The 57,671-nt window shown below is 44.1% G+C and carries 55 protein-coding genes, 1 tRNA gene, 1 rRNA gene and 2 riboswitches (1 of these 59 running past the window's edge); of the genes, 40 read left to right on the top strand and 17 right to left on the bottom strand.

The genetic code is table 11. The features are described 5' to 3' along the window. A protein-coding gene (locus WA325_RS15025; RefSeq protein WP_308315553.1) for a multidrug efflux MFS transporter crosses the window boundary here: on the bottom strand, positions 1-1,054 show its 5' portion. It extends 155 nt beyond the left edge of the window; 1,054 of the gene's 1,209 nt are visible here — the first part of the coding sequence; it begins with the start codon at positions 1,052-1,054; its stop codon lies off the left edge, out of view. On the opposite strand from WA325_RS15025, the gene WA325_RS15020 reads away from it, so the two are divergent. After that, positions 957-1,160 (top strand): hypothetical protein, encoded by a 204-nt coding sequence (locus tag WA325_RS15020; protein ID WP_044160312.1) that lies wholly within the window; start codon positions 957-959, stop codon positions 1,158-1,160. The two genes, WA325_RS15025 and WA325_RS15020, sit on opposite strands and share 98 nt — an antisense overlap. Positions 1,161-1,237: 77 nt before the next feature. Next, positions 1,238-1,855: a 3'-5' exonuclease KapD gene (gene kapD / locus WA325_RS15015; RefSeq protein WP_336183934.1), complete on the top strand. Its 618-nt coding sequence runs from the start codon at positions 1,238-1,240 to the stop codon at positions 1,853-1,855. Positions 1,856-1,881: 26 nt separating this feature from the next. On the opposite strand, the gene WA325_RS15010 is transcribed toward kapD, so the two are convergent. The 3 genes from WA325_RS15010 to WA325_RS15000 all read right to left on the bottom strand — a co-directional run bounded on the left by WA325_RS15010 (position 1,882) and on the right by WA325_RS15000 (position 4,889). Beyond that, positions 1,882-2,268 (bottom strand): kinase-associated lipoprotein B, encoded by a 387-nt coding sequence (locus WA325_RS15010; RefSeq protein ID WP_059334744.1) that lies wholly within the window; start codon positions 2,266-2,268, stop codon positions 1,882-1,884. A gap of 45 nt (positions 2,269-2,313) precedes the next feature. Further along, positions 2,314-3,600 (bottom strand): HAMP domain-containing sensor histidine kinase, encoded by a 1,287-nt coding sequence (locus WA325_RS15005; protein ID WP_336183891.1) that lies wholly within the window; start codon positions 3,598-3,600, stop codon positions 2,314-2,316. A 125-nt stretch (positions 3,601-3,725) separates the two neighbouring features. Further along, positions 3,726-4,889 (bottom strand): MalY/PatB family protein, encoded by a 1,164-nt coding sequence (locus tag WA325_RS15000; protein WP_105991656.1) that lies wholly within the window; start codon positions 4,887-4,889, stop codon positions 3,726-3,728. Between the two features lie 87 nt (positions 4,890-4,976). Between WA325_RS15000 and WA325_RS14995 the strand changes: the two genes are divergently transcribed. Further along, positions 4,977-5,237, top strand: a complete 261-nt coding sequence (locus WA325_RS14995) for a YugE family protein (RefSeq protein ID WP_024122655.1) — start codon at positions 4,977-4,979, stop codon at positions 5,235-5,237. A gap of 26 nt (positions 5,238-5,263) precedes the next feature. Here WA325_RS14995 and WA325_RS14990 read toward each other — a convergent pair whose 3' ends face one another. Next, a complete protein-coding gene (locus WA325_RS14990; RefSeq protein ID WP_336183890.1) occupies positions 5,264-6,088 on the bottom strand; it encodes an alpha/beta fold hydrolase in 825 nt (274 codons plus the stop codon). Between the two features lie 149 nt (positions 6,089-6,237). Between WA325_RS14990 and WA325_RS14985 the strand changes: the two genes are divergently transcribed. From WA325_RS14985 to yugI, 3 genes are all read left to right on the top strand, one after another. After that, positions 6,238-6,738 (top strand): Lrp/AsnC family transcriptional regulator, encoded by a 501-nt coding sequence (locus tag WA325_RS14985; protein ID WP_024122653.1) that lies wholly within the window; start codon positions 6,238-6,240, stop codon positions 6,736-6,738. Beyond that, on the top strand, positions 6,739-7,899 hold the full coding sequence (locus tag WA325_RS14980; protein ID WP_059292656.1) for an aminotransferase: 1,161 nt from the start codon (positions 6,739-6,741) through the stop codon (positions 7,897-7,899). A gap of 200 nt (positions 7,900-8,099) precedes the next feature. Next, on the top strand, positions 8,100-8,492 hold the full coding sequence (gene yugI / locus WA325_RS14975; RefSeq protein WP_019259312.1) for a S1 domain-containing post-transcriptional regulator GSP13: 393 nt from the start codon (positions 8,100-8,102) through the stop codon (positions 8,490-8,492). Positions 8,493-8,535: 43 nt separating this feature from the next. Here the strand turns inward: yugI and WA325_RS14970 are convergent, their stop codons facing one another. Beyond that, positions 8,536-8,772 (bottom strand): DUF378 domain-containing protein, encoded by a 237-nt coding sequence (locus WA325_RS14970; RefSeq protein ID WP_003220771.1) that lies wholly within the window; start codon positions 8,770-8,772, stop codon positions 8,536-8,538. A gap of 241 nt (positions 8,773-9,013) precedes the next feature. Here WA325_RS14970 and WA325_RS14965 point away from each other — a divergent pair, with 241 nt between their 5' ends. The 5 genes from WA325_RS14965 (at position 9,014) to WA325_RS14945 (ending at position 13,811) form a co-directional block, all read left to right on the top strand. Further along, entirely contained in the window at positions 9,014-10,177 is a 1,164-nt protein-coding gene (locus tag WA325_RS14965) for an iron-containing alcohol dehydrogenase (RefSeq protein WP_326139994.1), read from the top strand. A 102-nt stretch (positions 10,178-10,279) separates the two neighbouring features. After that, a complete protein-coding gene (locus WA325_RS14960) occupies positions 10,280-11,452 on the top strand; it encodes an iron-containing alcohol dehydrogenase (protein WP_336183889.1) in 1,173 nt (390 codons plus the stop codon). A gap of 111 nt (positions 11,453-11,563) precedes the next feature. Continuing rightward, the gene (locus WA325_RS14955) at positions 11,564-12,916 is read left to right on the top strand and encodes a glucose-6-phosphate isomerase (RefSeq protein ID WP_024122649.1); all 1,353 of its coding nucleotides are present in this window, start codon (positions 11,564-11,566) and stop codon (positions 12,914-12,916) included. 58 nt (positions 12,917-12,974) lie between these two features. Beyond that, positions 12,975-13,346 carry a hypothetical protein gene (locus WA325_RS14950; protein ID WP_336183933.1) on the top strand — a complete coding sequence of 124 codons (372 nt, stop codon included), beginning with the start codon at positions 12,975-12,977 and terminating at the stop codon, positions 13,344-13,346. A 60-nt stretch (positions 13,347-13,406) separates the two neighbouring features. Further along, positions 13,407-13,811, top strand: coding sequence for a YugN-like family protein (locus tag WA325_RS14945; protein WP_024122647.1), 405 nt, complete (start codon positions 13,407-13,409; stop codon positions 13,809-13,811). On the opposite strand, the gene WA325_RS14940 is transcribed toward WA325_RS14945, so the two are convergent. After that, complete coding sequence (locus WA325_RS14940; RefSeq protein WP_336183888.1) at positions 13,808-14,794, bottom strand: potassium channel family protein; 987 nt, start codon at positions 14,792-14,794, stop codon at positions 13,808-13,810. The two genes, WA325_RS14945 and WA325_RS14940, sit on opposite strands and share 4 nt — an antisense overlap. Beyond that, positions 14,791-15,045: a protein mistic gene (locus tag WA325_RS14935; RefSeq protein WP_024122645.1), complete on the bottom strand. Its 255-nt coding sequence runs from the start codon at positions 15,043-15,045 to the stop codon at positions 14,791-14,793. Before WA325_RS14935 ends, WA325_RS14940 begins: the two co-directional genes overlap by 4 nt. A 132-nt stretch (positions 15,046-15,177) precedes the next feature. Between WA325_RS14935 and WA325_RS14930 the strand changes: the two genes are divergently transcribed. The 7 genes from WA325_RS14930 to WA325_RS14900 all read left to right on the top strand — a co-directional run bounded on the left by WA325_RS14930 (position 15,178) and on the right by WA325_RS14900 (position 21,187). Further along, positions 15,178-15,441, top strand: a complete 264-nt coding sequence (locus WA325_RS14930; protein ID WP_059335356.1) for a hypothetical protein — start codon at positions 15,178-15,180, stop codon at positions 15,439-15,441. Positions 15,442-15,485: 44 nt separating this feature from the next. Continuing rightward, positions 15,486-16,163: a zinc metallopeptidase gene (locus WA325_RS14925; protein WP_024122643.1), complete on the top strand. Its 678-nt coding sequence runs from the start codon at positions 15,486-15,488 to the stop codon at positions 16,161-16,163. 43 nt (positions 16,164-16,206) lie between these two features. Next, entirely contained in the window at positions 16,207-17,496 is a 1,290-nt protein-coding gene (locus WA325_RS14920) for a hemolysin family protein (protein WP_024122642.1), read from the top strand. Positions 17,497-17,682: 186 nt separating this feature from the next. Further along, on the top strand, positions 17,683-19,347 hold the full coding sequence (locus WA325_RS14915; RefSeq protein ID WP_336183887.1) for a glycoside hydrolase family 13 protein: 1,665 nt from the start codon (positions 17,683-17,685) through the stop codon (positions 19,345-19,347). 116 nt (positions 19,348-19,463) lie between these two features. Next, positions 19,464-19,862: a secondary thiamine-phosphate synthase enzyme YjbQ gene (locus WA325_RS14910; RefSeq protein ID WP_105991662.1), complete on the top strand. Its 399-nt coding sequence runs from the start codon at positions 19,464-19,466 to the stop codon at positions 19,860-19,862. A gap of 14 nt (positions 19,863-19,876) precedes the next feature. Then, entirely contained in the window at positions 19,877-20,908 is a 1,032-nt protein-coding gene (locus WA325_RS14905) for a nitronate monooxygenase (protein ID WP_336183886.1), read from the top strand. A gap of 24 nt (positions 20,909-20,932) precedes the next feature. Continuing rightward, on the top strand, positions 20,933-21,187 hold the full coding sequence (locus WA325_RS14900; protein ID WP_024122638.1) for a hypothetical protein: 255 nt from the start codon (positions 20,933-20,935) through the stop codon (positions 21,185-21,187). Positions 21,188-21,199: 12 nt separating this feature from the next. On the opposite strand, the gene WA325_RS14895 is transcribed toward WA325_RS14900, so the two are convergent. Then, positions 21,200-21,937: a protein-glutamine gamma-glutamyltransferase gene (locus WA325_RS14895; protein ID WP_044158904.1), complete on the bottom strand. Its 738-nt coding sequence runs from the start codon at positions 21,935-21,937 to the stop codon at positions 21,200-21,202. A gap of 154 nt (positions 21,938-22,091) precedes the next feature. On the opposite strand from WA325_RS14895, the gene tlpB (WA325_RS14890) reads away from it, so the two are divergent. The 9 genes from tlpB (WA325_RS14890) (at position 22,092) to rhaA (ending at position 36,587) form a co-directional block, all read left to right on the top strand. Next, complete coding sequence (gene tlpB, locus WA325_RS14890; protein ID WP_105991689.1) at positions 22,092-24,080, top strand: methyl-accepting chemotaxis protein TlpB; 1,989 nt, start codon at positions 22,092-22,094, stop codon at positions 24,078-24,080. Positions 24,081-24,254: 174 nt separating this feature from the next. After that, the gene (tlpB, locus tag WA325_RS14885) at positions 24,255-26,243 is read left to right on the top strand and encodes a methyl-accepting chemotaxis protein TlpB (protein WP_227598654.1); all 1,989 of its coding nucleotides are present in this window, start codon (positions 24,255-24,257) and stop codon (positions 26,241-26,243) included. A 126-nt stretch (positions 26,244-26,369) separates the two neighbouring features. Further along, a complete protein-coding gene (gene mcpA / locus WA325_RS14880) occupies positions 26,370-28,355 on the top strand; it encodes a methyl-accepting chemotaxis protein (protein WP_105955454.1) in 1,986 nt (661 codons plus the stop codon). A gap of 112 nt (positions 28,356-28,467) precedes the next feature. Further along, positions 28,468-30,456, top strand: a complete 1,989-nt coding sequence (gene tlpB / locus WA325_RS14875; protein WP_105955453.1) for a methyl-accepting chemotaxis protein TlpB — start codon at positions 28,468-28,470, stop codon at positions 30,454-30,456. Positions 30,457-30,600: 144 nt separating this feature from the next. Continuing rightward, a complete protein-coding gene (locus tag WA325_RS14870) occupies positions 30,601-32,670 on the top strand; it encodes a bifunctional aldolase/short-chain dehydrogenase (RefSeq protein WP_336183885.1) in 2,070 nt (689 codons plus the stop codon). Between the two features lie 57 nt (positions 32,671-32,727). Continuing rightward, complete coding sequence (locus tag WA325_RS14865) at positions 32,728-33,513, top strand: DeoR/GlpR family DNA-binding transcription regulator (protein ID WP_024122630.1); 786 nt, start codon at positions 32,728-32,730, stop codon at positions 33,511-33,513. Further along, complete coding sequence (gene rhaB / locus WA325_RS14860) at positions 33,510-34,967, top strand: rhamnulokinase (protein WP_336183884.1); 1,458 nt, start codon at positions 33,510-33,512, stop codon at positions 34,965-34,967. Before WA325_RS14865 ends, rhaB begins: the two co-directional genes overlap by 4 nt. Positions 34,968-34,982: 15 nt before the next feature. Then, on the top strand, positions 34,983-35,297 hold the full coding sequence (gene rhaM, locus WA325_RS14855; protein WP_059292671.1) for an L-rhamnose mutarotase: 315 nt from the start codon (positions 34,983-34,985) through the stop codon (positions 35,295-35,297). Between the two features lie 15 nt (positions 35,298-35,312). Beyond that, positions 35,313-36,587 (top strand): L-rhamnose isomerase, encoded by a 1,275-nt coding sequence (gene rhaA, locus WA325_RS14850; RefSeq protein ID WP_336183883.1) that lies wholly within the window; start codon positions 35,313-35,315, stop codon positions 36,585-36,587. Between the two features lie 40 nt (positions 36,588-36,627). Here the strand turns inward: rhaA and WA325_RS14845 are convergent, their stop codons facing one another. Further along, a complete protein-coding gene (locus tag WA325_RS14845) occupies positions 36,628-37,614 on the bottom strand; it encodes a Gfo/Idh/MocA family protein (protein ID WP_105955448.1) in 987 nt (328 codons plus the stop codon). A 180-nt stretch (positions 37,615-37,794) separates the two neighbouring features. Between WA325_RS14845 and WA325_RS14840 the strand changes: the two genes are divergently transcribed. From WA325_RS14840 to WA325_RS14830, 3 genes are all read left to right on the top strand, one after another. Continuing rightward, a complete protein-coding gene (locus WA325_RS14840; protein ID WP_024122625.1) occupies positions 37,795-38,961 on the top strand; it encodes an AI-2E family transporter in 1,167 nt (388 codons plus the stop codon). A 91-nt stretch (positions 38,962-39,052) separates the two neighbouring features. Continuing rightward, positions 39,053-39,883 (top strand): undecaprenyl-diphosphate phosphatase, encoded by an 831-nt coding sequence (locus WA325_RS14835; protein WP_010331630.1) that lies wholly within the window; start codon positions 39,053-39,055, stop codon positions 39,881-39,883. Positions 39,884-39,990: 107 nt separating this feature from the next. Beyond that, positions 39,991-40,063 (top strand) — tRNA-Ala (locus WA325_RS14830). Between the two features lie 204 nt (positions 40,064-40,267). On the opposite strand, the gene WA325_RS14825 is transcribed toward WA325_RS14830, so the two are convergent. After that, a complete protein-coding gene (locus WA325_RS14825) occupies positions 40,268-40,753 on the bottom strand; it encodes a cysteine dioxygenase (protein ID WP_105955447.1) in 486 nt (161 codons plus the stop codon). Between the two features lie 540 nt (positions 40,754-41,293). Between WA325_RS14825 and WA325_RS14820 the strand changes: the two genes are divergently transcribed. The 3 genes from WA325_RS14820 (at position 41,294) to WA325_RS14810 (ending at position 44,225) form a co-directional block, all read left to right on the top strand. After that, on the top strand, positions 41,294-42,856 hold the full coding sequence (locus WA325_RS14820; RefSeq protein ID WP_336183882.1) for an MFS transporter: 1,563 nt from the start codon (positions 41,294-41,296) through the stop codon (positions 42,854-42,856). 149 nt (positions 42,857-43,005) lie between these two features. Further along, positions 43,006-43,854 carry a glucosaminidase domain-containing protein gene (locus tag WA325_RS14815; RefSeq protein ID WP_336183881.1) on the top strand — a complete coding sequence of 283 codons (849 nt, stop codon included), beginning with the start codon at positions 43,006-43,008 and terminating at the stop codon, positions 43,852-43,854. A gap of 107 nt (positions 43,855-43,961) precedes the next feature. After that, complete coding sequence (locus tag WA325_RS14810; RefSeq protein ID WP_010331626.1) at positions 43,962-44,225, top strand: YiaA/YiaB family inner membrane protein; 264 nt, start codon at positions 43,962-43,964, stop codon at positions 44,223-44,225. A 35-nt stretch (positions 44,226-44,260) separates the two neighbouring features. On the opposite strand, the gene WA325_RS14805 is transcribed toward WA325_RS14810, so the two are convergent. The 4 genes from WA325_RS14805 to cudC all read right to left on the bottom strand — a co-directional run bounded on the left by WA325_RS14805 (position 44,261) and on the right by cudC (position 47,949). After that, positions 44,261-45,598: a TrkH family potassium uptake protein gene (locus WA325_RS14805; RefSeq protein WP_105991675.1), complete on the bottom strand. Its 1,338-nt coding sequence runs from the start codon at positions 45,596-45,598 to the stop codon at positions 44,261-44,263. A gap of 6 nt (positions 45,599-45,604) precedes the next feature. After that, complete coding sequence (locus tag WA325_RS14800; RefSeq protein ID WP_105955443.1) at positions 45,605-46,273, bottom strand: potassium channel family protein; 669 nt, start codon at positions 46,271-46,273, stop codon at positions 45,605-45,607. Positions 46,274-46,344: 71 nt separating this feature from the next. Next, positions 46,345-46,494, bottom strand: a riboswitch (cyclic di-AMP (ydaO/yuaA leader). A gap of 158 nt (positions 46,495-46,652) precedes the next feature. Next, the gene (bslA, locus tag WA325_RS14795; RefSeq protein ID WP_101864219.1) at positions 46,653-47,198 is read right to left on the bottom strand and encodes a biofilm surface layer hydrophobin BslA; all 546 of its coding nucleotides are present in this window, start codon (positions 47,196-47,198) and stop codon (positions 46,653-46,655) included. A 208-nt stretch (positions 47,199-47,406) separates the two neighbouring features. Further along, positions 47,407-47,949 (bottom strand): choline uptake/conversion transcriptional regulator CudC, encoded by a 543-nt coding sequence (cudC, locus tag WA325_RS14790; protein ID WP_101864220.1) that lies wholly within the window; start codon positions 47,947-47,949, stop codon positions 47,407-47,409. A gap of 200 nt (positions 47,950-48,149) precedes the next feature. On the opposite strand from cudC, the gene betB reads away from it, so the two are divergent. The 3 genes from betB (at position 48,150) to WA325_RS14775 (ending at position 51,515) form a co-directional block, all read left to right on the top strand. Further along, a complete protein-coding gene (gene betB / locus WA325_RS14785; protein WP_336183880.1) occupies positions 48,150-49,622 on the top strand; it encodes a betaine-aldehyde dehydrogenase in 1,473 nt (490 codons plus the stop codon). Positions 49,623-49,638: 16 nt separating this feature from the next. Further along, positions 49,639-50,847, top strand: a complete 1,209-nt coding sequence (gbsB, locus tag WA325_RS14780) for a choline dehydrogenase (protein WP_024122615.1) — start codon at positions 49,639-49,641, stop codon at positions 50,845-50,847. A gap of 89 nt (positions 50,848-50,936) precedes the next feature. Next, positions 50,937-51,515 (top strand): MOSC domain-containing protein, encoded by a 579-nt coding sequence (locus WA325_RS14775; protein ID WP_326326076.1) that lies wholly within the window; start codon positions 50,937-50,939, stop codon positions 51,513-51,515. A gap of 5 nt (positions 51,516-51,520) precedes the next feature. Here WA325_RS14775 and WA325_RS14770 read toward each other — a convergent pair whose 3' ends face one another. Further along, on the bottom strand, positions 51,521-52,009 hold the full coding sequence (locus tag WA325_RS14770; protein ID WP_336183879.1) for a DinB family protein: 489 nt from the start codon (positions 52,007-52,009) through the stop codon (positions 51,521-51,523). Positions 52,010-52,176: 167 nt separating this feature from the next. Here WA325_RS14770 and WA325_RS14765 point away from each other — a divergent pair, with 167 nt between their 5' ends. From WA325_RS14765 to WA325_RS14755, 3 genes are read left to right on the top strand one after another with little or no spacing between them, the layout of a single operon-like run. Next, a complete protein-coding gene (locus WA325_RS14765) occupies positions 52,177-52,701 on the top strand; it encodes an NfeD family protein (protein ID WP_202853319.1) in 525 nt (174 codons plus the stop codon). A gap of 18 nt (positions 52,702-52,719) precedes the next feature. Then, positions 52,720-54,249: a flotillin lipid rafts scaffold protein FloT gene (gene floT, locus WA325_RS14760; RefSeq protein WP_202853318.1), complete on the top strand. Its 1,530-nt coding sequence runs from the start codon at positions 52,720-52,722 to the stop codon at positions 54,247-54,249. A gap of 26 nt (positions 54,250-54,275) precedes the next feature. After that, entirely contained in the window at positions 54,276-54,800 is a 525-nt protein-coding gene (locus WA325_RS14755) for a GNAT family N-acetyltransferase (RefSeq protein ID WP_336183878.1), read from the top strand. A 40-nt stretch (positions 54,801-54,840) separates the two neighbouring features. Here the strand turns inward: WA325_RS14755 and thiT are convergent, their stop codons facing one another. Further along, complete coding sequence (gene thiT, locus WA325_RS14750; protein ID WP_336183877.1) at positions 54,841-55,419, bottom strand: energy-coupled thiamine transporter ThiT; 579 nt, start codon at positions 55,417-55,419, stop codon at positions 54,841-54,843. A gap of 100 nt (positions 55,420-55,519) precedes the next feature. Further along, positions 55,520-55,621, bottom strand: a riboswitch (TPP riboswitch). A 472-nt stretch (positions 55,622-56,093) separates the two neighbouring features. On the opposite strand from thiT, the gene WA325_RS14745 reads away from it, so the two are divergent. After that, positions 56,094-57,643 (top strand): 16S ribosomal RNA (locus WA325_RS14745). Positions 57,644-57,671: the final 28 nt, after the last annotated feature.

Below are 57,671 nucleotides of genomic sequence, written 5' to 3'. Positions count from 1 at the left end.
CTAAAAAGCGAAAGCTGACATTGTAGCCGAGGACTTCTCCCTGGATGGAGCCGGGAGCCTGAACGCGGATCGCCGCCGTGATGCATGGCAGAAGGCCGCCCATCGCCATCCCGAATAAAAACCTGAAAACTAGCAGCACACTGAATGAAGAAGCGAGTGCCTGCGGAATAAAAAATAAAGAGGCGGCGATTAAAAGCCCGATTAAAATGCGGCGGTGGCCGTAGCGGTCTCCTAAATCTCCCCATTTTCTTGCCAGCAGCAAACTGCCGAGTCCGGTTGCCGAAAATGCCATGCCGGAGAAAAAGGCCAGATTGTCAGATCCGTGCAGCTCGTTTACATATAAAGCGAGCAACGGCTGGATACTGAAATTTCCTGTTTGAATCAGCATGGTTAACAGCATCATGACCCAAAGCGCGGGCTGGTGAAAAATATAGGAGAGCACTTCTTTTCTCGTATAAGACTGACGTTTATTTATCTTCTCTGTGAGCGGCTGTTCTTTGACCCCGAATAACACGAGAAGAACGGCTGAGAAAATCACAAAGGATGTGATAAAAAAGGTATACGTAAAGCCGAAGTGGTCAGCAAGAACGCCTCCCAAAAGCGGGCCGAACAAGCTTCCGGACACTTGCCCCATTTGGAGCGTGCCAAGCGTTTTGCCGGCTGAGCTTTTAGGCGTCTGTGCGGAAATCATCGCAAGGGATGTCGGGATAAATCCGGTTACAAGCCCCATTGCCATACGCAGAAAAAACAATTGATAAACCGACGTGACAAAGCCCATTAATAAAATGCTGACGGCAATGCCGGTTCCGGTTGTCAAAAGGATTTTCTTGTAACCGCGTTTGTCTCCGAACCGCCCCCAGAATGGGGATACCAAAAAAGCCATTAAAAATGTAATGCCGAACACATAACCGCTCCACCTTTGCACAAAGCCGTTGGAAAAGGTGCTGAGCGTCTCAATATACAAGGAGAGAAAAGGGACGATCATCGTTGTGCTGGCTGATACAAAGAAATTCGCCAGCCACACAATGACAAAGTTTTTCTTGCGGATAGAAATAACATCACCTTCTTATTATTTCGGGTTCCTTACTAATTATAAAGAAACAGTGCACCATTTAAAAGAAACAATGCGGCTGGGAAAATTCATTATTTTTAGAAAATGAAGAAATGAAGAGAAGGAGAATTGATATACTATAAAGATAGCATTCTTCTGATCGGAGGAAAGGCAGGTGTAAAAATAGTGGAGGCAGGCAACTTACTCATTATTGATTTCGAATTTACGATGCCCGAAGGAAAATACAGTCCGCAAAATTTTTTTCCGGAAATCATTGAAGCAGGAATTGTAAAGTCGGTTAATGGTGAAGTAGTTGAGACGTTTTCGAGTTATATCAGGCCGAAAAAATTCCCCAAGCTGACGAAACGCTGCAGATCATTTTTAAACATTACGCAAAACCAGGTAGATGAGGGGATGAGGTTCGAGGACTTTATCCGTAAATTAAATGAGCTTGATCCTGAAAAAAAATGCACGATCATCACGTGGGGAAACATGGATATGAAAGTGCTGAAGCAAAATTGTATGTTTAACCATATTCCTTTCCCTTTTAAAGGGGAGATGAGAGATTTATCGCTTGAATATAAAAACTTTTTTGGAGACCGGACACTGACCGGCTTGTGGAAGGCCGCGGAAGAGTACGGAGATAAAGGAACCGGCACCCATCATAAGGCGCTTGACGATGCTCTTACAGCCTATAAGCTTTTTAAGCTTGTCGAGCAGGATAAGCAGTATCTTGAAAAACCAAAACCGCCGACAATCGGCGAGAGGATTGATTTATCTGAACTGTTCCGGCGCGCCACATAAAAAACCCAATCTTTCGTCAGACTGGGTTATGGCCGGGTAAAGTATTCTTTTTCTAAAACGTCCAGATTGTTCAGGGAGCGCTTTGCCCATTCTGAATCATCTCCGGTCAGTTTGGCTCTCAGCTGTGCAACCGCTTCCCGCAAAGACTCGTTATAATCCGGCACTTCACTGTCATAGGGCTTCACCATATGATGAGGGATATTGGTCTGTTCGCCGAAAGCGAGCGCTCTTCTCTCATGGAAAAACGGCACATCTGCCTGTTTTGGATTGTGAAGGTCTCCTTGAGCGGGATGGGTAAGAACCGCCTTGATTTTGACTAAATAATGCTGCGGTCTGCAATCTGTTATTTCTCCTATGTATACACCTGTTTTGTAAAATCCTTTTACGATAGAGCCTTTCTCAAATGTACTCATCTGTTATCACCTCGCATTCATTCTATAAAAGTTCCAATTGATTTGCTAGTGAGGAAGGTCGGCAGGGAGCTTGATCGTCACAATGGTTCCTCTTTGAAAGCTGCTGCTGAACGAAATGGTACCGTGATGATGTTCAATGATGGAAAACGTCACAGTCAGTCCAAGTCCCGTTCCGTTCGTTTTTAAAGAATAATAAGGTTCACCCAGCTTCTGCATTTGGTGATCCGTCATGCCGACACCGTTATCTGAGATTTTGATTACGATCATATGGCCGCTTCTTTTGGCTGAAACTTGGATGACCCCTTTACCCGGGGGAACGGCTTCAATGCTGTTTTTCATGAGGTTGATCACAGCCTGCTTCAGCTTTGTTGCATCCCCGTATACCAAAAGGTCCGGCTCGGCGTCCGCCTCTACTGTCACAGATTTGTAATTGGCATACGAAATCATGAGGGAGCTCGTCTCTCTGATAAGAGAAGATAGATCAAAAATCTCTTTTTCATATAATTGCTGTTTGGCGATATCAAGATAATTTGTAATAATGCCCTGAGCCCGGTCAAGCTCTGACAGCACAAGCTTTTTATAATCCGCACTGGATTTGTTTTGAAAGGATTCATCATTAAAAAGCAGCTGGACAAATCCCCGGACAACTGTCAGCGGATTTCTAACTTCATGAGCCACACTTGCCGCAAGTTCACTCACAATCTCCATTTTTTCCGAATGAATAAGCTGGGAACGCAGGGCGATATTTTCTGCGATGCTTTCTATAATATAAATGCTTAAAAGAAGAACGGTGCAGCGGAACAAACCCGATACAGCTGCCTCATAATATAAGGATTCGGAATTTTGAAAATTTAAAATATTCACGGCGGAAAAAACCAAGATGGAGGCGAAAAATAAGAAGATCTCCAAGCAACCGATGAATAAAGACAGCAGCAGTTTTCTCGCTTTGGACATGAATGGCCACTTTTTTTGAAGCAAAATTGGGATGATGATATGAAAAGGCAGCAAAGTGAAAACAAAAATGGCGGAAGGCTCAAAAAACAGCAGTTCAAAACATAAGACGGATGCGGCGACTGTTAGCCCGGAAGCAGTGTTTATGTAAAATAAACAAATGATGACAGGAATGATTTGAAGACCGTATTGGATGTAGTCCATTTCCTGTATAGGGAAGATAATGCATAAAACGGAGGCGCCGCATGCAAATAACGTGACCAATCCGTTGTTGATTTTTGGTACAAGGATTGAAGGTTTTCCAAGCCAAAACACTTGGTAAAGAAGAATGGGAAACAAAATAAAGCAAATATGCAGGAGATAGTCTTTTAGAATTTCCATTCGAGTGAAATCCTTTCGTATAAAATATGAATCTATTATAACACTTATCATTAGAAGTAAAATACAAAATTTCTTTATAAAGAACGCCTTTACGATTGATGCGTAAAGGCGTTTGTGACGAATATTTACTCCAACGCTGTTTTTATCCGGCGCAGTCCGTCCTGCAAGGTTGCCAGAGGGCACCCTGCATTCAAACGCATAAATCCTTCTCCGCCAGGGCCGTATTTCTTGCCGGGCTCCAAAATAATTTTCCCTTTGTGCAGCATCTTTTGCTGCAGCTCCGCATCAGACAGGCCGTATGCGCGGAAATCGAGCCAGATCAGGTAAGACGCATCAGGCTTCATCATCTTGACATTCGGGAGCTCGCTGGTCAAAAAGGCGGCCGCTTCATCCATATTTTTCTCAAGATATGAAATCAGTTCATCAAGCCACGGCCCGCCTTTTGAGTAAGCGGCTTCGATTGCGCTCACGGCAAACGCGTTTAATCCGCCTAAACCGTTTCGCTGCAGGCTTGCTGAAAATTTAGCGCGCTTCAGCCGGTCTGGAATAATAATTGCTGACGCCTGCAAACCCGCGATGTTAAACGTTTTGCTCGGTGCTGCGCAAGTCACAGAAATCTCAGCGAAATCGTCAGAAAGAGAGGCAAACGGTGTATGGGTATTTCCGTAGAGCATCAAATCGGAATGAATTTCATCTGAAACGACTGTAACGCCGTGTTCCAGGCATAATTCGCCGAGCTTCAGCAAATCTTCCCGGCCCCAGGCACGCCCTGAAGGGTTATGCGGATTGCATAAAATAAACATTTTGACGCTCGGATCACTGATTTTTGTCTCCAAATCTTCAAAATCCATTACATATGTTCCGTCTTTTTCTTTAAGCGGATTATGTAAAATACGCCGGCCGTTTTTCTCAATCATATGGTAAAAAGGCGTGTAGACAGGGGATTGGACAATCACTTGATCCTTTGGTTCTGTAAAAGCCTGTACCGCCATGCCCAAAGCTGTGACAACACCGGGACTGAATGCAATGCTTTCCGGGTTCACCTTCCAGCTGTGCCGGTTATGCATCCATGCACACACTGCATCTTTTGTTTTCTGATCTGGAGCTGTATATCCGAAAATCCCTTGTTCTAGGCGCTGTTTTAATGCTTCTGTTATCGCTTCCGGCGCACGAAAATCCATATCCGCCACCCACATCGGGAGTGCGTCTGTCACGCCGAACAATTCGCCCGTCTTGTCCCATTTGACGGATTGGGTGCCGAGGCGCTGTTCTTGTTTGTCAAAGTTCATTCTGTTCCACCTCTTATGTATGTTTATTTTTCTTAGCGTAACTATGATAAAATAGATCTGCAAATTTTATTATAAGCGGTGATGAAAATGGAAGAAAGTCAAGCGGTCAGGGAAATGATCAATGTCATTGCCAAATGGGACCCGTTTAAATATGGTGAAGATTTTTATGAAACGGAGGCTGTTGATGTCGTACAGGCCGTCTATGATGAAGACGATCCTGAAGTGTTAGCGAAAAGCATACAGCATATTTTCGAAGCTTCTTTTGAACAAACACTTCCGATCGACAGCTGCCGGAATGTGGCTGGCCAGCTGCTGTTCATTAAAGACAGCAGCTCTTGCACGCCTTGAAAAAACCGGTATACAAACCGGTTTTTTTATTCTGTGATAAACTCTGCAATTCGTTCGGAAACGAATTCAGGGCGTTCCTCCGGCACCAAATGCCCTGTTTCCCGCAATGAATACAGTTTGGAATCCGGCAGGTCCCGGTGCAGGCGTTCGCCGATTTTCAACGGAACCACCTTGTCTTCCTCGCCCCAAATCAATAAAGCGGGTTTGTTGATCTTTTTCAATTCCTCAGACTGTAAATCTCCTTCTCTGTGCCGGATGAACCTTGTCATTGCTTTGAAAATCTGTTCATCTTGAAAAGGTTTGCCGTAGCCGTCAATCATCGTCTCGTCAATCAGCGATTTGTTGTGGACGACATTTAATAAGTTTTTCATCACGCCTTCTTTGGAAAGCCAGCGTTTTATATAAAGATGAAAATATGGGAGGTGAGTCCCGAAGATAATCGTCGGGTGCGAGCGTTTTAAATAACCTGAACTGCAAAGAAGCACAATCTTCGAGAAGAGCTCAGGCTTTAATAGAGCAGCCGACAGCGATATCTGTCCTCCCATCGAATGCCCGACAAGCGCCGCCTGTTTGACTTGCAAGTGCTCCAGGAGTCCGATGATAAGCATGGCGAGGTTTTGATAGGTATATATAAATGTCCTTGATTTTTCTGATTGGCCGAAAGGAGGCAAATCGAGCGCGATGATGTCATACTGGTCCCGAAGCAAGGGGATTAATTTTCTGAAGCTGAAAGCAGAAGATAAAAACCCGTGTACGCAGACAATTGTTTGTTTGCCCGGGTTTTGATAGTGCTCATAATATACATGTACTCCTCCGACTTTAACACGCCTTATTGGTGTAACCGCCTCCATTTTGCCGTCACTCCCTTCATAGGATGTCCTGTATTATGCCCTGAAATTGTCAGTTCTAGCGGAAGTTTCTCTTCGTTTTTTCTTAGCATTCGTCAAAAAACGTGATATAATGTCATGAGATTTCTTGACATTGCAAAGGTGTGAATTGAATGAAATTGACCGAGAAAGAAACAGAAATATTAGAAATTTTAGACGAAAACAGCCGCGCCGACCTAGAAACAATCGCAAAGATGGCCGGTATCCCTGTAAATGAAGTAAAAGCGATCATTGACAAATTGGAAAAAGAAAAGGTTATCATCGATTATTCCGCTATGATCGACTGGCGGAAGGTGGACGGCCATGAAGGCGTGACAGCCATGATTGATGTTAAAGTCACTCCGAAGCGCGGAGTCGGTTTTGACGAAGTGGCGGAGCGGATTTACCGGTTCCAGGAGGTAGAATCAGTCTATCTGATGTCAGGCGTATACGACCTGTCTGTCGTGATCCGCGGCAATTCAATGTCTGACGTTGCGCGTTTCGTATCTGATAAACTGTCAACGCTTGATTCAGTTGTGTCTACGACAACACATTTTATCCTGAAAAAATACAAGCATGACGGCAAAGTATTTGAAACGGGAGACGACGACAAAAGAATCGTGGTGTCACCGTAAATGACTTCTTATTTATCCGATTATGTACAACAAATAAAACCATCCGGCATCCGCAGATTCTTTGATTTGGCGGCAACGATGGAAGGTGTTATTTCTTTAGGGGTCGGAGAACCTGACTTTGTAACGGCTTGGAATGTCCGTGAAGCAAGCATTCTTTCCCTTGAACAAGGGTATACGTCATATACCGCTAATGCAGGTTTATACTCATTGCGGGAGGAAATCAGCCGTTATGTCAGCAGCCGGTTTGGTCTTGCATACTCTCCTGACGATGAACTGATTGTGACGGTAGGGGCGAGTCAGGCTTTGGATATTGCGATCCGCGCCATTGTAAACCCCGGTGAGGAAGTGATTATTCCTGAGCCGTGTTTTGTGGCGTATGAATCGCTTGTGTCTTTGACAGGCGGCGTCCCTGTTCATGTCCATACGACGGCTGATAAAGGTTTTAAAGCAACTGCTGAGGATTTTGAAGCGGCAGTGACCGAAAAAACAAAGGCCATTCTCATTTGTTCGCCTTCGAATCCGACCGGCTCGGTTTACTCAAAGAAAGAGTTACATGAAATTGCTGAGTTTGCCAAAACACATGATTTGATCGTACTGAGCGACGAGATTTACGCGGAACTGACATACGATGAGGAATTTACAAGCATAGCAGCATTCCCGGGGATGAAAGAGCGCACGGTTGTCATTTCGGGATTTTCAAAGGCGTTTGCCATGACAGGCTGGAGACTCGGCTTCGCCGCGGCGCCTTCAGAAATCCGCAACGCGATGCTTAAAATCCACCAGTATGCGATGATGTGCGCGCCTGCAATGGCGCAATACGCAGCGCTTGAAGGATTAAAAAACGGAATAGAAGACGTAGAAAAGATGAAAAAGAGCTACCGGAGAAGACGTAATTTGTTTGTCGAAACGCTAAATGAAATCGGTCTCAGCTGCCACCATCCGAGCGGTGCTTTCTATGCTTTCCCATCCATCAAAAGCACTGGGATGAGCTCAGAACAGTTTGCCGAGGAGCTCCTGATGCAGGAAAAAGTAGCCGTTGTTCCCGGTAATGTGTTTGGGCCGAGCGGAGAAGGATATATCCGCTGTTCATATGCGACATCAATTGAACAGCTGCAAGAAGCATTGGTCAGAATGAAGCGCTTCTTACACAAAACAACATAAAAAAAGATACGAACCTTTTGTTCGCATCCAATAAAAGGGGGAATACTAGAAAGCCTTTGGTATTTGCAGTATACCCTCTTTTTGATATGCTTAAACCTGATATCATATAAAAAAGTTTCCTTTGCGGAAATGAAACATGTATGATATAATTTTAAATTGCGTATAAACAGATATTTAATTTAACTTAGGAGTTGTTATGAATGGCAGCAAAATTTGAAGTGGGCAGTGTTTACACTGGTAAAGTTACAGGATTACAAGCGTATGGTGCGTTTGTTGCATTAGATGAAGAAACTCAAGGTTTAGTACACATTTCTGAAGTGACTCACGGTTTCGTAAAAGACATCAACGAGCACCTTTCGGTTGGCGACGAAGTACAAGTAAAAGTACTAGCTGTTGACGAAGAAAAAGGAAAAATCAGCCTTTCTATTCGTGCGACACAAGCTGCGCCTGAGAAAAAAGAAAGCAAACCAAGAAAACCTAAAGCTGCGCAAGTAAGCGAAGAAGCTTCTGCACCACAAGGTTTCAACACATTAAAAGATAAGCTTGAAGAGTGGATCGAAATGTCCAACCGCAAAGACCTTATCAAAAAATAAGCATGAAAAAGCACCGGACAGGAATGTTCGGTGCTTTTTTATCCTATCGCATTTCAGGATTTGCTGCCTCTTCACGTGATCTTTCCTCGTTTGGTTTAAACAGCAGACCGAGGTTGATTAAGCCGGCGATTCCGACAAGACCGTAAATAATACGGGAAAGAGCTGACCCTTGGCCGCCGAAGATGGCCGCTACTAAATCAAATTGGAAAAATCCGATCAGTCCCCAGTTAATAGCGCCAATGATCGTTAATACAAGGCAAATTCTCTGAATTGTACTCATGTTTTGCAACCTCCTCCATGAATTATTAAAACAGTTATAGATTGTGACAAATTGGAGAATCTATACATGCATTCTCCATATTGAGAGTAGCCGGACGAAACAGCCCAAACTCAGCTTGTACCTGTTCCTTTCCCAGCATCTTGCAAATGAAAACTGCCCGATACGCTGAAAACGGAAAGAGCTGATTGCTTTACATGGAGCGCAGGCATTCTGCATAATGAAAATCTAAGGAGGAGATGTCATGCAAAACTTTACATATTGGAATCCGACGAAATTAATTTTCGGCCGCGGAGAAGTTGAAAAACTCCCGGAGGAACTGAAACCTTACGGAAAAAATGTATTGTTAGTCTACGGAGGCGGAAGCATTAAACGCAGCGGCCTTTATGATCAAGTGATGGAACAGCTGAATAAAGCCGGTGTCACGGTGCATGAATTAGCAGGCGTAGAGCCGAACCCGCGTGTGTCGACTGTTAATAAAGGTGTTGCGATCTGCAAAGAGAACAACATTGATTTCTTACTGGCTGTCGGAGGCGGAAGTGTTATCGACTGTACAAAGGCGATTGCTGCGGGGGCAAAGTATGATGGTGATGCGTGGGATATCGTAACGAAAAAACACCAGCCGAAGGAAGCTTTGCCGTTCGGAACTGTATTGACTCTCGCCGCAACTGGTTCTGAAATGAACGCAGGTTCAGTTATTACCAACTGGGAAACAAAAGAGAAATATGGCTGGGGCAGCCCGCTCGTGTTCCCTAAATTCTCTATTTTGGACCCAGTGAACACATTTACTGTTCCTAAAAACCACACGATCTACGGAATGGTTGATATGATGAGCCACGTGTTTGAACAATACTTCCACCATGTATCAAACACACCTTACCAGGATCGCATGTGCGAATCTCTTTTACGCACAGTCATCGAAACAGCGCCTAAGCTGATCAATGATCTTGAAAATTACGAACTGCGTGAAACGATTCTTTACACAGGGACAATCGCTTTAAACGGTATGCTGTCAATGGGTGCAAGAGGGGATTGGGCAACTCATAATATCGAACATGCCGTTTCAGCCGTTTACGATATTCCGCATGCCGGCGGACTTGCGATTCTCTTCCCGAACTGGATGAGACATACATTATCAGAAAACCCAGCCCGCATGAAGCAGCTTGCGGTGCGTGTGTTTGATGTAGAAGAAGCTGGAAAATCAGATGAGGAAATCGCGCTGGAAGGCATCGACAAGCTGTCTGCTTTCTGGACAAGCCTAGGCGCTCCAAACCGTCTGGCTGACTACGATATAAATGACGAACAGCTCGACACAATTGCCGACAAGGCAATGGCCAACGGTACGTTCGGCCAGTTTAAATCACTTAACAAAGAAGATGTACTCGCTATTTTAAAAGCATCTCTATAACAAAAGGGGGAAATAGCCGATCCGGCTGTTTCCCTTTTTCTTTGGACTTATGTTACAATTGTTAATCTGTTTTTTGATACAGCAATATTTGGAGGTTTTACAATGGAAAATTTCACTTATTATAACCCGACGAAGCTGATCTTCGGAAAAGGCCAGCTTGAACAATTAAGAAAAGAATTAAAGCAATACGGTAAAAATGTTCTGCTTGTCTACGGAGGCGGAAGCATTAAACGTAATGGCCTTTATGACCAGGTAACAGGCATATTAAAAGAAGAAGGCGCCGCTGTCTATGAACTGCCAGGGGTAGAGCCGAACCCGCGTCTTGCAACTGTGGAAAAAGGCATTGACCTATGCAGACAGCATGATATTGATTTTCTGCTTGCTGTGGGCGGCGGAAGTGTAATTGACTGCACAAAAGCGATCGCTGCGGGAGTAAAATACGACGGGGACGCTTGGGACATTTTCAGCAAGAAAGTAACAGCCGAAGATGCACTGCCGTTCGGTACCGTTCTAACCCTTGCTGCTACAGGTTCCGAAATGAACCCTGACTCTGTGATTACAAACTGGGAAACAAACGAGAAATTTGTATGGGGAAGCAATGTAACTCATCCGCGGTTCTCGATTTTAGACCCTGAAAATACGTTTACAGTGCCTGAAAATCAAACGGTTTACGGTATGGTTGACATGATGAGCCACGTGTTTGAACAATACTTCCATAATGTCGAAAACACACCGCTGCAAGACAGAATGTGCTTTGCCGTTCTGCAGACGGTAATCGAAACAGCTCCAAAACTATTGGAGGATCTGGAAAATTACAAACATCGTGAAACGATTTTATATGCTGGCACAATCGCTCTGAATGGCACGCTTCAAATGGGCTACTTCGGCGACTGGGCTTCTCACACTATGGAGCATGCCGTATCAGCTGTTTACGATATTCCGCATGCCGGCGGACTCGCGATCCTGTTCCCGAACTGGATGAGATACACGCTTAATACAAATGTCGGCCGCTTTAAAAACCTTATGCTCAATATGTTTGACATTGATACAGAAGGCAAAACGGATAAAGAAATCGTGCTTGAAGGAATCGACAAGCTGTCTGCGTTCTGGACAAGTCTGGGTGCGCCTTCCCGTTTATCCGACTATGATATCGGAGAGGAAAAACTGGAACTGATTGCTGATATCGCAGCCAAAGAAATGGAGCATGGCGGCTTCGGCAACTTCCAAAAACTGAACAAAGATGACGTACTTGCCATCCTTCGCGCGTCACTCTGATTTCTAAGGACGGAATGCAGTCATTCCGTCCTTTCTTCTTGACTTGATTTCACAGATAAGTTCATATAAAGTGAAAGATGAAAACATTATACCGTTATGGAGGGACAAGCAATGACGCATGTACGCTTTGACTACTCAAAAGCGTTGACTTTCTTCAACGAACATGAACTTACATATTTGCGCGACTTTGTAAAAACAGCACACCATAATATTCATGAAAAAACAGGAGCGGGCAGCGATTTTCTAGGCTGGGTGGACCTCCCTGAACATTATGATAAAGAAGAATTTGCGCGCATTAAAAAAAGCGCGGAAAAAATCAAATCTGACTCTGATGTATTGCTTGTTGTCGGTATCGGCGGTTCTTACCTCGGTGCGCGGGCAGCGATTGAAGCGCTTAATCACGCGTTTTACAATACACTGCCAAAAGCAAAACGAGGCAATCCGCAAGTCATTTTCATCGGAAACAACATCAGTTCATCTTATATGAGAGATGTCATGGATCTTCTCGAAGATGTTGACTTCTCCATTAACGTCATCTCTAAATCAGGTACAACAACTGAACCTGCAATCGCTTTCCGTATTTTCCGCAAGCTTCTTGAAGAGAAATACGGCAAGGAAGAAGCGAAAGCGCGGATTTACGCGACAACTGATAAAGAGCGCGGCGCGTTAAAAACACTTTCTAACGAAGAAGGCTTCGAATCATTTGTCATTCCTGATGATGTCGGCGGCCGTTATTCTGTCTTAACAGCTGTTGGTCTCCTGCCGATTGCTGTCAGCGGCGTCAACATTGACGACATGATGAAAGGCGCATTTGATGCGAGCAAGGATTTTGCCACATCAGAATTGGAAGATAACCCTGCATACCAGTATGCGGTCGTTCGCAATGTGCTTTACAATAAAGGCAAAACGATTGAAATGCTTATCAACTATGAGCCGGCGCTTCAATATTTTGCGGAGTGGTGGAAGCAGCTGTTCGGCGAAAGTGAAGGCAAAGACGAGAAGGGCATTTATCCTTCTTCTGCCAACTATTCAACAGACCTTCACTCATTAGGACAGTACGTACAGGAAGGCCGAAGAGACTTGTTCGAAACGGTGCTGAATGTCGAAAAACCTAAACACGAGCTGACAATCGAAGAAGCGGATAACGATCTTGACGGCTTAAACTATTTAGCCGGAAAAACTGTAGACTTCGTTAATAAAAAAGCATTCCAAGGTACAATGCTGGCTCATACAGACGGAAATGTTCCGAACTTAATCGTCAACATTCCTGAGCTGAATGCATATACTTTTGGATACCTTGTTTATTTCTTCGAAAAAGCCTGCGCGATGAGCGGTTATCTCCTCGGCGTCAATCCTTTTGACCAGCCTGGAGTAGAAGCATATAAAGTCAATATGTTTGCATTGCTTGGCAAACCTGGCTTTGAAGAGAAAAAAGCTGAGCTTGAAAAACGTCTCGAAGATTAATGTAAGAAAGCTGACTGGCATTTGCCGGTCGGCTTTTTATAAAATCAGAAAGGTGCTGATGTTCATGAAACAAATGGTCAAACATCTCATCATTGCGGGTTTTTCTGCAGCTGTTTTAGTTATTCTCATATCCTTTGATGCCGTGAATACAGAGTTTTCTTCCACCCTTGGCGGCACACTCTCACACTTTTTTATCCACACCTTTCTTCTGATCGGGCTGCCGCTTGCCATTTTTACCGATGCGGTGCACCAGTTTCTGAAATTGAAGCGATCTCACACCCTTTTAACAAAGTTAGGACTCTATGCAGCTGTTGTCTATGTTTCATGGGAATCTGCAGCGGGGATTGCTGCAGCGATGACTGTTTACCTCTTAATTGAATGCGCTTTCTTTTCGGTTGGCCGTGCAAAGGAAAAAACGGTTTCCATGTAATCAGCCTCTGAATGAAGTCTTGTTCTGCGGGACAGGATAAATGAAAAAAGGGGCAGTTTGATGATTACGATACCTTCAGCGATAGATGGACAGCCTTTCTTGCTTCAAGAGCTGGAGCAAGTCATGAAGCCGCTCGGTTATGTGATAAACGGCGGCTGGGAGTACGACCACGGCTATTTTGATTATAAAATTGATGATAGAGACGGATATTTATTTTTAAGAATTCCCGTCAATGCCATACAAGGCAGTCTGGATGAACGCGGGGCAGCTGTCCGTATCGGAACTCCGTTTATGCTGAGGCAGGTGTTCCAGGCAGGCCTTGATGATCATGCTGAAGGAGGGCCGTTTCAATCGCTGTTTAATCAATTTTCTGAGCCCGAGAGACGGGACGCAGAGATTGATCCGGCGTATTTGGATATCGGCGCCTCCCTTGTCAAAGAGCTGGAGGATGTTTTGTTGGGTTAAAGCGCAAGGAACTGATCCGTTTCAAGCACTTTATATGAAAGAGGAGGGGTAATCATAGGCCCTTCCTCTTTTTGTATGCCGATAATAGTGGTGTTGTGATCAAGAAAATAGAGGACGCATGTTTTATAAGCGGCACCATGCAGTTCAGAAGGAACCGAAATCAGCCGCACTTTTTTATCGAGTGTCAGCTCGATTAAGCTTTGCGGTTTAGACAGCTGCAATTTGACCCGGTAATGTTCCAGCATCACGCGGCTTAAGAGCTTAGACGTCCCGATAATTTTATTAGCGCCTGCCCGTTCTGCATTGGTGACAAAGCGGTCTGTCAGAATTTCGACAATACAGTAAGCCAGCGGATTCAATCCTTTGACTGATAACAGAATCAGCACCGACAGCATGTCCGCCTCCGCTTCACTTTTATATTGGTCGGCAGTGACCATAACTGTGTCCGCCTCAGTAATATTGGCTCGTTTCAGCGTTTCATCATCAGCGGCGTGTCCGCGTATGAAATGGACATTTTCAATGAGCGGCCCTTCTTTTAACGATTCATCAATCAGAACGACTGTCTTGGAGGGCGCCGCCAGCTGAAGCTCTCTCAAAAGGCGATTTGATTTTTCATTCCAGCCGATAATAATCACATGGCCCCGTCCTTTGTAAGCGACCTTTCCCTCTATGTAGCGGTGCTGTTTGCTGAAAGCGGCAGCGGATAAGGTGGCAAAGTAAGCAGTGACAAAGCTTGCGCCGATGAATATCAGCAGCATTCCGGCTGCTTGACCAAGCGGCGTGTGCGGCACATAGTCTCCGTAGCCCACTGTTGAGATGGTAACCACGGCCCACCAAATACCTTCGAAGACGGAAGTAAACTGCTCGGGCTCAAGTAAATAAATGATTTGCCCGAACAAAAGAATCAGAAAAAGAATGATCAGCCCGATTCGGATAAATAACGGCCATCTCAGCCAAGAAATAAAGATCCGGTTTGACTTCATTCTTTTTCCCCTTCTTCAGATAATGAAATAGATAAAATCTGTTTAATAATCGTATTCAGCTTCTCATTTAGCTTTTCCTGGCCGTACAGGTCGCGGGCCTGCTTCATGAGATCAGCTGTATCGTCTTCCAGCTGAATGAGCGGTTCGTCGATTTCGGATTCATTATAAAACTGGATAAATACGTCCAGCCCTTCATTCATCCGGTCAATCGCTGTACTCAGCTGTTCCTTTTCCTCGCTCGTCACTTTCATGTTCATCACACCCGTGCTCTTTTTATAACAGTATGTCCCACTTCCGGCATTGTTTTTCAAAAAATGAACAAAACATATAAAACCGGATTTCTCCATAAACTAAAACAAATAGGCGAAAAAAGGATTGAACAGATGACGATCATTCAAAGAACCGTCGTGGTTTTGATCGGTACGCAGCTTGCGGCATCCGCAGTGATTTTGTTTATTTTCGACTTGAATTCGTATAATCACTTCTCCGATAGCTTCTCATGGCATCATTTTTTGAAAGAGCTGATTGGAGGCTTTTCTTTTTATTTGTTTTCGGCCGGCTTGTTCCTTTTGCTTATTGGAATGTGTGCGCCAAGACGGAAGAAGAAGCGCTTTTCTGTACACGAGAAAGAAAACTCATTAAAATAATCGTAATAAAGAAACATACGATCTTTAAAAAAGGATGATGAAACATGCTGTTTATATTTTTAACAATAGCCGCATTGGGATTGTCGTTTTGGGCACAATTTAAAGTAAAGAGCAACTTTGAAAAATATTCAAAAGTGGAAGCCTCAAGCGGTCGAACAGGGGCAGAAACGGCAAGACGGATTCTAGATATAAACGGTCTTTACGACGTGCCGGTCGAACCGGTAAGAGGCGCTTTAACAGACCATTACGACCCGACAAGACGGGTGGTGCGTTTATCTGAGCCGGTCTATTACGGCCGCTCAATTTCCGCCATCTCCGTAGCTTCCCATGAAGTCGGACATGCCTTGCAGCATCAGGAGTCATATGGTGCGCTTGTGCTGAGACATAAAATTTTCCCAGTCGTGAATTTTGCATCCGGTGTAGCTCCTTTGCTTTTCTTAGGAGGCATGCTTCTCGGCAGCCTGAATTTGATCGGGCTTGGCATCATTCTGTTTTCAGCCGCTGTCTTTTTCCAGCTGATCACACTGCCTGTCGAATTCAATGCAAGTTCACGCGCGAAGCAAATTATTGTGTCAGAAGGATTCATCCGGAACAATGAAGAGAATGGGGTAAATAAAGTGCTGAGCGCCGCCGCCTTAACGTATGTGGCCGCCGCCCTGGTTTCCCTGTTTGAACTTCTTCGCTTTGTGATGATCTTCTTAAACGGTCGTAATGAGAATTAACGTTAAGGAGGTGGCCCCTTACCATTTATGGTAAGGGCTTTTTTTGCTTATATTACAATTGATCGCCATTTTTGTTTTGATTGGCATTACGGCTGTTTTCGTTGCAGCCGAATTTGCAATCGTCAAAATCAGAGGTTCAAAAATCAATCAGCTCATCGAAAGCGGAGACAGCCGGGCGCTTGCCGCACATAAAATCATCTCCAATCTTGACGAGTATTTATCAGCCTGCCAGCTCGGGATTACAATTACAGCCCTCGGCCTTGGATGGCTTGGTGAACCGACATTTGAACGCATTCTTCATCCCTTATTTACAGCGGCAGGCATACCGGAACCGTTTAACCACATTGTCACATTTGTAATTGCATTTATCATCGTCACTTTTTTGCATGTGGTAATGGGTGAGCTTGCGCCGAAAACGGTTTCCATTCAAAAGGCTGAAGCTGTCAGTTTATGGATTGCAAAGCCGCTGATCTGGTTTTATAAAATCACATATCCGTTTATCAAAGCATTGAATGGCTCTGCAAGTTTTCTTGTGAAATTGTTTGGCTTTCATTCAGTCAAGGAGCATGAGGTTGTCATCAGCGAGGAGGAACTGAGGCTGATCCTGTCAGAAAGCTATGAAAAAGGGGAAATCAACCAGTCCGAATTTCGCTATGTGAATAAGATTTTTGAATTCGACAACCGGGTGGCGAGAGAAATTATGATTCCGCGAACAGAAATCGCTGTCATCTCTCTGGAGCAGTCGCTTGAAGAAGCGATTCATCTCATCATTAACGAACGGTATACACGGTATCCTGTCATCAAAGAAGATAAGGATCATATTTTAGGGATTATCAACAGCAAAGATATGTTTAAAGCGTATTTTCTCGGCCAGCCGATTAAGCTGAAGCAAATTATGAGGCCTGTCATCAGGGTCATTGAAAGCATTCCTGTCCAGCAGCTTTTAATCCGCATGCAGAAGGAACGGATTCATATGGCGATTCTCGTTGATGAATACGGGGGAACGGCGGGGCTTGTAACTGTCGAGGATATTATCGAAGAAATTGTCGGGGAAATCCGTGATGAATATGATCAGGATGAAACGCCGCATATTTTGAAAAAAGGCGAGCACCATTATGTGATGGATGGCAAAGCGCTAATAGATGAAGTGAATGACCTGCTCGACATTGCCATTGAGAATGAAGAAATTGATACGATTGCAGGCTGGCTTCTGACGCAAAAAATGGAGCTGGAAGCAGGAGATGTGATACAGGCGGAGGGCTGCGAGTTTAAAATCCTCGACGCTGAAGACCATCACATTCGATTTGTCGAAATCAAAAAAACAGAGTTTTAATCAAAAACAGCCGGGCTGGATCGCGGCTGTTTTTTTGAGCTCAAAGAAAATCAGGAGCAAAGGCTTCTGAAAAATTGATCAGTCTCCTGTCATCGGCAAGAGGCTTTTTTTCTGAAAAAATGAATGCTTCAAAGGCCTTTTTCTACATAAGATATAAAAACCGCACACGCAGGAAGGAGTGGCTGTATGAAAAAGGCTTGGTGGAAGGAAGCGGTGGTCTACCAAATTTATCCCCGCAGCTTCAAGGATTCAAACAGCGATGGAATCGGGGATATTCAAGGAATCAGATCCAAGCTTCCGTACATAAAAGAACTTGGTGCCGATGTGATTTGGATTTGTCCTTTGTACGACTCACCCAATGCGGATAACGGCTATGATATAAGAGATTACAAAAACATATTGAGCGATTTCGGCACAATGGCAGATTTCGATCAGCTGCTTCATGATATTCATGAGCTTGGCATGAAGCTCATTATGGATCTTGTCGTGAATCATACAAGTGATGAACATCCATGGTTCATTGAATCACGTGCATCTTTACAATCCCAAAAACGCGACTGGTATATTTGGAAGGACGGGAAAGACGGAAAAGAGCCAAACAATTGGGAAAGCATTTTCGGAGGATCGGCTTGGCAGTATGATCAGCAGACAAGCAAGTATTATCTCCACCTTTTTGATAAAAAGCAGCCAGACCTGAACTGGGAAAATCAAGAGGTAAGAAACGCCGTTTATGACATGGTCAATTGGTGGCTCGATAAAGGCATAGACGGATTTCGGGTGGATGCCATTTCTCATATTAAGAAAAAAGAAGGGCTGCCTGATCTGCCGAATCCGAAAGGGCTGTCCTATGTTCCTTCTTTTCCTTATCATATGAATGCTGAGGGCATATTGGATTTTTTAACAGAGCTGAAGGAAAACACATTTTCCCGCTATCCGATCATGACGGTCGGAGAGGCAAACGGTGTCGCGGCAAAGGAGGCGGCTGAGTGGGCGGGGGAGGAATCCGGCATTTTCAGCATGATTTTTCAATTTGAACATCTCGGTCTGTGGGATATAGAGGTCAATGAAAGCATCGATATCGCTGCTTTCAAACGGATTTTAACAGAGTGGCAGAACCGTTTGGAGGGAATCGGCTGGAACGCTTTGTTTATGGAAAACCATGATCAGCCCCGTTCTGTTTCTGTATGGGGAAACGACGGGAATTCCTTAAAGGAAAGTGCAAAAGCGCTCGCCGCTGTTTATTTTCTGATGAAAGGCACGCCGTTTATTTATCAGGGACAGGAAATCGGCATGACCAATGTGGCGTTTCCTTCCATTGAGGATTATGATGATGTCGCGATGAAGCGGCTGTATGACATAGAGACCGCAAAAGGCGCTTCTCACGAGGAAGTGATGAAGATAGTCTGGAAAAAGGGAAGAGACAATTCACGAACACCAATGCAATGGAACGCTTCTTCTCACGCTGGGTTTTCTGATGCCAAGCCATGGATTGGGGTTAATGACAATTACACATGGCTGAACGCCGAGGCGCAAATAAACGATAACACATCTGTCTATCACTTTTACAAAAGCTTGATCAAACTCCGCCAAACATATGATGTATTTATTTATGGGCAATACGAGCTGATTTTACCGGAAGATCAGCAAATCCTTGCATACCTTCGCAAAAATGAGAGCCAAACTGCGCTCATTGCGGCAAATCTGACGGGTGCGCCGGCGTTCTGCAGATATCCTGCATTGCCGTTATCTTCTGACAAACTTCTATTGTCGAATATGGAAACAGAACCGCACAAGCATACGACATCATTGCTGTTAAAACCTTATGAAGCCAGAGTATACCTATGGCAATAAAACTCCAGAAAAAAGCTGGAGTTTTTGTTTTCTTCAGGTTTATGAGCTTGGTTTAACAGGAAAAAAAGAACACAGAACGAATATGCAAAGAGAAGGGGAATTGAAAGGAGAAACAAATGCTGAAAACTCTGCAAATCAAAACAAACAAAAGAGATGAAATGGTTGAAATCACTCACGAGGTGGAAGCGTTTCTTCAAGACACAGGAGTGGCAAGCGGAGCAGCGCTGATTTACTGTCCGCATACGACGGCGGGCATTACAATTAATGAAAATGCCGATCCCGATGTGAAAAGAGATATGCTCCGAAGATTTGATGAGATGTATCCATGGGACCATGAGCTGGACCGCCATATGGAAGGCAATACAGCTGCACATATGAAGTCCAGTACGGTAGGCGCTTCACAGCATGTCATCATTGAAAACGGGCGTCTCATTCTCGGGACGTGGCAAGGTATTTATTTCTGCGAATTTGACGGCCCGCGTCATCGAACTTGCCATATCAAAATCATGGAATAACTGGAGGTGCTTCTATGACTCAATGGATGAAAGCACTATCATTATCAAAGCCTGTCATTCAGGCGCCGATGGCAGGCGGCCTGGTCACACCCCGACTGGCAGCCGCTGTGTCGAATGAAGGCGCGCTCGGAAGTCTCGCTTCCGGATATCTCAGTCCAGGTACGCTTGAAAAACAAATCATCGAGATGCAGGAATTGACCAGCAGCGCTTTTCAGGTAAATGTGTTTGTGCCGGAAAAAAGGAAGACACCGGACGATAAAACGGTTCACACATGGAAACAGAACATTCCGTTTGCGGAACAGGCGGCTGCTTTTCCTTTAGAGGAGGAAGAGTGGGAGGATTTTCATCAAAAAATAAATCTGATTCTTACATACAATGTAAGAGCCTGTTCATTTACGTTCGGCATTCCGCCTGATGAAAGCATTCATTTATTAAAGAAAAATGGCTGCTGTCTTATCGGAACGGCTACTTCGCCGCAAGAAGCCGTCCTGCTGGAAGAGCGCGGAATGGATATCATCGTGCTGCAAGGCAGTGAAGCAGGCGGCCACCGCGGTTCTTTTCTGCCGGTCAGCGGAGAGTCTGCTATTGGCTTAATGTCACTGGTTCCCCAAGCAGCAGACGCTGTTTCAGTACCCGTGATTGCGGCGGGCGGAATTGCAGACCGCCGCGGCGTCCAAGCGGCTCACTGTCTCGGAGCGCAAGGTGTACAGGTCGGGACTCCGTTTCTTATGTGTGAGGAAAGCGAAGCCTCTGAAACGTACAGACAGGAATTAAAAGAAGCGCATGGAACAGACACGCGCCTTACCGCATTGTTTTCGGGGAAGCCTGCAAGGGGTATAGTCAACCAATGGATGAAAGAGCAACAAGCTGAAGAGGCAAATACACTTCCTTATCCATTGCAAAACACGTTAACAAAACCGATGAGAAAACATGCCGCCGCAGCCAAAGATTCCGGTCACATGTCTCTGTGGGCAGGGCAATCAGTCGGATTGCTCAATGGGCCCTCTGACGTGAAAACGCTGATAGCTGAGCTTTGCCAATCGTAACGTAACTAACAGAGGTGACAGACGATGAACATTCTTCAATATTCTTATAAAAAGAAAGGGAAAATTGAGTTTGTATTTGAAGACTGGCCTCATTCAAAAGTTACAATGGCTCCCATCAAAGGGTATTATTTTGTCCGGTTTATCAAGTGGAGCAGCCAAGATCCCATCGTGACGAGAAATGACCTTGAAAAAATGGAATGGGCTGCGAACCAGTATGTCGGCACAGCCCCTTTCTATCGAAAACGAAAAGCATTTGAAACCCCATCGTCCCCAAAATAGACGGTGGGGTTTTTAGCGGGTGATGGGATAGAGAGACGGAATATCAAGCCTGGTCGCTTGTGAAAGGAGATAAGCTGACTGTACGGCTCCTTTTCGTCTGAAAGAATTCAGCTTATCAATAATTTGCTGAGCGTTTAAAATTCCCAGGCCGTGAGCAAAATATTTGTCCTTTTCTAATAAAATCACATTTTCGCCTCTCCACTGCGCTTTCTGCGGATCAAATTCAGGATTTTTAAAATACAAACAGTCTCCAAGGAAAAAGTGATGTCCCGTTTCCGTATATATCGGCAATTTCTCATAATGCCAGTCATATAAAATAATTCTGTCAAAGGCTGCGTCGAATTTTTCTTCTCCGATGGTTTTAAGCAAAGCTAAGTAATAAATCACAACGATTGCCGTCGCGCATTCAAACGCGTAAAACGGTCCGTTTTCTGCAATATCCCGAATCGCCTTTGAAGGCGGCATTTTATACTTAAGCTCCAGAGCCCCTTCCGGTGAAACCCGCCAATACGCTGTATTCCCGTATGTTTTTACAAAGGTGGCGAACTTCGCCCCGCTTTTATGCAGCGCTTTTGCCGATTCAACGATATTCATGCGCAAATGAAGCTCAAACATCAGTTCAGCGATCGAATGATAATCAAACTGAACGGGTGTATCAATCATTTCTTTTAGCAGCGGATTCAGGTTTTTGTCAATTTGCCAGTTTTCAATGTCTTGGGGACGGAGCCATTGTCCGGATACAATAATCATCTGAAGCCCCCCTTGTTTTTTATAAACTATGCACAAGGCTTGGGCAATGAAAGCTAAAAAGACAGAGAAATGTCATGAAGGAAATTTCTTCTATTTTAAAAACTTTTTAAAGCAGCCGATATATACTGTATCAAACCTGAAGGAGAAGCTGGATATGAAGACTTTTATCAATTGGCTGACAAAACCGTCTATTTCTAGAAAACTAATGATTTCATTTGTTGTGATTTTAATCATTCCGATTCTTATATTGGAATTCAGTTCTTATCGCTCAGCAAGCGGAAAACTGGATCAGGAAATCATGGGAAATGCAAAAAATAGCGTCGATTCATTTAATACAACAGTTACAAATGATTTAGGAGCAAAAGCGAAAGGCGTCAGCTTTTTCAGCGAATCACTGAAAAGCTCCGCGTTTAAAGGAAAATCCAAACAGGAAGAGCTTAAGGCCAAGTTTTCGCAATATGTTTCCATTAACCAAGATGTAGCCAGAATTTACGGAGGGGCAGAAAACGGCACATATGTACAGGCACCGAAAGAAAAATTGCCGGATGGCTACGATCCGAGAAAACGCTCTTGGTACCAGGATGCAATGAAAGCCGGCGGTGAAATCGTAGTGACCGATCCTTATGTGGCAGCCAGCGACGGAAGCATGGTCATTACCATTGCTCAGGAATTGAAGGATGGTTCAGGCGTCGTCGCCATGGATATCACAATTGATAAACTGTTAGAACAGATGAAACAAATTAAAGTCGGAAAAGAAGGCTATGTTTTCATCGCGACGAAAAACAAAACATATGTCGCCCATCAAAACCATAAGGCTGGTGAAAAGCTGTCTGGCGACTGGGTTGCCAAAATGTATGAGAAGGACAGCGGCGAGCTGCAGTATACCCTGAATCATGAAGATAAAAAGATGACATATACGACAAATCAACTGACTGGCTGGAAAATTGCCGGCACCATGTATATGAGTGAAATCAAGGATTCCTCAAAATCTGTCCTGACAACAGGCATGATCGTGCTGATTGCTTCAATACTGGCAGGCGGAATGTTAATCCTGTTTATCGTTGGTTCAATCACAAAACCGTTAAAACGTCTGGTTCAATCATCAAAAATGATCAGCAGCGGGGATCTGACAGAAACCATCGAGATCCGTTCGAAAGATGAACTGGGCGAGCTTGGCGAAAGCTTCAACGAAATGGGACAATCCTTGCGTTCGCTTATCAGCGCCATTCAAGACTCGGTTAATAATGTTGCCGCATCATCCGAACAGCTGACTGCATCCGCCGGGCAAACGAGCAAGGCTACGGAGCATATTACAATGGCAATTGAGCAGTTCTCAAACGGAAACGAAGAGCAAAGCGAAAAAGTGGAGTCCAGCTCTCATCAGCTGAACATGATGAATGAAGGGCTCCAGCAAGTCTCACAAACATCATCAGACATTACGAAAGCGTCTATCCAATCAACGGAAATCGCGGGTACAGGCGAGAAGTATGTCCAGCAGACAGTCGGGCAGATGAATTCAATTAATGAGTCGGTTCAGCAGGCTGAAGCAGTGGTGAAAGGGTTAGAAGAAAAATCAAAAGATATCACGAGTATTTTACGAGTCATCAATGGGATTGCTGATCAAACAAACCTGCTGGCATTAAATGCAGCCATTGAAGCGGCGCGGGCCGGGGAATCTGGACGAGGCTTCTCTGTTGTAGCGGAGGAAGTGCGTAAGCTGGCCGTTCAATCTGCAGATTCATCTAAAGAAATCGAGAATCTGATCCAGGAAATCGTTGCAGAAATCGAAACTTCTCTTCACATGTTTAAAGCCGTTAATCAAGAAGTGCAATCAGGGCTAGTTGTCACAGACAATACAAAGGAAAGCTTCCAAAGTATTTTCAGCATGACAAATGAGATTGCAGACAAATTGCAGACGATGAATACAACCGTAGAACAGCTGTCAGGCCGTTCAGAGCATGTATCGGCAGCAGTGAGCGGAATTGCCGATGTTTCAAGAGAAAGCTCGGCAAGCATTCAAGACATTGCTGCATCGGCCGAGGAGCAGCTTGCTTCTATGGAAGAAATCAGTTCATCAGCCACGACCCTGGCGCAGATGGCAGAAGAGCTCCGTGATCTGACAAAGAAATTTAAAATTGAATAAGAGCAAAAAACAGCGCTTATGAAGCGCTGTTTTTTTGTATAAGAAATAATATAAAAGACCTGTCTAAATCGGTGAGTTTAGAACTATTTTTCATTTTTCCCTTCATTTTCAATGTAAGATAAAGGAATATCAGCCGATATCATTTGTAAATTATTGAAAGAAGGTTCAAGAGGAATGAAAAAAACACTCACCACCATTCGCAGATCATCAATTGCCAGGAGACTCATTATTTCTTTCCTGCTGATCTTAATTGTCCCGATTACGGCACTATCGGTAAGCGCTTATCAATCAGCCGTTGCATCTCTTGACATACAGATGACGCAAAGCGCAAAGGAAAACGTTCAAATATTAGATAACATTATTGATGGCAGAATCAAAACGACTGAAAAAAGCCTCGCGTTTTTCAGCGATTGGACGACAGCAGACAAGCTGAAAGACAAGAAAAAAACGGAGCTCAAACAAGAATTTAAACAATTTATTCAAATGAATGACAATGTCGCTGCGGTGTTTTCAAGCAGCAAAGACGGGACATTCACACGCTATCCGCACGCAGACATGCCGAGTGACTTTAATGCTTTAGAACGTGACTGGTACACAGAAGCCATGGCTAATAAAGGAAAGACAATTGTCACCGAACCTTACGAATCCATTTCATCAGGAAAAATGGTTGTCACCATTGCGCGTCAGACAAAGGACGGATCAGGCGTTGTCGCCATGGATATGAAAATCGATGACCTTGTGGCAACAGCAAAAGAAATCAGTATTGGTAAAGAAGGCTATGCCTTTATCCTCAGCCAAAATAAAAAAATCATCGCCTACTCCGGTGAAAAAGCGGGAACGCAGTTAGAAGGGGAGTGGATAGACAAACTTTACAAAGACAAAAGCGGCGACTTTGAATATACGTACAAAGGAAAGAAGAAGAAAATGGCGTTCGCCACAAGCGAAACAACAGGCTGGAAAATCAGCGGCACGATGTATGCCAACGAGATTCATGATGCCGCAAGCAGGGTTCTTGTTATGGCATCAGTTGTTCTGGCCATTGCCATTGCAGCCGGAATAACGGCGATTTATTTTGTCATCCGGTCGATTACAAGGCCTTTAAAAAGCATCGTTGCGTCAGCTGAAAAAATCAGCAAAGGCGATTTAACAGAAACGATAGAAATCAAATCAAAAGACGAACTCGGGGTTCTGAGCCAAAGCTTCAACAATATGGCGCACTCTCTCCGCTCGCTGATCTGCGGAATCAAAGAATCTGTAGAACATGTCGCCTCATCGTCAGAAGAGCTGACAGCTTCCGCAGATCAGACAAGCAAGGCCACTGAACACATTACAATGGCGATCGAACAATTTTCAAACGGAAGCGAAAACCAGAGCGACAGAATCGAGACGACAACAGAACAAATTAACGAAATGAACGACGGACTGGCAGAGCTGGCCCGGGCAGCGGCAGTCATTACAGAAACCTCTGCAGACTCCACCGAAGTGTCAAGCGCAGGGGAAACACTCGTTCAGAGAACAGCCGGCCAAATGAATACGATTGATCATTCTGTGAAAGAAGCGGAGAAAGTGGTCAAAGGCCTGGAAATCAAATCAAAGGATATCACAAATATTTTACGTGTTATCAACGGCATCGCGGATCAAACCAATCTTTTAGCATTAAATGCCGCCATTGAAGCGGCCAGAGCAGGAGAGTACGGACGAGGCTTTTCTGTAGTCGCTGAAGAAGTGAGAAAACTTGCGGTACAGTCGGCAGATTCAGCAAAGGAAATTGAATCGCTGATCAGTGAAATCGTAAAAGAAATCCATACATCATTAAACGTTCTTCAATCCGTGAATAAAGAAGTGGAAACAGGTCTGGTCATGACAGACGAAACAAAACAAAGCTTTAAACATATATCAAAAATGACAAATCAAATTGCCGCAGAACTGCAAAACATGAATGCGACGGTTGAACAGCTGTCGGCAGGGTCTCAGGAAATTTCCGCTGCTTCTATAGATATCGCCGCTATTTCTAAAGAAAGTTCAGACGGCATTCAAGATATCGCCGCTTCAGCCGAGGAGCAGCTTGCCTCCATGGAAGAAATCAGCTCATCGGCGCAGACGCTTGAAAAAATGTCCGAAGAGCTGCGAGATTTGACAAAACGATTTAAATTGGATGATTAATAGGTCTAAATCACTAATTTTTAATAGGGATTTAGTTATTTTTCTTGAAATTCTTCTTTTTTAATGTATATATTTACCCATTTTCAGCCGATATGAAGGGTAGCATAAAAAAGGAGAAATGAACTGATGAAAAAAATACTCCAACTTATCAAACAGAGATCAATTACACGGAAGCTTCTTGTTTCCTTTCTATCGATTCTCATCATACCGGTTGCCATAGTAGCGGCGATTGCTTATGGATCTGCCAGCAGCTCGCTCGACAGACAGATGATGGGAAGCGCCTTAGAAAACGTACAGCAGCTAAACGAAATCATTAACACCAGCATCGGAGAAAAAGAAAACAGCGCCGAATACTTCAGTGAATGGCTGACACAAAAGAAATATAAAGCAAAGAGCAATGCCAGCATTGAAGAGAAATTCTCACAATATATTAAAATCAATAAAGACGTGGAATCCATTTATACGAGTGACAAAGACGGGCGCTTTACCCGTTATCCGGATCTGCCGATGCCAAGCGATTATAATCCCGTTGAACGGGACTGGTACAAAAAAGCGGTTGCCAATAATGGTAAAGCCGTCATAACAGATCCATACAAAACAGCATCTACGAACACAATGGTTGTGACAATTGCCCAGCAGACAAAAGACGGATCAGGCGTTATCGCAATCAACATGACGATCGATAACCTGCTGAAAACGACGAAACAAGTGAACATCGGCACAGAAGGCTATGCTTTTATTATGACGAAAGACAAAAAGGTCGTTGCGCATCCTGACGAGACTTCAGGTACCGAATTAAAAGGCGACTGGCTTGAACAGATGCTGTCTGCCGATAAAGGCGATTTTCAATACAGCATGAACGGCGATAAGAAAAAAATGGCCTTTGATACGAACAAGCTAACGGGATGGAAGATAGGCGGAACGATGTATCTGGACGAAATTCATGATGCGGCTAAGCCTGTGCTTCACCTCGCATTAATTGTCCTGATTGCAGCCATTCTCGTTGGTATCATCGTGATGACATTGGTTATTCGATCAATCACGAACCCGCTGAAACAGCTTGTCGGTTCATCTAAGCGGATCAGTGAGGGAGATTTAACGGAAACGATTGATATCCGTTCAAAAGATGAACTGGGCGAACTGGGCAAAAGCTTTAACAATATGGCGTCTTCACTTCGCTCTCTCATACACGCCATTCAGGATTCGGTAGACAATGTTGCCGCTTCCTCCGAGGAATTGACGGCATCTGCCGCGCAAACAAGCAAGGCGACCGAGCATATCACATTGGCGATTGAACAATTTTCAAACGGCAATGAAAAACAAAATGAAAACATCGAAACAGCGGCAGAGCATATTTATCAGATGAATGACGGATTGACGAATATGGCTCAAGCTTCTGAAGTCATTACAGATTCATCTGTTCAATCGACAGAAATCGCGAGTGCGGGCGGACAGCTTGTTCATCAGACTGTCGGCCAAATGAACGTGATAGACAAGTCCGTGAAAGAAGCGGAACAAGTTGTTCGCGGATTAGAAACCAAATCAAAAGACATCACAAACATTCTGCGCGTGATTAACGGTATTGCTGACCAGACGAACCTGCTTGCACTAAACGCTGCCATTGAAGCGGCGCGCGCAGGCGAATACGGGCGCGGCTTCTCAGTCGTAGCGGAAGAAGTCAGAAAGCTGGCTGTACAGTCCGCTGATTCAGCTAAAGAGATTGAAGCGCTCATCATTGAAATCGTGAAAGAAATCAACACATCTCTCGGCATGTTCCAGTCTGTGAACCAAGAGGTGCAAACAGGCCTTGACATCACAGATCAAACAGAGACAAGCTTTAAACGAATCTCTGAAATGACAAACCAGATAGCCGGAGAACTGCAAAACATGAGTGCGACGGTTCAGCAGCTTTCTGCCAGCTCTGAAGAGGTATCGGGAGCGTCTGAGCATATTGCATCGATTTCAAAAGAAAGCTCAGCCCACATTCAAGATATCGCGGCATCAGCCGAAGAGCAGCTTGCTTCTATGGAAGAAATCAGCTCATCAGCAGAAACACTTTCAAGCATGGCTGAAGAGCTTCGCGATATGACAAAACGATTCAAAATCGAATAATGAGTCAAAACACCCAAGGTTCTGTGCTTGGGTGTTTTTTTTAGTTTTTTTATTAAAGCTTTTATCCTAGCTTGACGATATTATTTTTAGCTTAAAGGAGGAATTATCGAGAATGGGAAAATTCATACATTGGATCAAACAGCCATCAATCAGCAAACCGCTTATCGCTGCGTTTCTGACAGTGCTCATTTTGCCGATTGGGGTATTAGCATATTTCAGTTATCAATCAGCTTGGAACGCACTGGACAGGGAACTTACGAATAGTGCAATAGGAAACGTTGAAGAACTCAACAGCACACTTGAAAACAAATTGAAAAATAAAGCAAAAGCAATTGATTATTACAGCGAGACGATTGATAAGGACATATTACAAGGCAAAAATAAAACCTTACTGAATGAAAAATTCAAGCAATACACAACACTAAATGCCGATGTAGGAGCAATCTATGCGGCTTCAGAAAATAAAAAGCTTTACAAATATCCGGAAAGCGGCGTTCCTAAAGGTTTCGATCCGACAGGACGTGACTGGTACAAACAAGCCGTTGCGAAAAAAGGACAGGCTGTATTCTCAGAGCCGTATACTGACGAAGCGACAGGAGATATCGTTGTTACGATTTCCAAACAATTAAAAGATGGCTCAGGGGTCATAGCGCTTGATTTAAATCTGGATGAAGTGCTGACAGCTTCACAGAGAATAAAAATCGGTAAAAACGGCTTTGCATTTATTACAACAGGCAACAAAAAATATATCGCCCATCCGACGATTAAGCCAGGAACAACTGGATCCGGCGACTGGATAAAAGAGGTATATTCAAAAGCAGACGGCTCATTTGAATATACCTTCGAAGGCAAAGAAAAGAAAATGGCATTTGCGACAAATAAACTGACAGGGTGGAAAATCGCGGGTACGTACTTTGTCAGTGAATTGCAAGATGCTTCAAGTCCGGTACTGAACACTGCCGTTATCATTCTATGCGTGTCAATTGTAATCGGCGGTATACTCATTCTCTTTATTATACGCGCCATCACCAAACCGTTAAGAAAACTGGTTTCAACATCTGCGAAAATCAGCAGCGGAGATTTAACGGAAGTCATTGATATTCAGTCGAAAAACGAGTTTGGCCAGCTAGGAGAAAGCTTTAACGAGATGTCTGAATCATTGCGTTCTGTCATCGGTGTTATTCAAACGTCTGTAGAAAATGTGGCATCATCTTCTGAAGAACTGACGGCAAGTGCAGCCCAAACGAGTAAGGCGACTGAACACATTACGCTGGCAATCGAACAGTTTTCAAATGGCAACGAGGCGCAAAGCGAGAAATTGGAAACAAGCTCAGATCATCTTTCTCAAATGAACCACGGCATATCAAAAGTGGCTCAGGCTTCATCAACCATTACGAAGTCTTCAATCCAGTCCTCTGAAGCAGCCGGAAGCGGAGAAAAACTGGTAGAGCACACAGTCGGCCAAATGAAGACAATCGATGAATCCGTTCAAAAAGCTGAAGCCGTCGTCAAAGGCCTTGAAACAAAATCTCAGGACATTACCAGCATCTTAAATGTAATCAATGGCATTGCCGATCAAACGAACTTGTTGGCTTTAAATGCAGCAATTGAGGCAGCCAGAGCCGGAGAATACGGCAGAGGCTTCTCTGTTGTAGCGGAAGAGGTCAGAAAACTTGCTGTGCAATCTGCAAGTTCTGCGAAGGAAATTGAAGGATTAATTCAAGAGATTGTCAGAGAAATCAGCACGTCGCTCTCTATGTTCCAATCCGTGAATCATGAAGTAAAAGAAGGTTTGCAAATTACAGATCAAACAGCTGAAAGCTTTAAGCAAATCTATGAGATGACATCGCAAATATCCGGTGAATTGCAAAATCTGAATGCGACGGTTGAACAGCTGTCAGTCGGATCACAGGAAGTATCAAGTGCGGTTGAGGAGATTTCCGCAGTAGCGAAAGAAGGCTCAGCAGGCATTCAAGATATCGCAGCTTCGGCGGAAGAGCAGCTTGCGTCTATGGAGGAAATCAGCTCTTCAGCTGAAACATTGGCGAACATGGCGGAAGAACTTCAAGACATTACGAAAAAATTTAAAATTGAATCTTAATAGAAAAAGAAAGCGGCATATCTTTGCTGCTTTCTTTTTTTTGTTTCTTGATAAAAACAAAAATAAACAAAAGGTATTCAAAAACAAACAAACATCATATATAATGAAAGCGGATACAAATAAAAGGGACGGAGGAAGATGAAAATGGTGAAACATGTATGGGAATCAGAACATGCCGCCCAGCTGCCTAAGGGTGTTGAAGAATTGGTGTATCGGTCCAATTTAATCGGAGCAGACCGCACTGTATGCAACTGGGGCGGCGGCAATACGTCGATGAAAACAAGGGAGAAGGATTTCAGAGGACGCGAAACAGAAGTGATGTGGGTAAAAGGAAGCGGCTCAGACTTGGCAACAATGAAAGCGCATAACTTTACCGGCCTGAGATTAGATGACATCCGTCCGCTGATTGAAAGAGACCAGATGTCAGATGAAGAAATGGTAGATTACTTGTCTCATTGTATGATAGACAGCAAACATCCCCGCCCTTCCATTGAAACACTCTTACACGCATTTCTGCCATACAATCATGTTGACCATACCCATCCGGATGCGATTATCAGCATTTGCTGCGCTGATAATGGAAAACAAATTGCCGAAGATATTTACGGCAGCCGGTTTGTATGGGTGCCATACGTTCGCCCGGGATTTACTCTGTCTAAAATGATCGCAGACGGCGTGGCAAACAATCCAAATGCCGAGCTTGTCTTAATGGAAAAACACGGCTTAGTCACTTGGGGAGATACGTCAGAGAAGTGTTATGAGAAAACGATCTCCATTATTCAAGAAGCTGAGCAGTACATTCATGAACGCATCAACCAAAAGCAGCGATTCGGCGGCAGGCGATACGAGTCACTGCCAGCAGATAAGCGGAAACAAATTCTGGCGGGGATCATGCCTGTTATCCGAGGAGCTGTAAGCGATGAAAAGAAAATGATCCTCTCCTATGACGATCATGAAGAGGTATTAGAATTTGTAAACAGCGTGCAAGCGCCGGAGCTTTCTCAAATTGGCGCTGCGTGTCCGGATCACCTCGTTCATACAAAGCGTGTCCCGCTGTACATTGAATGGAATCCGGAAACGCAAGATGCACAGGAGCTGGAGGATCTGCTGAAGTCAGGGATCGAGCGCTTCAAAGCAGAGTATCAAGCTTACTTTGCACGCAATCAGCAGGAAGGGGATCAAATCTTTGAATCAGCGCCGCGTGTCATATTGATTCCTGGCATTGGAATGGTCAATACGGGAAAAAGCCTTGCCATGTCAAAAGTTAGCGGTGCTTTATACCAGAGAGCTATTGCTGTAATGAAAGGCTCTGCCTCACTCGGACGATTTGTTTCATTAAACGAAAATGAATCCTATCATGTTGAATACTGGCCGCTGGAATTATATAAACTCACGCTGGCCCCGCCGGAAGCAGAATTTTCTCGAAAAGTAGCATTGATAACAGGTGGCGCCGGCGGAATCGGAAGTGCAGCCTGCCGGCACTTTGCAGCAGAAGGCGGACACGTGATCGCGGCTGACCTGAATGTAGAAGGCGCACAAAAAATTGCCGAGGAAATAAACGAAACGTACGGAGAAGGACGCGCAATGGCTGTCAAAATGGATGTGACAAATGAAGATGAGGTACAGTCTGCCTTTGAACAAGCAGCGCTTACCTACGGCGGCGTTGACATTGTCGTTAATAATGCAGGACTGGCAACATCAAGCCCTTTTGACGAAACAAGTCTAAAAGAATGGAATCTCAATATCAATGTATTGGGAACCGGCTATTTTCTCGTGGCCCGCGAAGCGTTTAAGCAAATGAAACAGCAAAACATAGGCGGAAGCATGGTGTTTGTGGGATCGAAAAACGCTGTCTATGCGGGAAAAAACGCTTCAGCCTACAGTTCGGTAAAAGCACTTGAAACCCATTTGGCTCGATGTATTGCAGCAGAAGGAGGAGAATACGGCATTCGTGTAAACTCAGTTTTGCCTGACGCGGTTCTCCAAGGCTCAGCGATTTGGGGGTCAAGCTGGCGGGAGGAACGGGCTGCGGCATATGGAATAGAGCCGGATCAGCTAGAGGAACATTATCGGAAACGCACAACGCTTTTGGTTAATATTTACCCGCAGGATATTGCCGAATCAATCGCGTTTTTGGCTTCTTCTAAAGCTGAAAAGACGACAGGGTGTATGATTACAGTAGACGGCGGCGTCCCGGCAGCTTTTACGCGTTAGAAGTATGCTATGATATGGGAAAAGCAAGACGGATATTCATGAGGAAGGACGTTACCGATGTTAGTAGCAGAACGGCAGAAAAAAATAGTCGAACTAGTGAATAAGCGTTTAAGCATCCGCGTATCCGAATTGAGTGACATATTTTCTGTCACAGAAGAAACGATTCGGCGGGACCTGGAGAAGCTTGAGAAAGAGCATAAGCTGAGCCGCAGCCACGGAGGTGCGGTCAGCATTCAGCAGCAGGAGTCAGAAATTCATTTTTCTGAACGTGAAATTACAAATGTAATAGAGAAAAAAGCCATTGCTCACGAAGCGGCCAAATATGTAAAAAGCGGTGACCGAATCATTCTCGATGCAAGCACCACTGCATGGTACATGGCGAAAATACTCCCTGATATTGAGCTCACCGTCATTACAAACTCAATGAAGGCAGCCATTGAACTGAGCAAAAAACAAAAAATATCAGTTATTTCAACCGGCGGTATCTTGCTGACAAAATCATTATCATTTGCGGGACCGTTAGCTGAGCGTTCACTTGAAACTTATCATGTAAATAAAACTTTTCTGTCCTGCCAAGGGTTTGATATGGAACATGGAATGAGCGACTCAAATGAATGGCAGGCACTGCTTAAAATACGGATGATTGAAAGATCTGATCAGACCATTTTGATGGCCGATTCAAGCAAATGGGGGAACCGCGAGTTTTCACATATCGCCTCTTTGCAGGATGTCAGCTGCATCATTACCGATTCCAGACTTGATCCGGTATCAGTAAAAGCCCTTGAAGAAAAGAATGTGAAAGTGACAGCCGTCCCCCTTCCTAAAGAAAGGGTGAAAGGATGATATATGCTGCTGTTGATATAGGGGCATCAAGCGGGAGAGTCATCATAGGCAAACTCCAGGAAGGAAAGCTTGCAGTACAAGAGATTCACCGATTCGCAAACGGCTTCATGCAAAGAGACGGACATGGCTACTGGGATATTGATCATTTACTAGAGCAAATCCTGCAAGGGCTGCAAAAGGTGAAAGCTCTTGGCTATGACTGCTGCACCGTCGGCATTGATACATGGGCCGTTGATTACGTCTTGCTGGATGAGAAAGGCAGCCGATTACGAGAAGTCATATCATACCGGGATAAAAGAACAGAGAACACAATGGAGAAGCTTGCGCAAACAATATTAAAAGAAACAATCTATCAAAAAACAGGCATTCAGTTTCAGCCTTTTAACACAATCTATCAATTATATGAAGAAGACCAGGAGCTGCTGAGAAAAACAGAGCAGATTTTAATGGTGCCGGATTATTTAGGCTATTGCTTAACCGGCAAAGCAGCAGCGGAAATCACAAATGCGTCCACGACACAGCTCTTAAACGCCTTAACAGGAAAGTTTGATCCCGAATTGCTCGAAGCCGTGTCTGTTAAGGAACAGCAATTTCCGCCGCTGACTGAACCGGGACAGGAACTCGGCATGCTCAGAAATGATTGGTTTCCAGGCTATGATCTGCCGGCTTGCAGGGTGGTTACCGTCGCAACGCATGATACTGCTTCAGCTGTCCTCGCCGCACCAGGCATAAACAATGATTGGGCGTATATCAGCAGCGGAACATGGTCGTTAATCGGAATTGAGAACGAAACGCCGATTATAAATAAACTCGCATTGAAAAACAATTATACAAATGAACGCGGCGCAAACAACACCATTCGTTTCCTGAAAAACATCATTGGCATGTGGATGATACAAGAAGTCCGGAAACAATTACGAGAAGATTATAATTTTCAGCAACTGGCAGAAGAAGCTGGAGACACAAAACCGTTTCAGCAGTTTATCAACTTAAATGATGATCGTTTTCTGAATCCGAACGACATGATAAAGGAAATGCAACATTATTGCAGAGAAACCTTCCAACAGATTCCTCACACAGCAGGCGAACTTGCCTGCTGTATCTACAGCAATTTAGCCATCATCTATGCGATAGCCATCTCAGAACTAGAAACCATTACAGGGAAAAACATTCAACAGCTTCATATTATCGGAGGAGGCGCCCAAAACGACTTCTTAAATCAATTAACCGCTGATATGAGCGGAAAAACAGTATACGCCGGACCTGCTGAGGCGACAGCCATCGGAAATCTGCTGATGCAAATGATTGCTGCCAAAGAAATAAAGGACGTAAACCAGGCCCGCAAGACCGTCAGAAACTCCTTTCCCATTAAAGTGTTTATGCCTAAAGATACTGACAGAAGCGCCATCATTCAGTCCTATCATCAAACTGTTTTGAAAGCGCTATCTAAATAAAAAGAGGTGATCAGCTTGAAAAGAAAAGCGAGTATCATGTTCGTCCATAAAGATAAATTCAAGGAATACAAACAGAGGCATGATGACATTTGGCCAGAAATGGCGGAAGCGCTTAAAGCCCATGGGGCGCATCACTATTCTATTTTTTTAGACGAAGAGACAGGCCGGTTATTTGCTTATTTAGAGATAGAGGATGAGGAAAAGTGGAAGAAGATGGCGGACACAGAGGTGTGCCGCAGATGGTGGAAATCAATGGCGCCATTAATGAAAACAAATGCCGATGACAGTCCCGTTTCAATCGATCTGAAGGAAGTCTTTTATTTCGAATAAAAGGGAGAGAGCCGTATGACGATAAAAGCGAATTATGACAGCGCAAAACAAGAATATGAAAAATGGGGAATTGATGTTGAAGCTGTGTTCCGGCAATTGCAGCAAGTTCCGATCTCAATCCACTGCTGGCAGGGTGATGACATTGAAGGGTTTGAAGTGAATAAGGGCGAGCTTTCCGGCGGCATTGACGTCACAGGCAATTATCCCGGAAAAGCGCAAACCCCGGAAGAATTAAGAAGAGATCTGGAGAAAGCTCTGTCTCTCATTCCGGGAAAGCATCGGGTCAACCTGCACGCTATATACGCAGAAACAAATGGAGAAGTTGTAGAACGTGATCAGCTGAAGCCGCATCACTTTGAAAATTGGGTGAAGTGGGCGAAGGGTCTTGGTATCGGATTAGATTTCAATCCGACACTGTTTTCACATGAGAAAGCGGATGACGGGCTTACACTCGCACACCCTGATCCATCCATCCGGGAGTTTTGGATTCATCACTGCGTCGCGTGCCGCCGCATCGGAGCGTATTTCGGCAAAGAATTAGGCACGCCTTGCTTGACGAATATTTGGATTCCGGACGGCTATAAGGATATTCCGAGTGACAGGCTGACGCCGCGCAAAAGATTAAAAGAATCATTGGATCGGATATTCCGAGAGGAAATCAGTGAAGATTACAATGTTGATTCGGTCGAGAGCAAGCTGTTCGGACTTGGATCAGAATCATATGTCGTCGGGTCTCATGAGTTTTATTTAGCCTATGCTTTAACGAACCATAAGTTATGCTTGCTCGATACGGGACATTTCCACCCGACAGAAACGGTATCAAACAAGATCTCGGCGATGCTGCTTTACACAGACAAACTCGCCTTGCACGTATCCCGGCCCGTTCGCTGGGACAGTGACCATGTCGTGATGTTAGACGATGAATTGAGAGAAATCGCCCTTGAGATCGTCCGTAATCAGGCATTAGAGAAAGTCGCCATCGGTCTGGATTTTTTCGATGCCAGCATTAACCGTGTCGCGGCTTGGACTATCGGAACGAGAAATATGATGAAAGCTATAATGTACGCTTTGCTTCTTCCGAATGACCATTTAAAACAATTGCAGGATGAGGGGCGCTTTACAGAAAGGCTGGCGCTGATGGAGGAATTTAAAACCTATCCTTTCGGTGCCATCTGGGATTATTACTGTGAGCAAATGGGAGTGCCGGTAAAAGAGGCTTGGCTTGATGATATCAAAGAATATGAACAAAACGTGCTTTTCAAAAGACAGGCATCCTCACCGATCGTTTAAAAAAATCCGCCCGCGTGCAACATGCCGCGGGCGGATTTTTTTAGGCTTGATCAGCAGGGTACACAATACCCATCTGTTTTCTTGCTTCCTCCATGATGTTAGCAGTGATCAAGGAGCGTTCATATGTATTTTCTTCAGATTCCTGTTTCTTCTCTTTCACGAGTGAAACAAATTCAGCTGCTTCGTAAAACATTGCCGGTTTAGGATCAGAGAGCGAAATGTTTTCCAGGCGGCCGTCACGATAGCGGATTTCCACTCGTTCAGGACGATGGATCGTATCCAATACAATTGTCCCGTCTTCTCCTTGGATTTCAGCAGGCGCGTAGGAAGTTGAGATTTTAGAATGCATCAGTACGGCTTCAAACCCGTCATATGAGAGAATGACGGTACCTTCTCCATCAACGCCGGAAGATAAAGTGTATCCGTTCGCTTTCACGGCTTTCGGCTCTCCAAACAGCACAACGGCAGGGTAAATACAATAGATGCCGATATCCATCAATGAGCCGTTAGACAGCTCAGGCTGAAACGCGTTCAAAACAGTTCCGTTTCTAAACGCATCATACCTTGAAGAGTACTGACAGTAGCTTGCGGTAAATCTGCGGATTGTGCCGATTTTGTGGAAGTGTTTTTTCAGCTCTTTAAAATTAGGCAGGAATGTGGTCTTCATTGCTTCCATGAGGACAACACCATTCGCTCTGGCGGCTGAAATCATCTCTTCTGTTTCTCTGGTATTTGAAGCAAGCGGTTTCTCGCATAGCACATGTTTGCCATGGTTCATAAAGAGGATCGCCTGCTCCTTGTGAAGAGCATTCGGGCTGGCGAGATATACAGCATCAAAGCCATCGCTTGCCGCCATTTCCTGAAGGTCGGAGAAGGTATATGCAGCCCCATGCCGAGCGGCAAACTCAGCGGCGCGTTCAGGTGTTCTTGAATAAACGGCTGTGAGCCGGAAATCTTCAATTTCTGAAGCAGCTTCTAGAAAGCGGTCTGTAATCCAGTTGGTTCCTACTATTGCAAATCGTATCACGCATATCGCTCCTTTTGTATGATATAGCTAAATTATAGCTTAAAAAGAAGAAAAGCACATGATAGATCAAATCACATTTTTTAGTTAAGGAAGTTTTTCCAGCAATTAGCGGTTTTTATTTTTCATTATAGGTACGATAGTGTACAATTTACTTAAACTATGTATGACGGAGGAACGATAGTGGAGACGTTGCAAACATGGAGCGGCAGATTCAAGCGATTCTTCTTGGACAACAAGTTTGTTTTATTTTTGCTTGTTTTGCTGCTGATTGGTTTAAATATTCTCGTATTTACAAAAACATCATTTATTTTCACCCCGATCATTGTTCTGCTCAAAACGATATCGCTTCCGATTATTTTAACAGGCATTGTTTTTTATCTGTTAAACCCTGTCGTTGATTTCCTTGAGAGAAGAAGAATCAGAAGAATCTATTCCATTTTGCTGTTATATCTGTTGATTATCGGGCTGATCACGATCACAATCGTGTCGATTATCCCCTTTTTAAAAGAGCAAATTATGAGTTTGATTGACAACATCCCGAGATATGTGGATGTTGTTGAGAATCAGACAAAAGAACTGATCGGCAGTAACTTTGTCAATCAGGCGCAGCAAACGATGAACATTAATATATCTGATCTCGCGACAAAGGTGTCAGATCAGGCAGCGACGATTGTAAACAGCACCTTTACCGGCGTTGGGAATTTTATCGGCGCCTTAACTGAGATTATCATTTCGATCGTGACAGTTCCATTTATTCTTTTCTATCTGTTAAAGGACGGAAAGAAATTGCCGATCTACATACTGAAGTTTGTGCCGACACAATTAAAAGAGCAAACATACACAGTTTTAAGCGAAATGAATCATCGGCTAAGTTCTTATATCAGAGGACAGATCATTGTCAGCTTCTGCATTGGATTTTTGCTGTTTATCGGCTATTTGATCATCGGACTGGATTACGCTTCGCTACTTGCCGTTATTGCGGCTTGTACAAGCATCGTGCCGTATTTAGGTCCGACAATCGCCATTACGCCTGCGATCATTATCGCTATTGTGACATCGCCTCTGATGCTGCTCAAGCTTGTGATCGTCTGGACGATTGTTCAGCTTATTGAAGGGAAACTGATCTCCCCGCAAATTATGGGGAAAAACCTTCATATCCACCCAATCACCATCATTTTTCTGCTGTTAACCGCCGGCAAGCTGTTTGGTGTTATCGGAATTATTCTTGCGATTCCGGGCTATGCGGTTGCCAAAGTCATTACGACACATTTATTTGACTGGTTTAAAATGCAGTCGCATCTATACGATGAAGAAAAAAATGAAAATGCAAAGAGTCATAAAGCATAAATTTCATTTATAGTTATATAAGACGGGCTTTCCATTTATGGAAGGCTCCCGTTATGTAAAAAATAAATGTCTAATGGGGAGAATTAAAATCATGACTCTATGGGAATTGTTTGTAGCTGCTATTTTAGGAATCGTAGAAGGATTAACAGAGTACGCACCGGTTTCTTCGACAGGACATATGATTATAGTAGATGATATCTGGCTTAAATCAGGCAGTCTCATGTCTGAAGAAGCAGCCAACTCATTTAAAGTTGTCATTCAGCTTGGCTCTATTTTAGCGGTTGCGATCGTGTTTAAAGACAGGATTTTGAATTTGCTTGGCTTGAAAAAAAATATCACGAGTGACCAAGAGCATGGTCACAAATTAAGCATTGCCCAAATCGCAGTAGGACTTGTGCCTGCCGCGGTTCTCGGCTTTTTGTTTGAGGATTATATTGATGAATATTTATTTTCAGTCCGCACCGTGGCCATTGGCTTAATTGCCGGGGCAGTTTTAATGCTTGCAGCCGATTGGATTAATAAACGGAAAGAAACGACAGACACCCTAGACCGTATTTCATATAAGCAGGCGATTGGCGTCGGTTTATTCCAATGTCTTGCCCTTTGGCCGGGTTTTTCACGCTCTGGCTCAACGATTTCCGGGGGCGTTATTCTCGGGTTGAATCACCGTGCGGCAGCCGATTTCACATTCATTATGGCAATGCCGATTATGATGGGAGCCAGCACCTTAAGCCTAGTGAAGCATTGGGACAGCTTAAGCTCGGATCTGATGCCGTTTTTCATCGTCGGTTTCATCTGTGCCTTTGTTGTCGCACTGTTTGTGGTCCGTTTCTTCCTAAGACTGATTAACAAAATCAAACTTGTTCCGTTTGCAATCTACCGAATCATTCTCGGCGTGATTTTACTTTTGTTTATGATGTAAATCGAAAAATAAGGCTCCGGAAAGGGCCTTATTTTTTTCTGCCAATTAGAAAGGAACAGCTTGTTTTTTTAAAAAAAATCATCTATAATAAACATGACGTTACATACGGGGCCATAGCTCAGCTGGGAGAGCGCTACGCTGGCAGCGTAGAGGTCAGGGGTTCGAGCCCCCTTGGCTCCATACCTGTAAACCCTTATTCTTTAAGGGTTTTTTTGTTTTTAATGGAAAGGTTTCATTCGCTGAACCCTTCTGTGGATCCGAAATCATATGTTCCTAGGAGCATTTCACAAACCAATGATAAAGTCAGATATTCCTTCGTTAGGCTCCTGCGTTTGAAAAATGACATATAACAAACTAATCAAGTAAAGTAGTTCAGGCTGTAAATCATGAATTTTCCAATACACCACTTTGTTCTTCAAAGACCGTCATGTCTTCCAAAGGGGGTGAGTAAACATGAAGAGACACCATTCGTTCGGAAGTCGGATTGGACATTTTGTGAATTAACCCTTTGGTTGAAATAAGACATTCTCCTTTGTGGACAAAATATGAATTGGAGAGTTCTGCATGATCGCCGGTTGAGCGATAAATAGAATTGAGAAGTTTTCCTTCTAACACCATTGCACAACCAATGGATTGACCATGATCGTGGACTGCTGTCTCCTTGTTTGGGGGAATGTTAATCACGATAATTTCTAATTCATTGTTTCTATAGATGGCATTTCGGCCGTAAGCGTACTGGTCTGGTTCCTTTATATATGGTTGACTCAATTCTGCCGCGTTTGGAATTTGTTTTAAAGAAGCTGCCAAATCTTTAACCGATGGATTTTTCAAGCCGCCAAAAATTTCTTCGATACACTTATACAGTTCCATTCGTTTTTACCTCCCGGATCATTTAAAATTGCCTAGCATTGGTATTTCGCAGATTAGTTCATGATATTTACCCATAGACAATTTAGAGGCGGCAAACGCCTAGTGAACACAAAAAAATGTGCGGTCAACATGTTGTTCTTATCACCAACTTATTCGGGTTGATTAGTTTGAATTTTGATGAAAACAGTGAATTGAAAGGTGCCGTCATTACCCAAGCGAAGACCGATAGGATTACTTTTAAAACGGCCTGCTTTAAATCGCTTGAGGGAGCAGGCAGGGACTCATAAGTCACGGTATCGGGCAAAAGCCGTTCAGGTTTTTGATTTGTGCTTGAAATTTGCGCCATTGACAAAACACAATCGGTTTGGAATAATGTTTGAGTATATGCTCATTTTTTCACATATTATCATAAAATAATATCATTTCCCATGATGGGGAGAGAATCCGAATGAAAGCTAATGGCATGCAAAATCTATTAGCTTCTTTTGTTTTCAAAAAATGATGTGTTTCGTATGTATTCATATAGGAAGGAATGACAACATGAAGACAAAACACTATTGGGTGATTTCTTTGCTCGCTGTTTTAGCGGTCGGGCCGGGATTGATGTCTAACACGGCATTGTCGTCAGTTCAAGGCCTTGTTCAGAAGACGGTTGGAACAAGTGACTTCACATCAGTAAATCCAATATTGATCGGCAATATGGCCTTCGCTTTATTAGTTCCGGCAGGACCGCTGCTAAGGAAAAAATTCGGTGCCCGTCCGATCTATCTGGCTTCATTACCCGTTTTTATACTTGGCTCACTGCTCTTCGCATTTTCAAGCGATATTGCCTGGATGGCGGCAGGGCGCTTTTTACAGGGAGCGGCTACAGGTGTCATGCTGATGATTATGATTCCGATGCTTGTTCTGTCATTTCCGATTGACCGGCGGAATTACGCACTACTGGTGCTTATCGGCGGGTTCTATGGCTCTGTTATTATCGGTTCGATTTTAGGAACGATCGCGTTGAGCTACGGCCACTGGAGATGGCTGTTTTTTACCTTTGGCACACTGTCTTTGATCGGCATCGCAGTGAGTTATTTCTTTCTCTATGATGAGCATCATAGGGGATCAGAAAAGGAACAGTCATCACTCGACAGAGCAGGGATCATTTTATCTGTATGCGTGGCCGCAGCCTCAGCGTTTACATTCATTTTTCTGCAAAAATGGGGCTTTTCATCAGGTTATGTACGGGCTGGTTTTGGGGTTGCTTTATGTTTGCTCCTCATTCTGTTATTTGTAGAATATAAGGTAAAAAACCCTTTCATCTCTATTAAACAGATGCTGCTGCCTAAACCTGTGCTCGGTTTATTTATCATAGCGGCAGGAACGATTACGGTAGCTGTCAGTCTGGCAGCTTTTCAAGGCTTGCTTCGTCAAATGTATGATATATCCCGAGATCATCTCATTCTTTTAAACATGACTCTATTGATTGGAGTGGCCATCGCAGCTATTGCGAGTGCTCTGTTATATGATAAAGTCGGACCAGGGATGCTGGGGATTATAGGTTCTCTCATTCTCGTTTTTGTGAATGTTCAATGGCTTCATATGCAGTATCAATCGTCTCTCTATGTGTTTGCGGCGCTGTTCATCATGCTGGCAGCAGGAACCGGCCTGACGGTCGCAGCAGGACTAATGGGAGCCGCTATGGGCGGCCCGCTTCCTGATCTGGTCAAAAGAATGACAGCTGTTCAGTTTTTAAGATTGTTTGTCTATATGGGCGTGCCTATCCTGATCGGCTATTTCACGAAAAAGGATGCTGCCAGACAAAACGGATCGATGCAGGATGCTATGATGACTGCCTATCATGATCTGTTTTTGATTTCTTTTATCCTGAGCGTGCTGCTCGTTTGTTTATCGTTTTGTATGAACGCCACCGGAATGGGGCACAAACTGGCTCATAAGCCTCATGATAAAGGAAAACCTGCTCCGGAAAAACCGGCTGTTTCTGCACATGGACTGACAAAGGCTGCCGTAAAATCTCATAAAGTCATACATGATCAAGAATATCGTGATGCGCTCAGACATTTTAAACAGCACAGTCTTACAAAAATAGATACATGATCACTGCCTTTCCCTTGATGGGAAAGGCTTTTGTGTGTTCTCTCTCAAACTTTATCCCTAAAGAATTGAAAAATATTAGAAGTACAAGTAAAATTCTTAAAGGTAGATTCTTTTACACTCGTAATCTTTTAAATCGAAGGAAGGTTTTCATGGCCCGTAAAAAACTGAAAAAACGTAGACTCTTCATCTCTCTATTTTTCGTTGTATCGATTCCGCTAGCCTTGTTTGTTTTAGCGACAACTCTTTCAAAGCCAATTGAAACATCCAAAGAACCTGAAGAAATTGATGAACAGCAAGTATTTATTGACAGCCTTTCCGGACATGCTCAAATTTTATATGAAAAATATCATGTCCTTCCCAGCATAACGATAGCTCAGGCCATACTCGAATCTGACTGGGGAAACAGCGAGCTTGCCTCTAAAGCCAACAACCTGTTTGGCGTAAAAGGAAATTATAAAGGACATCACGTCACCATGGATACAGATGAATTTGAAAAAGGGGAAAGAAAAACGATTCGCGCGAAATTCCGCAAATACAGCACGTTTTTTGAATCAATGGATGATCACGCCAAATTATTTGTCCAAGGCACATCGTGGAATAAAAAGAAGTATAAGCCGGTGCTTGAAGCTGAGGATTATAAAGAAGCAGCAGGCGCTCTTCAAACATCAGGCTATGCCACAGACCCGGAATATGCTGACAAAATCAGCGCCATTGTGGAAAAGTACGATTTAGATAAATACGATGAGGTGAATCCATCTCTGAAATCTGTGGATTTAAAAGGCTCCATCAAAGACAGCGCCGTTCAAGATGTATGGTCTAAGCCCTCTACTGATGATCAATCCATTAAGCTGACCTCTGCGCAATCTTACGTTGGCAAGGATATAAAGGTTGTATCTAAAAAACAGAAAGGCCAGTCCGTATGGTACCAATTCCAAGTCAATAATAAACTGGTCGGCTGGATTGATGACTCAGCTGTTGAAATAAAGGAAGCAACCTGAGCCGTTTTTCCTGGTAATTTTATTTTTTTGTTCCATTCAGGGGAATTTGAGGTATAATATTCCACGGAAGTTATCACTTAATAACTATGCTTCAGGAGGGAACAAAGGTGCAGAAATATAGACGGAGAAACACGGTTGCCTTTACTGTATTAGCTTATTTCACTTTTTTTGCGGGAGTATTTTTGTTTTGTATCGGACTCTATAACGCTGATAATCTCGAACTCAATGAAAAAGGCTACTACATTGCAGTGATGATCCTTGTAGCGGTCGGCGCGATCCTTACACAAAAAGTGACGCGTGATAACGCAGAAGATAATGATATCATCGCGGAGCAGGAAAAAAGACAAAATCAATCTCATATTGAATCATAAAAAATCCGGCATGTAATATGCCGGATTTTTTTACATCACCCAGTAAACACCTCGCCGTCAGGGTAACGAATATTTGATTTTTCTGTTTTTGCAAATGAAAAAACAAACGTCAACGGACCGATTCTTCCGATGAACATAATCGCAATAATGATACATTTCCCCGCTGTTGTCAGTTCGGGAGTCAGCCCCATTGTCAGTCCGACCGTTCCGAAAGCGGAAAAGGTTTCAAAAACAATCTGAATAAAAGGCGCTTGTTCAGTAATGGTCAAGGCGAAAATCCCTATAAAGACGATGAACAAACTGATAACACTGACTGCTAAGGCCTTAATAATGATCGGATATTTTATGGTCCGGCGGAAAATAACCGTTTCTTTATGACCTCTTAAATAAGCGATGACAGACATCAAAATCACAAGAAAAGTAGTCAGCTTAATACCGCTCGCTGTTGAAGCGCTCCCCGCTCCGATAAACATCAACAGCAGGACAAATACAATGGTGCCTTCTCTCATGCTGCCAAAATCCACAGAGTTGAAGCCCGCGGTTCTCGGCGTCACTGCCTGAAAATACGAAGCCCACAGTTTATCTGGCAAATGCAAGGAACCAAGCGTGCCGGGGTTGCTGTACTCTAAAATAAAGATAATCAGCGTGGCAGCAATATTTAAAATGAACGTTCCCGCAAGCATCAGTTTCGTATGTAATGAAAAGGCTTTGAAACGCCGATTTTTCAGGATGTCAAAAAGCACTGTAAACCCGATGCCCCCTGTGATAAACAAGAAAGTAATGACAAGGTTGACTGCAGGATCACCGACGTAGCTCATTAAATTATCCGGCCATAAAGAAAAACCGGCATTGTTAAAAGCCGATATTGCATGAAACACACTGGCAAACAATCCGGATGCCCAGCCATACTGGGGCACAAGCCGGATGGATAAGATCAGGGCGGCGATCAATTCGATACTGATTGAAAATAGAAACAGGACTTTGACAAGGCCTATCACGCCGCCGATTGTCGGCTGGTTTAAGGCTTCCCGGACCAGCATTCGTTCTTTCAATCCGATTTTTTTTCCTAAAATCATGACGATCAGAACAGCAAATGTCATAAAGCCAAGCCCGCCGACTTGAATCAGACCCATGATGACAGTTTGCCCGAACACCGTAAATTCTGTCCCAGTGTCAACAACTGCAAGCCCGGTAACAGTTGTAGCAGAAGCCGCTGTAAAAAGGGCATCTATCCATGACAGCGGCTTCGCAGTAGAAATCGGGAGCTTTAACAAAAGAGAGCCAATAATAATAGTAAGAAAAAAACCAATCGCAAGCACTTGCGGGGGAGAAAAACGAACCCACTTGATTACAGTTTCCTTATGAAGTCCCACTTTTGTCTACATCCCTTCGTTTTCGAAGCGTTTAATATCCTTTTTGTGACCCATCATCACCAGGCAGTCTTGTTCGTAAATCACCTCTTCCGGTGCAGGAGAAAGGCGAACATCTCCATTATGTTTAATTGCCAGGATGGTACATCCGTACTTCGCTCTAACATTCAGATCATGAATGGATTTGGAATTCAGCTTTCGTGTTGCCAGCAGCTCAACAATGCTGTAATCATCAGATAAGTCGATATAATTCAAGACATTTTCATCAGAGAGACTTTGTGCGATTTTGACGCCCATATCCTTTTCCGGATGAATAATGCGGTCGGCGCCGATTTTTTCCAGAACCTTATGGTGATAATAATTTTGAGCTTTCACCCAAATATTTGGAATGTAAAGCTCTTTTAATAGCAAAGTGGTCAGTGTGCTCGCTTGAATATTAGCCCCTATAGCCACGACGACATATTCAAAATTACGAATTCCCAGTGAAAGCAATTCGTTTTCTTCAGTGGCATTGGCAATGACCGCATGGGTTGCGTAGGAAGCGAAGGCATTGACCTTTTCTTCGTTAATATCAATAGCAAGGACCTCATGGCCCATTCTGTGCAGCTCTTTGCAAATGCTTCCGCCGAACCGTCCAAGCCCGATTACTGCAAATTGCTTGTTTTTTATTCTTCCCAATGTTCAAGACTCCCTTAATAAAATTAGCGTTTTGAAGTAAAAAAGACCATTACAAAGAATGGTCAAAATAGACCTCCTCTCTGTATACGCCTACGAGGTTAGCTGTCGGATTAGGGATTCAGAGTACCCCTTCTTACTAAGTAAGATTCACCCCAAGGCCGTTTTGTGAAACAGCCAATCATTGGTTTCCCCGTTCGTGTTTGATTAAGCGGTAAAAGAGACTTTATGAAATTGAACACTCAAGAATTTACTCCTGTTTCTAGTGTTTGTCAATTTAAATTTAATACAAGTGAAAAGGTAACTGGAAATAGAGGGAAGAGGGAGAGGAAAAGGAGTTAAAATACGTAAAAAAGACCGGCGTTAAGCCGGTCCTCTGTGATTATTTACAGCCGCATGGCTGAGTCGGAGGTGTGCTGCGCTTAGCCACTTCGATGCTGGCTTCCGCGTAAAATTTATTTCCGATGCTCAGTGATTTGTTCTCTGCACGGAAAGTATATGTACCAGCGGCAGGAAGCGTTTTGTTATTCAGTTTTAACTTAAATTCACCAGCGCCTAATAAATCAAGAGCCAGAGGTACTCTTACTGTTTTACCGTTATTGAGGATCTGTGTTTCGCGCAATGCATTTCCGTTCATCGTATCTTTTGTATTTGCTGTAAATCCGCTTGGCAATGTAAATTCCATCACGCCAAGGCTGAGAAGCGTGTTTGGACGGTATGTCAATTCGATATCAGAGAAAGACCATTCTGTTTTGCTCGCTCCTTTAATTGTTGCAAACAATGAAGCTGTTGATTGGGCTCTCATCGTAGACTCAGTATGAGCAGAAGATGACTTAGATTCAGCTGCAAAAGAAGCTGAAGGTGCAGAAACGAGTAAACCGAGACTTAATACACTGATGGCCAAAGAAGATAATAACTTGCGTTTCATAACAAAAATTCCCCCTAATAAGTGATAAAGATTAAAGGCCTGCCTCTGCTTTCCACCTCCTCTTAAAAGGCCAAATACAAATTTTACCTACATAAAATTACCATCAAATAAAATGGAAGTAAATGGGGTGTTTTTCCCGTATTTTTCAAATTTGTAGTAAATATAGCGGAAAAACAAAAAAACGTCCGGTTTTCCAGACGTTTTTCGATTATTTTGTTTCAATTGGTATAAATTTAAAAATCTCTCCGCTCTGCACCGATTCAGCGAGACGTTTCAGCCAATCGTAGTAGGCTTTAGAACTTTCCAGCTGCTCGTATAAACGCTGCGCTTCATTCTTCGTTTCCTCATTGAGTTCTTCCTTATGCAATACCTCTTGTAAATCAGCCTGAGCCTCCTCAATTGCTGATACATTCACCTGAACTTCCCGTTCCCATTTTGGCGGAAAGAAATTTGTGAAAAATTTAAAGAAATCTTTTTCGGCTACAAATGTGTGCTTACGGATGCCTCGGTGAAATGTCTTTTTCACGACATTTAAATCCTGAAGCTTTTTGACACCTGTGCTCATGCTGGGCTTGCTCATTTGCAGCTCCTCCCGCATTTCGTCAAGCGTCATCTCGTCCCGCATGTACATCGTTCCATATAATATCCCGACACTTCGGGTAATTCCGTAAAGATCCATTGTTTCAGCAATGGAGTCAATAACAAGATCCCGTGCCTGTTCTATAGCTGCAAATTCTGGATTTTCATCCATACTGACCCTCTTTTCCTTTAGAAAATTAAATTTGTTAAGTCATTTCTTTATGTTCTTTATCTTAACGAAACCTAGAGAAAAGTCAAAACGAAAAATCATAATTAGGGCTTTGACAGTTTAAAAACCTTATGTTAGATTAAGGTTGTTAAAAACATTAAATTTTTATTTAACAAACTTTATTTTCGTCAAGGAGGACTTAGATGAGTCAAACATTATACATTGACGGTGAATGGATCAGTGCCGAAAAAGGGCAGGTCCGCAGTATTATTAATCCATTTAATCAAGAAGAAATTGCAACAGTTAGCGAGGGCGGGCGTGAGGATGCCGTTAAAGCAATCGCCGCTGCACGAAGAGCTTTTGACGCAGGAGAGTGGCCTTCTTTTTCAGGGCTTGAACGCGGAAAAATAGTTCTGAAAATTGCGGAATTAATCAGGCGCGATCTAGACGAGCTGGCTGAGCTCGAATCCCTTGATACAGGAAAAACGCTTGAGGAAAGCAAAGCCGATATGGACGATATTGCCAATGTTTTTCAGTATTATGCTGGTCTGGCAGATAAAGATGGAGGAGAGATCATCTCATCTCCAATCCCTGATTCAGAAAGCAAAATCATCAGAGAGCCAATAGGCGTATGCGGACAAATCACGCCGTGGAATTATCCGCTTCTGCAAGCGAGCTGGAAAATCGCCCCGGCTTTAGCGGCAGGCAATACAATTGTCATGAAGCCGAGTGAGATCACACCGCTGACGACAATGAAAGTCTTTAAGCTGATGGAGGAAGCCGGGGTTCCAAAAGGTGTCGCAAACCTTGTGTTGGGACCGGGCGCCACAGTGGGTGACGAGCTTGCTGTAAACAAAGACGTTGACTTGATTTCGTTTACAGGCGGAATTGAAACAGGCAAAAAAATCATGCGGGCGGCAAGCGGCAACGTTAAAAAAATTGCGCTTGAGCTTGGAGGGAAAAATCCAAATATCGTCTTCAAAGACGCAGACCTGGAAGTCGCGGTTGATCAGGCGCTAAACGCCGTATTTTTCCACGCCGGCCAAGTATGCTCCGCTGGGTCCCGACTGCTTGTAGAAGAAGATATTCATGACCGATTTTTAGCAGAGCTTGTCAAGCGGGCGAAACGCATTAAACTCGGAAACGGTTTTCACGAAGAGACAGAAAGCGGTCCGCTTATCTCCGCGGAGCATAGAGCAAAGGTTGAAAAATATGTAGAGATCGGACTGGAAGAAGGCGCAAAACTGGAGACTGGCGGCAAACGTCCGGAAGATCCAGCACTTCAAAACGGTTTTTTCTATGAACCTACCATTTTCTCAAACTGTAAATCTGACATGAGAATTGTTCAGGAAGAAGTATTTGGGCCAGTATTAACAGTCGAAACATTCAGTTCTGAAGAAGAAGTAATCTCACTGGCGAATGATACGATTTACGGATTGGCCGGAGCTGTATGGTCGAAAGATATTGAAAAGTGCGAACGTGTGGCAGCCCGTTTGAGAATGGGAACAGTTTGGATTAACGATTTCCATCCGTACTTTGCGCAGGCGCCATGGGGCGGCTATAAGCAATCCGGATTCGGACGGGAACTTGGAAAAATAGGGCTTGAAGAGTACACAGAAGTCAAACATGTCTATCGCAACACAAAACCGGCAGCGGTTAATTGGTTCAATTCATAAGAGGGGGAGATTGATTATGACATTAAATATGAAAGTAGAAAGCATGCACAAATTTCACACATTTGAAATTCCGACTGTGATTAAGCACGGAATTGGCGCCATCAACCATGTAGGAAAAGAAGTAGCTGGACTGGGTGTTTCAAAAGCATTGCTTGTTACAGACCCTGGAATTTATAAAGCCGGCGTCGCAGATCCTGTCATCGAGTCATTAAAAGGGGCAGGCATTGAAGTGGTGCTCTTTAATAAAGTTGAGCCAAACCCTCCTGTACGGCTTGTAAATGAAGGTTCTGAGCTTTACAAAAAAGAGAACTGCAACGGCTTGGTGGCAGTCGGAGGCGGAAGCTCCATGGATACAGCGAAGGCCATCGGGGTAGAAGCAACTCACGAGGGAAGCGTACTTGATTATGAAGCAGCCGAAGGAAAGAAACCGCTGGAGAACCGCATTCCTCCGCTTACGACAATTCCGACAACGGCTGGAACAGGCTCAGAGGTGACGCAATGGGCGGTTATTACAGATGAAGAAAGAGAATTCAAATTTAACACAGGCGGTCCGTTGATTGCTGCGCATTTGACTGTGATTGACCCAGAGCTTCACGTCTCAATGCCGCCGCACGTAACAGCAATGACGGGGATCGATGCTCTCGCTCACGCCATTGAGTGCTACACAATGAAATTTGCGCAGCCGATTACAGACGCAGTGGCGTTGATGGCGATTGAATATGCCGCTCACTACATTAAGAGAGCATTTGCTGACGGAGAAGATCTCGAAGCCAGATACGGAATGGCACAGGCTGCTATGCTTGCCGGTCTTTCTTACGGCAGTGAATCAGCGGGTGCTGCTCACGCCATGAGCCAAACACTCGGCGGTATCATCCCGGTCGCTCACGGTCAATGTGTAGCGGCAATGATGGGCCCTGTTATGGAATACAACTGGAAGGGCTATCCGGAGAAATTTGCCCGTATCGCAAAAGCGTTCGGCATTGATACAAGCAATATGACAACAGAAGAAGCTGCAAAAGCATCTGTCAACTGGATGTACGATCTTGTGAAAGAGTTAGAAGTACCGACTTTAGAAGAACAAGGGGTATCGCCGGACATGATCGAGCGCTTGTCAAAAGAAGCAATGAAAGATCCGCAAACCTTCGGAAATCCTAGAGATTTAAATGAGAAAGCATATAACTGGATCTACAAGCGCTGCTTTAATCTTACGCCAAAAACTGTATAATGCGATGATCCCGCTCCTTTACAGAGCGGGATTTTTTTGGATAATTGAACATAAGTGACAATCCTAGAGATGAAGGACGGTGCAAGCTTATGTGGAAACGCATGACCGCAAAAACGGAAGGCTTATATGTTGCAGATACAGATAGCTTTATAACAAAACAAATGGACAAGCTAGATTTTGATTATGGCGGCATTCCCGGTGACTTACATTTCGGCCTGACAAAAAAAGCTGGGGCCCGAGAGCCAATGTTTTCAAGAGGAACAGAAATTTTTAACCGCAGACAAATTTCAATTGTTTCAACAGAAGAATGTGACGAAATTGCTTTGAAAATGGGAGTACCGAGTATTTTTCCCGAATGGCTCGGTGCAAATGTTGCAATCAGCGGCATACCTGATTTCACAACATTAAAAGAAGGAAGCCGGCTTATATTTCCGAGCGGCGCCGCTTTACTGTGTGAGGGAGAAAATGATCCGTGTATCCAGCCGGGTGAAGTCATCCAGTCTTATTATCCGGACAAGCCAAAGCTTGCACCGGCTTTTGTCCGCCATGCGTTGGGGATAAGGGGCATTGTATGTATTGTCGAGAGACCCGGTGCCGTGTATGCAGGTGACGAAATAATCGTTCATTCATACCAGCGGAACATCAAACAAAAAGCAGAAAGAGTCTGAATAAATCAGACTCTTTCTATTTTCTCTTTTATTTCTTTGATCTGGCTGAGGTGGCGTTTTTCGTGATGGCCGATAAATTCGATCCATTGTCTGACGGTCAGCTCTTGAAACAAGGGATGCGGCAATACTCTCTCAAAATCTTCTTCTTTAAGAGAGGCAATAACAGCTGTCAGCTGCTCCCTTACAACATCAAGCTCCCGTTTCATTTGGCTGCCTGAAATAAAATCATGATCCGGTTCAAGATGGGCCGGCGCTTTCCGTTTATTGCTTCTATCCTGTGCGGCCGTAAGCAGTTTTTCCTCAATCTCCTTAACAGGCGCTTCCTTTACTCGTTCTTTCAGCATGTTTTGGGCGGTCATATCAATTTTCTTCAAATGATCAAGAACTTCCCGTATACTCCATTCATCAGAAGAAGGCTTCTGATTCAGCCTTTCATCGGAAAGTCCCTTTACTTCATTCCATGTTTCTAATCTGGCTTCATTAAAGATACTCATCATATCTCCTCCTGAAAAAACATTACCATATATAAGAGCATTTATCATTTATAAAGTGCTTCGTGGGGAGCATTTATCGAAAAATTTTGAAACCTTTTCCTCTGTATCTCGTATAAAAGGTAACGACGGCCGTCGGTTAAAGTAGCAGCTTAGAAAGGATGAGAAAATTGGAGTTATACGGTATTCCTGTCCAAACGATTTACCTTTACACCCTTATCATAGCCGGAAGCCTCACGCTGCTATTTTTATTTTTCGGAGATGTGTTTGAAGGGCTGTCCGAAGCTATTCCGTTTTTACACCCGACATTGGTGCTCTCATTTTTTACATTTTTCTCCGCATCTGGATATATAGGTGAAACAGTTTTCTCCCTCTCCAGCCTGATTATTGCTCTATTATCCTGTCTTCTTTCAGTGCTGCTGGTGATATTGCTCCATTTATTTGTGCTTGTCCCTTTATCATCGGCAGAAGAATCATTGACTTATCGGGAAGATGATCTTAGAGGAAGACTCGGAAAAGTCATAACCGCTGTTCCGGTTGATGGATTTGGAGAAGTACTGATTGAAGGGATGGGCGGTACGATTTCAAAATCAGCGATCAGCTTTGAAAATGAACAGATCAGTTACGGAACAGTCGTCTTAGTTGTGGATGTCAAAAACGGAGTTCTTTCAGTCACTCCGCATGAATCTTTATAAAACAAGGAGGAATGTCATATGACAATGCCGATTATCATCGTCATCGCAGTAGTATTCTTTTTACTCATCGCACTTATAGCGGTATTTATTACAAAATATCGTACGGCAGGGCCTGATGAAGCGTTAATTGTTACAGGAAGCTATCTTGGAAATAAAAATGTTCACGTTGATGAGGGAGGCAACCGCCTGAAGATTGTTCGCGGAGGAGGAACCTTTGTTCTTCCGGTTTTTCAGCAGGCTGAGCCGCTAAGTCTGTTATCAAGCAAACTCGATGTATCGACACCTGAAGTGTATACCGAGCAAGGTGTGCCTGTAATGGCAGACGGAACTGCAATTATTAAAATCGGCGGCTCTATTGGAGAAATCGCCACAGCAGCCGAACAATTTTTAGGAAAGTCAAAAGAAGACCGTGAGCAGGAGGCCCGTGAGGTACTGGAAGGCCACCTCCGTTCCATTCTCGGGTCTATGACAGTAGAAGAAATTTATAAAAACCGTGAAAAATTCTCTCAAGAAGTGCAGCGTGTCGCTTCACAGGATCTCGCGAAGATGGGTCTTGTGATTGTCTCCTTTACCATTAAAGATGTCCGTGATAAAAACGGCTATCTTGAATCACTAGGTAAACCGAGAATTGCGCAGGTAAAACGTGATGCTGACATTGCAACCGCAGAGGCCGATAAAGAAACAAGAATTAAGAGGGCGGAAGCCGATAAAGAAGCGAAAAAATCAGAGCTTGAACGAGCGACGGAAATTGCTGAAGCTGAAAAAATCAATCAGCTTAAAATGGCTGAATACCGGCGAGATCAAGATACAGCAAAAGCCAACGCTGACCAGGCATACGATTTGGAAACAGCCAAAGCACGCCAGCAGGTGACTGAGCAGGAAATGCAGGTCAAGATTATAGAACGCCAAAAACAAATTGAATTAGAAGAAAAAGAAATTCTCCGCCGTGAACGCCAGTATGATTCTGAAGTGAAGAAAAAAGCCGATGCAGACCGCTATTCAGTTGAGCAATCTGCCGCTGCTGAAAAAGCCAAACAGCTCGCCCAAGCCGATGCCAAGAAATACAGCATAGAAGCGATGGCGAAGGCTGAAGCTGAAAGGGTCAGAATTGACGGTCTTGCAAAAGCAGAAGCTGAAAAAGCAAAAGGTGAGACAGAGGCTGAGGTTATTCGCTTAAAAGGTCTTGCGGAAGCGGAAGCGCAAGAAAAAATTGCCGCTGCCTTTGAGCAGTACGGTCAGGCTGCAATTTTCGATATGATTGTCAAAATGCTTCCGGAATACGCGAAACAGGTATCAGCACCGCTTTCAAATATTGATAAGATCACCGTTGTTGATACAGGAGGAAACGGTGATTCAAGCGGCGCCAACAAAGTCACAAGCTATGCGACAAATTTAATGTCCAGTCTGCAAGAAAGCTTAAAAGCGTCTTCGGGAATCGACGTAAAAGAAATGATTGAGAACTTTTCAGGAAAAGGCAACATCAAACAGAGCATCAACGAACTGACACATGAATTAAAAGAAACAAAACCTGTTCAAAAATCTGAATAACCATTGCGGAAAGGATTAGAGAATGAATGGTGACTATAAGAGAAGCACGGCTAGATGATATAAAGGCCATCGCAAAGGTGCATGTTGACAGCTGGGTGACAACATACAGCGGCATTGTCTCTGCTGAATACTTAAATGGTTTGAACTACAAGGATTTTGAAGCCAAATGGAAAAGCCGTTCATTAAAGGGGGTTTTTGTGGCAGAAGATGAAAAAGGCTCGGTATTCGGCTTTGCATCTTTTGGTCCAATTCGTTCAGAGCAGAAAGGCTATGACGGAGAGTTGTATGCCATTTACCTTTTAGAAGAAAAACAGCGGCAAGGTGCAGGCAGAGCGCTTTTGACAAAGGGAACAGATTTTTTGCTTGATCATGGCTTTACGAGCATGTTTGTTTGGGTCGCAGAGGAGAATCCTTCGATTAAATTTTATCAGTCGTTTTCACCTGAAAGAGCAGCCGAGGATAGTTTTGAAATCGCAGGAGAAAGCATGAAAGAAATAGGATTCGGCTGGCCGGATCTTGCTTCATTAAAAAATCTGCTTAACGGAAGATAAAAAATAACCCCCAGCGGAACGGCCGCTGGGGGTTGTTAGATTAAGCTTTTTCAGTTTTCAGCAAGCGCGGAGCTGTTATGAACAATAAACAAAGGACAATCGCACAGATGATGAATGACGGAATCATATAAGTAGCATTATAAGTTAACGAGTAAATCCATACCGGTGTTCCTTTTGGTGCAAAGCTGCCGAAAAATACAGCCCCTGAAATCACGTGTGCAGCATAACGCAGAAAACTGCCGATAAAAACTGCGCAAATAATTGATACGATCAATTTCCCTTTTGCTCTTGATAAGGCGGATTTGCGGACAGCGGAAGCGAAAAAGCCGCTTATGCCAACAACGGCGAACGCTGCAATGTAATCAAGCAACAGCTGAACAGGGTGCTGAAGAAATAGATTTCCGATCGCAATTTGAACGAGACCTGTCAATAGACCGGTGGTAAGCCCCGCTTTAACTCCCCAGCGAAAAGAAATCAAAAAAATCGGAATCATCATGATGGATACCGACCCTCCTTGAGGCATACGGAAGAACATTCCGGAAACGATGTCTAAAATGACAGCAGCAGCAGTCATGATTGCAATTTCAATAAGACGTACCAGTTGTCTTGATTGAGCCATAAAAATCCCCTTCCATCGATAGACAATCCAAAAGGACAACAAAAAAGCAGCACGCGGAAGGATGAGGAAAGTTCCACGCACTGCTTTACAATCTGCAATTCATTTGACTTTGCCACATCCCTACGCCAGCGTTAACTAACAGGTTCAAAGGGTCAGAACGAAACCGCTCACTCTCAGCTTTTATGCTCCCCTTGTGGTCATCGGATATTTAGTTCGTTTCTACTATACAAGAAAAAGGTTAAAACAACAAGATGACATTGCCTGTAGTAAATGTTCTTTAATAGATAAATGTTTTATAAAGCATTACAAGTTAGATAGAATAAAGAAAGATTACAGTTTTATTGTTTTATAGATTTTTTTAAAAAACTATTGCAATAAATAATTATAGGTGTTATATTATTAAACGTCGCTGATGAACAGCAGACAAAACAAGAAGCTTCAAATAACTTTTAAAAAAGTTGTTGACAATCAAGAAGCTGAGTGTTATATTGGTAAAGCTGCTTCATTGGGAGCGGTGATGATCTTTGAAAACTAAACAAGACAAAACGTACCTGTTAATTCAAGTTTTATTATAAATCGCACAGCGATGTGCGTAGTCAGTCAAACTGAGGTCTGCACGATGCAGATCACGCAGATGTTACCACAGGATGTGGTGAACTTAATCTGCGATCCATTTATCGGAGAGTTTGATCCTGGCTCAGGACGAACGCTGGCGGCGTGCCTAATACATGCAAGTCGAGCGGACAGATGGGAGCTTGCTCCCTGATGTTAGCGGCGGACGGGTGAGTAACACGTGGGTAACCTGCCTGTAAGACTGGGATAACTCCGGGAAACCGGGGCTAATACCGGATGCTTGTTTGAACCGCATGGTTCAAACATAAAAGGTGGCTTCGGCTACCACTTACAGATGGACCCGCGGCGCATTAGCTAGTTGGTGAGGTAACGGCTCACCAAGGCAACGATGCGTAGCCGACCTGAGAGGGTGATCGGCCACACTGGGACTGAGACACGGCCCAGACTCCTACGGGAGGCAGCAGTAGGGAATCTTCCGCAATGGACGAAAGTCTGACGGAGCAACGCCGCGTGAGTGATGAAGGTTTTCGGATCGTAAAGCTCTGTTGTTAGGGAAGAACAAGTACCGTTCGAATAGGGCGGTACCTTGACGGTACCTAACCAGAAAGCCACGGCTAACTACGTGCCAGCAGCCGCGGTAATACGTAGGTGGCAAGCGTTGTCCGGAATTATTGGGCGTAAAGGGCTCGCAGGCGGTTCCTTAAGTCTGATGTGAAAGCCCCCGGCTCAACCGGGGAGGGTCATTGGAAACTGGGGAACTTGAGTGCAGAAGAGGAGAGTGGAATTCCACGTGTAGCGGTGAAATGCGTAGAGATGTGGAGGAACACCAGTGGCGAAGGCGACTCTCTGGTCTGTAACTGACGCTGAGGAGCGAAAGCGTGGGGAGCGAACAGGATTAGATACCCTGGTAGTCCACGCCGTAAACGATGAGTGCTAAGTGTTAGGGGGTTTCCGCCCCTTAGTGCTGCAGCTAACGCATTAAGCACTCCGCCTGGGGAGTACGGTCGCAAGACTGAAACTCAAAGGAATTGACGGGGGCCCGCACAAGCGGTGGAGCATGTGGTTTAATTCGAAGCAACGCGAAGAACCTTACCAGGTCTTGACATCCTCTGACAATCCTAGAGATAGGACGTCCCCTTCGGGGGCAGAGTGACAGGTGGTGCATGGTTGTCGTCAGCTCGTGTCGTGAGATGTTGGGTTAAGTCCCGCAACGAGCGCAACCCTTGATCTTAGTTGCCAGCATTCAGTTGGGCACTCTAAGGTGACTGCCGGTGACAAACCGGAGGAAGGTGGGGATGACGTCAAATCATCATGCCCCTTATGACCTGGGCTACACACGTGCTACAATGGACAGAACAAAGGGCAGCGAAACCGCGAGGTTAAGCCAATCCCACAAATCTGTTCTCAGTTCGGATCGCAGTCTGCAACTCGACTGCGTGAAGCTGGAATCGCTAGTAATCGCGGATCAGCATGCCGCGGTGAATACGTTCCCGGGCCTTGTACACACCGCCCGTCACACCACGAGAGTTTGTAACACCCGAAGTCGGTGAGGTAACCTTTATGGAGCCAGCCGCCGAAGGTGGGACAGATGATTGGGGTGAAGTCGTAACAAGGTAGCCGTATCGGAAGGTGCGGCTGGATCACCTCCTTTCTAAGGATATTTACGGAATATAAGACCT

Source organism: Bacillus sp. 205(2023) (genome assembly GCF_037027485.1).
Lineage (GTDB): Bacteria > Bacillota > Bacilli > Bacillales > Bacillaceae > Bacillus > Bacillus halotolerans.
Note: the sequence above shows the minus strand (reverse complement) of the source record. Positions and strands in the feature narration are given on the sequence as shown.

Coding starts and splice junctions, on each gene's coding strand:
- WA325_RS14980 (WP_059292656.1), top strand. CDS start 6,739: ATGACTTCTTATTTATCCGATTATGTACAACAAATAAAACCATCCGGC.
- tlpB (WP_105955453.1), top strand. CDS start 28,468: ATGGGAAAATTCATACATTGGATCAAACAGCCATCAATCAGCAAACCG.
- WA325_RS15005 (WP_336183891.1), bottom strand. CDS start 3,600: ATGGAAATTCTAAAAGACTATCTCCTGCATATTTGCTTTATTTTGTTT.
- gbsB (WP_024122615.1), top strand. CDS start 49,639: ATGACATTAAATATGAAAGTAGAAAGCATGCACAAATTTCACACATTT.
- WA325_RS14895 (WP_044158904.1), bottom strand. CDS start 21,937: ATGATTATTGTATCCGGACAATGGCTCCGTCCCCAAGACATTGAAAAC.
- WA325_RS14965 (WP_326139994.1), top strand. CDS start 9,014: ATGCAAAACTTTACATATTGGAATCCGACGAAATTAATTTTCGGCCGC.
- WA325_RS14940 (WP_336183888.1), bottom strand. CDS start 14,794: ATGAAGTCAAACCGGATCTTTATTTCTTGGCTGAGATGGCCGTTATTT.
- WA325_RS14815 (WP_336183881.1), top strand. CDS start 43,006: ATGGCCCGTAAAAAACTGAAAAAACGTAGACTCTTCATCTCTCTATTT.
- WA325_RS14825 (WP_105955447.1), bottom strand. CDS start 40,753: ATGGAACTGTATAAGTGTATCGAAGAAATTTTTGGCGGCTTGAAAAAT.
- WA325_RS14945 (WP_024122647.1), top strand. CDS start 13,407: ATGATTACGATACCTTCAGCGATAGATGGACAGCCTTTCTTGCTTCAA.
- WA325_RS14775 (WP_326326076.1), top strand. CDS start 50,937: ATGTGGAAACGCATGACCGCAAAAACGGAAGGCTTATATGTTGCAGAT.
- WA325_RS15000 (WP_105991656.1), bottom strand. CDS start 4,889: ATGAACTTTGACAAACAAGAACAGCGCCTCGGCACCCAATCCGTCAAA.
- floT (WP_202853318.1), top strand. CDS start 52,720: ATGACAATGCCGATTATCATCGTCATCGCAGTAGTATTCTTTTTACTC.
- WA325_RS14970 (WP_003220771.1), bottom strand. CDS start 8,772: ATGAGTACAATTCAGAGAATTTGCCTTGTATTAACGATCATTGGCGCT.
- WA325_RS14835 (WP_010331630.1), top strand. CDS start 39,053: ATGACTCTATGGGAATTGTTTGTAGCTGCTATTTTAGGAATCGTAGAA.
- WA325_RS14820 (WP_336183882.1), top strand. CDS start 41,294: ATGAAGACAAAACACTATTGGGTGATTTCTTTGCTCGCTGTTTTAGCG.
- WA325_RS15010 (WP_059334744.1), bottom strand. CDS start 2,268: ATGAGTACATTTGAGAAAGGCTCTATCGTAAAAGGATTTTACAAAACA.
- betB (WP_336183880.1), top strand. CDS start 48,150: ATGAGTCAAACATTATACATTGACGGTGAATGGATCAGTGCCGAAAAA.
- cudC (WP_101864220.1), bottom strand. CDS start 47,949: ATGGATGAAAATCCAGAATTTGCAGCTATAGAACAGGCACGGGATCTT.
- WA325_RS14985 (WP_024122653.1), top strand. CDS start 6,238: ATGAAATTGACCGAGAAAGAAACAGAAATATTAGAAATTTTAGACGAA.
- WA325_RS14865 (WP_024122630.1), top strand. CDS start 32,728: ATGTTAGTAGCAGAACGGCAGAAAAAAATAGTCGAACTAGTGAATAAG.
- WA325_RS14960 (WP_336183889.1), top strand. CDS start 10,280: ATGGAAAATTTCACTTATTATAACCCGACGAAGCTGATCTTCGGAAAA.
- rhaA (WP_336183883.1), top strand. CDS start 35,313: ATGACGATAAAAGCGAATTATGACAGCGCAAAACAAGAATATGAAAAA.
- WA325_RS14910 (WP_105991662.1), top strand. CDS start 19,464: ATGCTGAAAACTCTGCAAATCAAAACAAACAAAAGAGATGAAATGGTT.
- WA325_RS14935 (WP_024122645.1), bottom strand. CDS start 15,045: ATGAAAGTGACGAGCGAGGAAAAGGAACAGCTGAGTACAGCGATTGAC.
- yugI (WP_019259312.1), top strand. CDS start 8,100: ATGGCAGCAAAATTTGAAGTGGGCAGTGTTTACACTGGTAAAGTTACA.
- WA325_RS14905 (WP_336183886.1), top strand. CDS start 19,877: ATGACTCAATGGATGAAAGCACTATCATTATCAAAGCCTGTCATTCAG.
- WA325_RS14870 (WP_336183885.1), top strand. CDS start 30,601: ATGGTGAAACATGTATGGGAATCAGAACATGCCGCCCAGCTGCCTAAG.
- WA325_RS14995 (WP_024122655.1), top strand. CDS start 4,977: ATGGAAGAAAGTCAAGCGGTCAGGGAAATGATCAATGTCATTGCCAAA.
- WA325_RS14990 (WP_336183890.1), bottom strand. CDS start 6,088: ATGGAGGCGGTTACACCAATAAGGCGTGTTAAAGTCGGAGGAGTACAT.
- WA325_RS14755 (WP_336183878.1), top strand. CDS start 54,276: ATGGTGACTATAAGAGAAGCACGGCTAGATGATATAAAGGCCATCGCA.
- thiT (WP_336183877.1), bottom strand. CDS start 55,419: ATGGCTCAATCAAGACAACTGGTACGTCTTATTGAAATTGCAATCATG.
- rhaB (WP_336183884.1), top strand. CDS start 33,510: ATGATATATGCTGCTGTTGATATAGGGGCATCAAGCGGGAGAGTCATC.
- WA325_RS14915 (WP_336183887.1), top strand. CDS start 17,683: ATGAAAAAGGCTTGGTGGAAGGAAGCGGTGGTCTACCAAATTTATCCC.
- WA325_RS14930 (WP_059335356.1), top strand. CDS start 15,178: ATGACGATCATTCAAAGAACCGTCGTGGTTTTGATCGGTACGCAGCTT.
- WA325_RS14900 (WP_024122638.1), top strand. CDS start 20,933: ATGAACATTCTTCAATATTCTTATAAAAAGAAAGGGAAAATTGAGTTT.
- tlpB (WP_227598654.1), top strand. CDS start 24,255: ATGAAAAAAACACTCACCACCATTCGCAGATCATCAATTGCCAGGAGA.
- WA325_RS14770 (WP_336183879.1), bottom strand. CDS start 52,009: ATGAGTATCTTTAATGAAGCCAGATTAGAAACATGGAATGAAGTAAAG.
- WA325_RS14950 (WP_336183933.1), top strand. CDS start 12,975: ATGTTCATGAAACAAATGGTCAAACATCTCATCATTGCGGGTTTTTCT.
- mcpA (WP_105955454.1), top strand. CDS start 26,370: ATGAAAAAAATACTCCAACTTATCAAACAGAGATCAATTACACGGAAG.
- WA325_RS14925 (WP_024122643.1), top strand. CDS start 15,486: ATGCTGTTTATATTTTTAACAATAGCCGCATTGGGATTGTCGTTTTGG.
- tlpB (WP_105991689.1), top strand. CDS start 22,092: ATGAAGACTTTTATCAATTGGCTGACAAAACCGTCTATTTCTAGAAAA.
- bslA (WP_101864219.1), bottom strand. CDS start 47,198: ATGAAACGCAAGTTATTATCTTCTTTGGCCATCAGTGTATTAAGTCTC.
- WA325_RS14955 (WP_024122649.1), top strand. CDS start 11,564: ATGACGCATGTACGCTTTGACTACTCAAAAGCGTTGACTTTCTTCAAC.